Below are 57671 nucleotides of genomic sequence, written 5' to 3' on the forward strand. Positions count from 1 at the left end.
AACAGGTAGCGGTTACCTCCGCCCATGAGGCGGTGGACTGGTCGGACCCCACCCATCCTTCAGAGGTGCAGGTGGTGGGGCTCCGGCCAGGAGGCCAGGTCGCCGCGTATCGCGCGAGGCGACCTGGCTGAACCACCGTCCCAGGTCGCTCACCCCGCCCTGGCCAGGATCGAAGCCGTACTGAGGGCCGTCCCGTAATCCCCGGCGGGCGCTCGACGACAGCTCCGGCACCCCGCGGCGTCGCCGGAACGCCCGAATAGCCCTCAGCCCGCCGACTCACCCGCGTGCGGGCTCAATACACCTGCCCCCACCAGGGCGAACAGCAGCGCGCCCAGCAGCACCCGGTAGATGACGAACGGCATGAAGCTCTTGGTCGTGATGAACTTCATGAACCACGCGATGACGGCGTACCCCACGCCGAAGGCGATGAACGTCGCGAAGATCGTCGGCCCCCACGACACGTGCCCCTCGCCCGCGTCCTTCAGCTCGAAGACGCCCGAGGCGAGCACCGCGGGGATCGCGAGCAGGAACGAGTAGCGGGCCGCCGCCTCGCGGGTGTAGCCCATCAGCAGACCACCGCTGATCGTGGCGCCCGAGCGGGAGACACCCGGGATCAGGGCCATCGCCTGGCAGAAGCCGAAGATCAGACCGTCCTTGACACCCAGCTCCTTGAGGGACTTCCGCTCCTTGATGGCCCGGTGCTTGCCGCCGGTCTCGTCCCGGGCTGCGAGACGGTCGGCGATGCCGAGGACGATGCCCATGACGATCAGGGTGGTGGCGATGAGCCGCAGGTCGCGGAAGGGGCCTTCGATCTGATCCTTGAAGGTCACGCCGAGGACGCCGATCGGGATGGAGCCGACGATGACCAGCCAGCCCATCTGGGCGTCGTGGTTGCTGCGCATCGACCGGTTGGTCAGCGAGCGGAACCAGGCCGAGACGATCCGCGCGATGTCCTTGCGGAAGTAGATGAGGACGGCCGCCTCCGTGCCGATCTGGGTGATGGCGGTGAACGCCGCACCCGGGTCGTGCCAGCCGGCGAACGCAGCGGTCAGCCGCAGGTGCGCGCTGGAGGAGATCGGCAGGAACTCGGTCAGTCCCTGAACGAGGCCCAGGACGAACGATTCGAACCAGCTCATGGGGCTTTGGCCATCCCGGAAGTCATCGTGCATCGGCCGACGGACAGCAGGGCCGTCGGCAACGTGCGGAGTGCGGTCATGTGAGGCAGGGGCCACGGCGGGCCCGATGATCGTCTGTCGTGCGCGGGAAGCGTATCGCCCTTGGGTGAACGGGGTGACGGCTGCCCCCGGCGATCGACCGGAGCCGGCGCTGTGCCCGGTGCCGTTCAGCGGGCGCACAGGCGGTCCGCCGACATCGCCCGCCAGGTCGTTCGGCGTCGGGACGGTTGCGCCGGCGCCGCCCGCGGATCATTCCCCGTCGGAACCGTGCCGCTTGCCCTGCGGGCCGGTCATTTCGCGCCGAGACGGTGCCGCTTGCGCCAGGCCACGACGGCCGCGCCGATCCCGGTCAGCACGATGAAGCCCATCGCGGCCAGGAACGCGGGCGACGTCGGCGACGAGGCCTCGCTGCCCGCGACGACGTATGCGGCGGTGTTCGGGACGGAACCGATCCCGGTGGCCATCAGGAACGGCGGATACCCCATCCGCGACACCGCGGCGCAGTAGTTGGCAGCCGCGAACGGCACGCCAGGGAAGAGCCGCAGTGCCAGCATCGAACGGAAGCCGTGCCGGCTCAACTGCCCGTCCGCCGCCTTCAGCCAGCGCCCGCGCAGCAGCGTACGGAGCGCGTCCTGCCCCAGCACCCTGCCCAGGCCGAACGAGATGCCCGCGCCCAGCACGGTGCCCGCCAGCGCGGCGGCCAGACCGGCCTGCGAACCGAAGAGCGCCCCCGCGGCCAGATTGAGCAGCGGCCGCGGCACGAATGCCACGGTGCACACCCCGTACGCGACGCCGAACAGCGCAACCGCAGTGCCGCCGCTGCTCAACCGGGTCGGCCAGCCGGTGGCCAGCAACCGCTGCGGTTCGAGCAGCAGCATCGCTGCCGCAGCGGCCAGCAGCAACACCACGAGCAGCGAGAACCGGGACCAGGGCGAGCGCAGCGCCCTCGAACAGCGCACGGCCAGGCCGGTGGCGGACCGCGCGTCGGGGAGGGGGTCGAGCATTCGGGGAGACTAACCGACACCCTTGTGTGATCGCCGTAATGTGCCCCGTACGGGCCGCCCCGTCGGCAGCAAGAGACTTCGGCGGCGGTGCCAGGTGCCGGCTCCCACCGCTGTGGGTGCGTGGACATGAAGCAGCTCCGAAGTTCGCCGGCCGGGGGATGAACTCCCTTACCGGGGCTGCCGGAACGACCGGAGAGAAAACCATTCGACGGCTCCGCGGCCGTCGGCCATGATCGGACCCATGTTCCGGTACGCCTTCCTCGCAGCGCAGTCCGCAGTCGCGGACGCGCCGAAGGCTGCCGTCGTCCCCCCTGTCGATGTTGCCGCCGCGTTCGCCGCTGCCGCAGCAGCAGTTGACGCAGCAGCGTTCGCCGCTGCCGCAGCACCCTTCGGCGGCGCCCGAAGCTGACCCTCCCCCGACAGTCCGGCGGACCCCGCAAGGGGAGGGTCGGCAGGGCCCTGGGGTCTTCTCTCTCAGCTTCGTATCCAGAAGGAATCGAGCCATGCCCAAGACGGCATACGTGCGCACCAAGCCGCACCTCAACATCGGAACCATGGGCCACGTCGACCACGGCAAGACCACCCTGACGGCGGCCATCACCAAGGTCCTCAGCGACCGTGCCGGCAGCAGCACCTCGTACGTCTCGTTCGACCGGATCGACCGGGCGCCCGAGGAGGCGCAGCGCGGCATCACCATCAACATCGCGCACGTCGAGTACGAGACCGACACCCGCCACTACGCGCACGTCGACATGCCCGGCCATGCCGACTACGTCAAGAACATGGTCACCGGCGCCGCGCAGCTCGACGGGGCGATCCTCGTCGTGTCCGCGGTCGACGGGATCATGCCGCAGACCGCCGAGCACGTCCTGCTCGCCCGTCAGGTCGGCGTCGACCACATCGTCGTCGCCCTCAACAAGGCCGACGCGGGCGACCCCGAGCTGACCGACCTGGTCGAGCTGGAAGTCCGCGAGCTGCTCTCCGCGCACGGCTACGGTGGCGACGGCGTCCCCGTCGTCCGGGTGTCGGGTCTGAAGGCGCTGGCGGGCGACCCGCGCTGGACCGCGTCGGTCGAGGCGCTGCTGGACGCAGTCGACACGTACGTACCGATGCCGGTGCGCTACACCGACGCGCCGTTCCTGCTGCCCGTGGAGAACGTCCTGACCATCACCGGCCGGGGCACGGTCGTCACCGGGGCCGTCGAGCGCGGCACCGTCCGCGTCGGCGACCGGGTGTCCGTGCTCGGGGCGGACATCGAGACGGTCGTCACCGGTCTGGAGACCTTCGGGAAGCCGATGGAATCCGCGCAGGCCGGCGACAACGTGGCGCTGCTCGTGCGCGGGGTGGAGCGTGACCGGGTCCGCCGCGGCCATGTGGTGGCGGCGCCCGGCAGCGTGACGCCCTGCCGTCGCTTCACCGCGCAGGTGTACATCCTGTCGGCGCGGGAAGGCGGCCGGACCACACCGGTGGCCACCGGCTACCGGCCGCAGTTCTACATCCGTACCGCGGACGTGGTCGGCGACATCGACCTCGGCGAAGCGGCAGTGGCTCGTCCCGGCGACACGGTCACCATGACCGTCGAGCTGGGCCGTGACACACCGCTGGAGTCCGGCCTCGGCTTCGCGATCCGGGAGGGCGGCCGCACGGTCGGCGCGGGCACCGTGACCGCCCTGCTCTGATCGGTACCCGGCCACGCAACGGACCCGGCCCCCGCGCCACAAGGGGGGCGGGTCCGTTGCCATGCGCAAGACTGACGGCATGGCAGACATTGCACTGGTGCTCGGAGCCGGCGGCGTCACCGGAAGCGCGTGGGAGACCGGGATCCTGTACGGACTCGCCGAGGCGGGTACGGACCTGTCCACCGCCGACCTCATCATCGGCAGCTCCGCCGGGGCCGTCGTCGGCGCCCAGCTCGCCTCCGGACTCGGCCTCCCGGAACTGTACGCCCGCCAGCTCGCCGATCCGCAGGGCGAGACCGGTGGCAGGCTCGGCACGGCCACGCTCATGCGCTACGCCCGGGCCGTGCTGACCGCGGGAACCCCCGAGGCGTACGGGCGGAAGCTGGCCCGAATGGCGCGGGAGGCCCGGACCGGAATCACCGCCGCCGATCGGCGGGCTCTGATCGCGAGCAGGCTGCTGACGCCCGAGTGGCCCGAGCGGCAGCTGCGCATCACCGCCGTCCACGCGACCACCGGGGAACTCCACACGTTCGACAGGGACAGCGGTGTCCCGCTCGCGGACGCCGTCACCGCCAGCTGCGCCGTACCCGCGGTCTGGCCGGTTGCCACCATCGACGGCCAGGACTGGATCGACGGCGGGGTCTACTCCCCGGCCAACGCCCATCTGGCGGCCGGATGCGAGCGCGTCGTTGTCATCGCACCGACGGCCACCGGCAACAAGGTGATCGTCTCGCCCCGGTCGCAGGCCACCGACCTCGAAGCGAGGGGCGCCCGGGTCGCCGTCATCACCCCGGACGCGGCCGCCAGGAAGGCATTCGGCCGCAACCCCCTCGACCCGAGCCGCCGGGCGGCCGCCGCGCGAGCCGGACTCGCCCAGTCCGCGACGTACACCGAGAAGGTCGCCGCGGTTCTGAGCGGCTGAACCCGCACCCCACAATGGAAGGGTGAACGAGCCGATACCTGTGATCCGGGACGTGGATCAGGGCACCGCCAGACTGCTTCCCGATGTGGACCGGGACCGGGCCTGGCTGCTCACCGTCGACGGCGCACCCCAGTCGTACGTCGACCTCGACGATCCGGCCCATGTGGAGTTCGAGTACGCGCGACGGCTCGCCCATGTCCTGGACTGCGCCGGGGAGCCGGACGCGCCCCTCGACGTACTCCATCTCGGCGGCGGCGCACTCACCTTGCCGCGCTATGTCGTCGCGACCCGACCGGGCTCCCGGCAGATCGTCGCCGAAGCCGACCGTGGCCTTCTCGACCTCGTCACCGAGCAGCTGCCGGTCCCCGACGGCAGTGGGGTCACCGTGCACGCCAGGGATGCCCGCGGTCTGCTGGAGGAGACACCGGCCGCATCCGTGGACGTGCTGATCGCGGATGTCTTCGGTGGCTCACGGGTGCCCGCGCACCTCACCTCGGTCGAGTATGCGAGGGCGGCCGGGCGGGCGCTGCGGGACGACGGCCTCTATGCCGCCAACCTCGCCGACAGCTCGCCCTTCGGCTTCCTCCGGTCGCAGCTCGCCAACTTCGCGGCCGTCTTCGACGAGCTCGCTGTGATCGCCGAACCGGCGGTGCTGCGCGGCAGGCGCTTCGGGAATGTCGTCCTGGTGGCCTCCCGCAGTCCCTTCGACATCGCGACCCTGGCCCGCCGCTGCGCGGCCGACGCCTTTCCGGCCCGGGTCGAGCACGGCGTTGCGCTGGACCGGCTCATCGGCGCGGCCCGGCCGGTCGGGGACGCGGACGCGGTGCCGTCACCCGAGCCGCCCGACGGCGCCTTCACCATCGGCTGACGGTGCCTTCCCGGCCGCGGCGGACGGCCCCGCGGCCACCGGCACGGTGGCGGCCGTCCGGCGGGTGAGGTTGCGTACGTCGGGTACGAACAGCACGGCCCCCGTGACCAGCACGATCAGCACGGCGCAGCCCCAGAGCGCCTGGCCTCGTCCGACCAGGTCCTCCACCGGACCGGCGACCGCGGTGGACAGCGGCAGCATCGCCACCGATCCGAACCAGTCGTACGCCGAGACGCGCGACAGTTTCTCCTCCGGGATCTCCTGGTGCATGGCCGTCATCCAGGAGACCCCGAACACCTCGATGGCGATGCCGCTGACGAACATCACCGCGCTGAGCCCGGCCACCGGCAGCGGCACCGCGAGCGCCGCCGACGGCAGAGCCAGCGGGAAGACGCAGAGCGTCCCGGCGAGCAGCAGCCGCCGGGGCTTCCAGCGCATCATCAGCAACGCCCCGCACAACGTGCCGACCCCGAATGCGGCGAGCGCGAAACCCCAGGGGCGGGCGCCGCCGAGCTCGTCCCTGGCGACCAGCGGCCCGTACACCGACTCGGCGGCCCCGACCACCGCCACCACCACGGAGAACTGCGCCACGATGGACCACAGCCAGGGGCGGCCGATGAACTCCTGCCAGCCTTCGCGCAGATCCGAGAGCAGCCCGCCGCCCGGTGCGCGCGACGGGATGTGAGCGACATCGAGGAAGGCGCGCAGCGCCCCGGCCACCGCGAACGCCGCGGCGTCGACGGCCAGCACCCAGCCCGGGTTCATCGCCGCGATCATGGCGCCACCGAGCGCCGCACCACCGATGGCGGCGCCGTGCATCGACATCCGGAAGAGAGCAAAAGCGCGGCTGGCCTGCTCGCCGCTGACGCTGGACATCAGCATGCCCTCGGCCGCCGGGTTGAAGAACGCCTGCCCGGTGCCGCACGCCGCGGTGAGCACCATCATCTGCCACAGCTTCGGATCGCCGGCCAGGACCAACCAGGCGAAGGCGGCCTGCGAGACGCAGTTGAGGGCGTTCGCCGCGACCATCACCCGGTGGCGCGGCAATCGGTCGGCGATGGCGCCGCCGATGAGCAGGAACACGACCAGGGGCGCGGTACGGGCAGCGGCCACCAGGCCGACGTCGCCGCCGTCACCGCCCGACTCCAGCACGGCGAACGCCGCCGCGATCAACGCGCCATGGGTCCCCAGGCCCGTGATGATCGCGGCGGCGGTCAGCAGACTGTAGTTGCGCCCGGCCCAGGCGGGGCGGCGCATTCGGGACGGGGGAACGGAAGCAGGAGTCACCAAGGGACTATCCCTGTCCGGACCCCGACCTGCCAAATGCGCTGCCCGGGCGGTACGCGGAGCGGATGTGGATCAGGAGCCGGTCAGACGTGCATCAGGGCTTGGTGACTTCCGTGAGCCGCAAGGTGCTGAGGATCTTCTGGATCGTGGTGTCCGGAAGTTCGCCCTCCACGTCCGCTCCGGCGTAGAGGATCCACGAGGAGTACTCACCGTTCTTGTTCTTGAAGGAGAACGCGATCGACTTGCCGTCGCTGTCGCACTTGTTCTTCTTGGTGACGCCGGGCGCGGTGGCCGTGACGACACTGCCGGTGACACCGGACTCGGTGGTGTACGGCTTGGGCTTGCCGATCTTGATGGTGCCCTTCGGCATGTGCTGCGCATAGGCGGCCCACACCCAGTTCGCGGCCTCGTTCGTGGCGGCCTCGTCGGTGCTCTTCGCACCCTGGGCGCCCTTGGTGCCGACACCGGCCAGGCTCATGTCCTCCTTGGTGCCGTCCTTGTCGGGATCGTCGACGCACCACTTGCTCTTGTAGTACGCCGGCGCGGTGAAGCCGACCGCGGGCGACCCGTCGCCCTTCTTGTCGTCCTCGAAGCCGGAGAAAATGCCGGGTGCGGAGACCTCCCAGTCACCGGGCACGTCGAACTGGGTGCCCCACTTGGGGTTGGTGACGACCTTCCAGCCGGCGATGAGGGGCTTGGCGTCACCGTCGGTGCCTCGCGGGTTCGCCTCGGGCGAGGACGCGCCGTCTGACGGCTTCGGGGAGGACGACGACTTCCCGTCATCGGCGACGTCCGTACCGCCCTTGTCGTCGTTCTTGTTCATCACCACGACACCGGTGACCACGGCAGCCACGACCACGGCGGTGGCCGCGACGATCGCGACGACGGTCGTCGACTTCTTCTTGTTGTCGCCCGGCTGCGGCGCACCGGGCGGACCGGGAACCGCGTACTGCGGCACGGTCGGCTGCTGGTAGGGGTTCGGCTGCGGATATCCGGGCTGCTGCCCCTGCTGCGGGTAACCCGGCTGACCCTGCTGCGGGTAACCGGGCTGGCCCGGCTGCTGCCCCTGCTGCGGGTAACCCGGCTGCTGCCCCGGCTGGCCCTGCTGCTGATATCCCGGCTGCTGATAGGGATTCGGCTGCTGGTACCCCGGCTGCTGGTACGGGTTCTGACTCTGGTCCTGCGGGTTCTGCTCGCCCCCGGGCGGCTGCTGTCCTGGCCACATGGCGAGTAACGATAGAGGGGCGGCGGCCGGTCGGCTACGGCCGCCCCCGCGAGGGAACGGTCAAGGCGGCCGCCTCGTGGGCGTCTTGAGGGGAGCGGGGATGGTCAAACGGTTCTACTCGTGAGTAACATTCGGCGCATGAGCGCTGAACAGATGACAGTCGGAGACATGCTCGTCGCCACCGTTCCGATGGCCAGGACCCTCAATCTGGAGTTCCTCGAGACGACCGCGGAGCGTGCGGTCGTCCGCATGCCCGACCAGGCGGACTATCACAACCACGTCGGCGGGCCGCATGCCGGAGCGATGTTCACGCTCGCCGAGTCGGCGAGCGGTGCGATCGTCATCGCCGCCTTCGGCGACCAGATGTCGCGCGCCGTACCCCTCGCCGTGAAGGCGGAGATCGGCTACAAGAAGCTGGCGATGGGCGTCGTCACCGCGACCGCGACCCTGGGTCGGCCGGTGGCGGACGTCGTCGCCGAACTCGACGAGGGCAAGCGTCCCGAATTCCCCGTCACCATCGAGATCCAGCGCGCGGACGGCGCGGTGACCGGTGAGATGACCGTCGTCTGGACACTCCGCCCGAACGCCTGAGGACCGCACCGCCCGACCTGGGCCGTCCCACCCCTGACGAGGGCGGGGGCGGCCCTTCGCGCTGTCCGGGCGGCTGGTGGGACGGGTAGGCTGCCCGCCGTGCGCCGATGTTGCCGGCGGGCGACAGCACATCAGCACGGGAGGAACCGGCGTTGCACATCCAGGAGTGGCTGGAGACAGTCCCCGCGGTCAGCGTGTACGTCCTGGTGGGCGTCGTCATCGGTCTGGAGAGCCTGGGCATTCCGCTGCCCGGTGAGATCGTCCTCGTCAGCGCGGCACTGCTGGCCGCCGGGCACAGCGGCATCAATCCGGTGATCCTCGGTGCCTGCGCCTCCGCCGGAGCGATCATCGGGGACTCGATCGGGTACGCCATCGGGCGCAGGGGCGGCCGGCCGCTGCTCGCCTGGCTCGGCGGCAAGTTCCCCAAACACTTCGGTGCGGACCAGATCGCCATGGCGGAGCGGTCGTTCCAGAAGTGGGGTATGTGGGCGGTGTTCTTCGGCCGCTTCGTCGCACTGCTGCGCATCTTCGCCGGACCGCTGGCCGGCGTCCTGCGGATGCCGTACTGGAAGTTCCTGATCGCCAATGTGCTCGGCGGCATCGTCTGGGCGGGCGGCACCACGGCCGTCATCTACTCGGTGGGAGTTGTCGCCGAGGCCTGGCTGAAGCGTTTCTCCTGGCTCGGACTGGTGGTCGCGGTGCTGATCGGGCTGACCTCGATGCTGGTCCTCAAGAGCCGCGCCAAGAAGGCGGCGGCGCAGTCCGGGGAGCGCACCGCAGCCGAAGCGGAAACGGTGCCGGCGGCGGACTGAGCCACCCGCCCGGCGGCTCGGGCCGGCGGCTCGTACGGCGGTCAGTCCTGGTGCGCCTGGCGGTGCGCCTTGGCCAGCTCGACGTAGCCCACTGCGTTGAACTTGATGCCCTCGAGCTCCTCCTCGGTCAGCTCGCGCTTGACCTTGGCCGGCACGCCCGCGACGAGCGAACCGGGCGGCACCCGCATCCCCGGCGGGACCAGTGCCTGAGCGGCGATCAGCGACCCGGCGCCGATGTGCGCCCCATTGAGAACCGTGGCCCCCATGCCGACCAGGACGTCGTTCTCGACGGTGCAGCCGTGCAGTACGGCGTTGTGGCCGACCGAGACGCGCTCGCCGACCGTGACGGGGAACCCGGGGTCGGCATGGACGCTGCAGTTGTCCTGGATGTTGCTGTCGGTACCGATGGTGATGGGAGCGCAGTCGGCCCGCAGCACCGCCTGGTACCAGGCGCTGGAGCCCGCGGCCATGGTGACCTCGCCGATCACGACGGACGTCGGTGCGGTGAAGGCCGCCACGTCGATGTCCGGTTCGTGGCCGCCCAAGCCCGTGATCAACGCCTGCTCTGCCATCGCCCGTTCCTCCGTGTTCCGGTTCGTTCGGCCCCGTGGTCCGGCCGCCGTTGTTCGATCGCCCTTGTTCGATCGAGCCAGGGGAACGGTATGCGACGGCCCTACGCCCCGCGGAGTGGGGTGAACATCACAGGACACCGCGGTGATCGTTCCGGCCGTGCCGACTACCGTGAGCGAGTGCCGAAGAACAGCAACACGTTCTCATCCCTCACCGCCTGGCGGCGCCGTGTCCTGTCCCGCGCCGTCCACCGCGGCTGGCGTGCGATCCAGGAAGCGGGCGCGATCACCGCCCAGCATCCGGGTGGGCTCCGGTTCGGCCGCATCGGCGAGGGGACCCGGCTGGCCTTTCCGCAAGGCACCGTCTTCGGTGAGCCCTGGATCGAGCTCGGCGGCCACTGCATCATCGGCGAGCAGGTCACCCTGACCGCCGGACTGATGCCGGACCTGGACCTCGGTTCCGCGCCGATCCTGACCCTGGGCGACGGTGTGGTGCTCGGCCGCGGCAGCCATGTCGTCGCCGACACCACGGTGACCATCGGCTCGAACACGTACTGCGGGCCGTACGTCTACATCACGTCCACCAACCACAGTTACGACGATCCGCACGAGCCGGTCGGCAGACAGTGGCCACGCATGGAGCCGGTCGCCATCGGACCGGGCTGCTGGATCGGCACGGGCGCGGTGATCCTGCCGGGGGCCCGGCTCGGCCGCAACGTGGTGGTCGCGGCAGGTGCGGTGGTCCGCGGAGAGGTACCCGACCACGCGGTGGTGGCCGGGGCACCGGCACGTGTCGTACGCAGCTGGGACCCGGTGAAGGGCTGGCAGCCGCCCCTGCGTACGCCCGCTCCGGTACCGATCCCGGCCGACGTCACGCCGGAACAGCTGTTGGCCGTGGCGGAGCTCGAGGAAAGGCCCTAGGGTCGGCTCGGCTTCCTACCCGGTGGCGAGCAGTACGGTCCCCACCAGGGCCAGCCCGGCCCCCGCCGCCTGCACCCCGCGCAGCCGTTCGCCCAGGACGCCGCGGGCGGCCAGCGCCGTGACCACCGGGTAGAGCGAGGCCAGGACGGCGGCCACGGTGACGGGGCCGTGCTGCGCGGCGATCGAGTAGGTGCCGTTGGCCGCGACATCGGCGAGGCCGACGAACGCCAGCGCGGGCAGCGCGGCCAGCAGTACGGCCGCCCCGCCCTCCGCGGGCAGTGCGCGCGCCCCGCGCCGTACCGATACGTACAGCGCCGCGCCGCCCACCGCGATGTTGGTGAGGCGCTGCACGAAGAGCGCCAGGAACAGACCGGTGACCGTCGTGGACGCCTCCGCGATCAGCGACATCACCGCCCCGAAGCCGAACGCTGCCACCAGTGTCAGCAGCACCGCCTGTCGCTGCACGGGCGCCCCGCGCAGCTCCGGTCCACCGGCCAGCACGATGCCCGCGATCGCGACGCCGACTCCGGCGAACTGCAGCAGCCCGGGCCGCTCGCCGATGATCAGTCCGACACTCACCGGCACCGCTACGCCCAGCGAGCCGAGTGGCGAGACGACGCCCATGGGGCCGAGCGCCAGCGCCTTGTAGAAACTCAGCATGGCCACCGGGCCGACCGCACCGGCGGCCACGGCGAACCAGAGCTGACCGCCGGCCTCGCTCCAGCCGCCGGTGGCGACCACGATGATGCCCAGTACGACCGCCGCGACGGTCTGCGAGGCGACGACCACGGTGAGCGCGGGCGTACGCCGGGTGAGCAGGCCGCCGCCGAAGTCGGCCAGCCCCCACAGCAGGCTGGTGGCCAGGGCGAACAGTGCTGTCATCGGCATGCCTCGCAGTACAGTGCGGTGAACGGTTGGGTGCACCACACCGTAGTGCAGTATTTTTGACTCTGTCATCCAGAATATTGGACGGAACGTGTCTGACCTCGACCAGCTGACCCAGTCGCTCGCGCGCAACCTCAAGCGCTGGCGCGGCGAACGTGGCTTCACCCTGGATGCCCTCGCCGCGCGCGCGGGGGTCAGCCGCGGCATGATCATCCAGATCGAGCAGGCGCGCACCAATCCGAGTGTCGGCACCACGGTCAAGCTCGCCGACGCCCTCGGTATCAGCATCACCACCCTGCTCGACTACGAACAGGGATCGCATGTCCGGCTGGTGCCCGAGAGTCAGGCGGTGCGCATGTGGTCCACCGAGGGGGGCAGTTCCACCACCCTGCTCGTCGGTACGGAGGCCAGGGGCCCGATCGAACTCTGGTCCTGGCGTCTGATGCCCGGCGACGGCAGCACCTCCGACCCGCACCCCGAAGGCACCGTCGAACTGCTCCACGTCACGGCGGGCGTGCTCACCCTCGAAGTCGACGGCGAGACCCACTCCGTACCCGCGGGCACCTCCGCCACCTTCGAGGCCCACCACCCGCACGCCTACCGCAACCAAGGCTCCGAACCGGCCGAGTTCACGATGGCGGTGTCCATCCCGCCCGTACGCTGAGACGCCCGATCGGCGGCCGTGCGGTCGCTGTTAGCGTGGCGCGTATGCGCGCACCCATCGGCACCTTCGAGAATGCCGCCCCCGCCGTCGACCGCATCGACCTCCTCACCCCTCCGGTCGCCGAGGCCGTGCGCGAGGGGTGGGGCGGTGTTTCCGCCGACCGGATCCTCCATGTCGACACGGACCCGGAGATCGCGGACACGGCGGTCTTCGTCACCCACCACGGCGCCGACCTGCTCGACCGGTCGGCCAACTGCGTCGTGGTGGCCGGCAAGCGCGGCGGCGAGGTCACCCTGGCAGCCTGCGTCGTCCTCTCCCGCACGCGCGTCGATGTGAACGGGGCGGCCCGCAAGCATCTCGGCGCCCGCAAGGCGTCGTTCGCCTCCATGGACACGGCGGTCGGCGAGACCGGCATGGAGTACGGGGGCATCACCCCGATCGGACTCCCGGCCGGCTGGCCGCTGCTGCTCGATCCCGCAGTGGTGGACGAGGAGTGGGTACTGATCGGCAGCGGCAGCCGCCGGGGCAAGCTGATCGTCCCGGGGAAGGCGCTCGCGGCCCTGCCGAACGCGGTGCTCGTCGAGGGGCTCGGCGTCACGGTGTGAGGCGCCGACGCCTCTGTTCGAAGTCGTCGGGGTGTCGCGGCCGACGCAACTGTGCGACATCCCGTGAGTTCTTCTGAGCCTCGCTGATTCCCTGGCCGCATGGCCAGGGGCTTCTTCCTCCTTCGGGTGCTCTGTGGCCTTGTGACGTAACTTCGGGATTCTTGAAGCGTTCTCACCTCGTCCGACCGATCCGCAGTCGGGCCGAAGGCGAGGAGGCTCGGGTTGGCGGCGCTGGCAGTCGTACGGGACCTGCGTGAGCACTGGGCACCGGTGTCGGCGGAGGAGCTGGAGCGGTTCGAGACCGACGTGCTGTCCGGGTTTGTCCTTGCGCGGGCCTCGGCTGGCCTGGCGGACGGCACGATCCGTGGGGACGTCGGGCACCTGGACCAGATCAGGTCCTGGTTCGGCCGGCCCCTGTGGGACATGGAGCCCGCTGACGCTGACGCGTACTTCGGGAAGGTGCTGCGGAACTCGCCCAGCGGCACCCGGCTGGCCCGGTCGCAGGCGCTGACGACGTACTTCATGTTCCTGGAGCTGCGGCACAAGGTCGAGCTCCACCGGATGACCGGCCGGGTTGTTGAGTGCCCGATCGACGAGATGAACCGGCCGCGCGGGGCCAAGGACGCCCACTTACGGATCCCGCCGAGCGAGCCGGAGGTCGGGACACTGTTCACGGGCTGGGGCGGCGAGCTGGCGACGTGCCGCAAGTTCGCCCCTACGGCCAGGAACTACACCGCCTCGAAGCTGATGTCCCAGGTCGGCCTGCGGGTGAGCGAGGCATGCAAGCTCGACCTGGCCGACATCAAGTGGGACCTGGGCCGCTTCGGCAAGCTCCACGTTCGCCACGGCAAGGGCGCCCGTGGATCGGGGCCACGTGAGCGGATGGTGCCGTTAATCAACGGCGCTGATCGGACGCTTCGATGGTTCATCGAGGACGTCTGGGGCCAGTTCGACGACGACCACACACGCCCTGGTGCCCCGCTGCTTCCCTCCGAGCGAAAGAACACCGACGGCTCCTCCCGCCGGGTGGGCGACGACGCCCTGCGAAGCGGGCTCAAGGATGCCGCCAAATCACACCTGCCGGGGTGGGGCGAGAGGCTGACTCCGCATGTCCTGCGGCACTTCTGCGCGTCGCAACTCTACGGAAACGGGCTTGACTTGCTCGCAATCCAGGAGGTTTTGGGGCACTCCTGGATCGCCACGACCATGCGATACATCCACGTCCAGCAGACCCGGGTTGAAGATGCCTGGGTCGCCGGGACGGAACGGGCCGCGAAGCGGCTGGAAGGACTGGTCCGATGAGGTGGAACCTACGGCTGACCGCCGCGAACAAGGGCGTCTGGAAAGCCTCCGAGCTCCAGCGGAGCCTGGCAGAGCACGGCCTGGTGATCTCGGCCGGGAAGATGTCCGGACTGTGGTCCGGCCAGCCCGTCTCACTCAAGCTGGAGGACCTGGACGTCATCTGCGTCGCCCTCGGCTGCGAAATCAGCGATCTGCTGATCCCCGAGCCGGAGAAAGTCCGGCGCCCCGGCGAGGAGACCGGCCTGCAGGCCGCCGTTGCGGCTGGCCCGGCCCCGGTGGTGGTTCCGCGTCGCCGTGACGGCCGGTCTCTGCCACCGATGTGATGGCCTACGTTCTGCCGGCGGGCAAGTGCAAACCGCCAGCCAGTTGCCCGACCTGCTTCGGCTGGGGCGTGCTGCCCGGCCGCGCCTGCGGCGCATGCGAGAGTTTCCGCCGCAACGAGGAGCCTGCCGAGTGCAGGGGTTGTCGGCGAACAGTGCGGTTGAAGAAGGGCTACTGCCGTCTGTGCTGGCATCAGGCGAGCCAGGACGCCAGGGGGCAGGTCACCGTCTTGGAGCCCTACTTGGAGAAGGTGCAGCACCATCAACTGTTTTTCACCAACCTCCACCGTCCGCGTCAGCCCGGCCCTCCCAGAGGTAAGCAGGGACGACGTTGGGGTCGCCCGCGCCACGCCGACCCGACCCCCGCCCACCGGCCGGTCCCCGGTTGGCTCCAGCCGCCGCTGTTCGAGGCCCGCCGAGATTTCACCCGGTTCAATCGTCAGGAACATGCCCGGCTCGACAACCCGTGGCTGGCCTGGGCCCGGCATACCACACATCGTCTCGGCGAAGCGCATGGCTGGCCTCGCGGTGTCCGCCTCGACGTTGGCCGAGCCCTGGTCATCGTGCTGTCCGGCCATGTCAGCGGCGAAGTCGTGCGGCACTCCGAGGTCTTCCCGGCCCTGCGGTCCCGCGGGCTCAGCGTCCAACGCACAGTGGAAGTACTCGCCGAGATCGGCGTCTTCCAAGACGACCGGACGCCGTTGTTCGAACAGTGGCTGGAGCGCAAGCTCGAAGGCATCGCCCCCGGAATCCGCCGCGACGTGGAGCACTGGGCTCGCCTCCTGCACGACGGTGGCCCCAGATCACAGCCCCGCGACGAGGCCACGGTCTGGGGCTATCTCAACCGGATCCGTCCCGTCCTGCTGGAGTGGTCTGTCCCCTATGGCCATCTGCGCGAGGTGACACGCGACGACGTCCTCACCCAGCTCGATGCTCTCCACGGCAGCCAGCGACGGCACACGCTCATCGTGCTGCGGTCGCTGTTCGGCCGAGCGAAGAAGAGCGGCACCATCTTCAAGAATCCGACCAGCCGCATCCGTGTTGGCCAGCACGAGTACGGCATCCTCCAACCCCTGGAGCCCGAGCACGTCAACAACTCCGTTGCCGCGGTCGCCAAGCCGGCGGACCGGCTGGTCCTCGCGCTCGCCGCGGTGCACGCCGCGCGATCCGGTGCGATCCGGCGCCTTCAACTCGACGACCTCGACATTGGCAATCGCAAGCTCGTGATCGACGGCCGCGTCCGGCCTCTGGACGCGCTGACACTGCACGTCGCCCGCGAGTGGCTGGACCACCGACGCTGCCGCTGGCCCGACACCGCTAACCCGCACCTGCTGATCAACAAGTTCACCGCCTTGGGCACCGGCCCGGTCAGCGCGGTCTCCCTGACCAAACCGCTTCGCGGCCAGGCCGCCACCCTGGAACAGTTCCGCGTCGACCGGCAGCTCGAAGAAGCCCTCGTCCATGGCCCCGACCCCCTCCACCTCGCCGAGGTCTTCGGACTCGATGCGAAGACCGCGATTCGCTACACGGACTCCGCGCGGGCGCTGCTGGAACAGGCCGCTGAACAACAGCTTCGATGAAACCTGCTCGACCAGACGCACGATGAAGGCAATCATGTGCGAGTGACCTCGACCGAAGCAGCAGCAATCGCTCTACAGGACCATGCCGTCCTCTGGAGCATGGGCGAGATCCGCGCAACCGACGTCGTCACTACTGCCTGTGATGCACTCGTTGCCGGCCTCGACAGTCCTGCCCTGCGGATCTTGGCCGCGTGCACACGCGCGGAGGCGGATTACGAGGTCCCCGACCTCCTTCCGCCGGCACTCGACGAACTGGGCCTCATCTTCCACCCAGCGGGCAGCGTTGCCGGACAGGAAGCCGCCGCGCGTGCACTTGCCGCCCGGATGCTGGTCGGCGAGCTGACACCACGCGAGCTGGCCTTCCGGATCCACGGTCGTTTCGGGCACGATCTGCCTCTGGTTGAACGACTCGCCAACCTGGATGACGATTACGACGTCCTCGAATACGGCGACAGAACACAGGCGCAGGTCGACGCCGAGGTCACGGCCGAAGCTCTTCGGCTTGTACGGCATCCTCGTGTTCCAACCGAACCCACGGGTCTACCGACCTGAAGCAGACCGGTGGACCCGTGGGTTCAAGCTGAAGGACCTTCGGTTTCCTTGAACCCACGGAGATCTCGGGGTGCCGGTAAGAACGCTGTCACCAGCCGCAAACGGAGGTAATCAGTCCTCTGACCTGGTGGGTTGGGGCAGTTCCGGCGTGCTCGTCGCCTCAGCGAGTGCGAGGCGACCACCCTTGAGTTCGGGCACGTAGTTGTAGATGGTGTTGCGGGAGACGCCGAGGAGCTTGGCGATCGAGGTGACGGTGTTCTCCGGGCGGGCGAGTAGGTCGCGGGCGTGACGTACCTGCTCCTCGGTCATCGCCGGCGGGCGGCCGAGTCGGGCGCCGCGGGCGCGGGCGGCGTCCAGGCCCTCATTGGTGCCCTGCACGATGAGTTCGCGGATGAACTCCGCCAGGGCCGCGAACACGTGGAAGACCAGGCGCCCGCCGGGCGTGGTCGTGTCGAGCGCCTCGTGCAGCGAGGTGAAGCCGACGCCACGCTTGCGCAGGCCGGACACGATCGCGATGAGGTCCTGGATGGAGCGGCCGAGCCGGTCCAGTGACGGGACGACGAGGGTGTCGCCCTCGCGCAGGTAGTCGAGGGCCTTCCACAGTTCATCGCGTTCGGCGTTCTTGCCGGACTTCTTGTCGGAGAAGATCCGGATGCACCTTGCTTCGGTGAGTGCGTGGATCTGCCGGTCGAGCAACTGTCCCTTGGTGGACACGCGTGCGTATCCCACGAGGCTGCCGGTCCGTACGGCCGGAACGGGTGCGAGGAGATCGGCGGTGTCGTCGTCCTGGGGTCGCTGCACCTGCCAGATCGTACAGAAAAGGGTGCTCCTCAGGTTCTTGAGCACATCGACTTTCTGACACCGTTTTATAGGCATGATCCGGCGTCGATACCGCCGCGCGCCGCAGCTTACCGATCTTGCTCATCAACCGGTCGGTTGATGAGCAGTGGCACCTTGCAGGCAAACCGCAAAGACTTCTTCGCGAAGGAACCTTTACGAAGAACTCTTTGCGGTCTAACGTGTGCGGTATGACCGACGCATCGAAGAGGCCGGATGGCCCGAGGGCTGAAGAAGACTCGATTGTGCTGGATGCCAAGGGGCTGCGTGCCCTGGCACATCCGGTGCGCGTGCAGCTGGTGGAGCTGCTGCGGAAGTACGGCCCGTCGACGGCTACCCGCCTCGCCGAGCGGCTGGGCGTGAATTCCGGGACGGCTAGCTACCACCTGCGCCAGCTCGGCGCGGCCGGCTTCGTCGAGGAGGATGCCGAACGCGGCAACGCGCGAGAGCGCTGGTGGCGTTCGGTACATCAGACGACGGAGATCAACGACCGGGATCTGGCCGATCAAGAGCCCGAGGCCGCGCTGGCGTATCTGCAGTCCGTCGCCGCCACTTACACCCTTCGCACTCAGCAGACGCTGAACGAGCTGCAGACGATGCCCCGTGCGTGGCATGGCACCTTCGACATGAGCGACTGGGCCCTGCGGCTCACGCCCGAAGAAGCCGTCGCCCTGCGCCAGGAGTTGAGGGCCGTCATCGCCCGCTACCGGCGGGATACGCCAGAGGCGGCGGCGAGTGCCCCCGAGGGAGCCGAGCGGGTCGCCGTGATCACGCAGGTCCTGCCCGAACTGGACGTGCCTGCCGCGTCGTCGCTCCCTACCGGCCCTCAGGAAGCGGAAGGAAGCCCGACGTCATGACCGACGACGCCTCGGAGGCCGGCGGCATACCCGGCAAGAGGTCCTTACGGCCGCTGGCCGGGGTACTGGCGGCCATGGCCGTGTCGCTCACCGGTACGCGGATCTCCGTCGTGGCACTGCCCTGGTTCGTCCTCGTCACGACCGGCAGCGCCACCCAGACCGGACTGGTCGCCTTCTGTGAGATGACCCCCTACGTGCTGGTTAAGGCGTTCACCGGACCACTGGTGGACCGGATCGGCCCCCGGGCCGTTTCCTGGACCACCGATCTGGCCAGCGCGACCGCCGCCGCCGCGGTTCCCCTGCTCCACGCCCTGCACCTGCTGTCCTTTCCGCTCCTGCTGGTTCTGGTCGCGCTGATCGGCGCGGCCCGCGGCCCCGGCGACCTGGCCAAGGAGGTGATGGTCCCGGAAGCGGCCGAGCACGGCCGGGTGCCGCTGGAACGGGCCACCGGCCTGTCCGGCGTGACCGAACGGCTCGCCTCCACCATCGGCCTGGCGGTCGGCGGATCCCTGGTGGCGCTGCTCGGTCCTCTGACGGGACTTGCCGTCAACGCGGGCTGCTTCGCCCTCGGATCGGTGATCATCAAACTCACGCTGCCGCACGGCATGGGGCACCCAACCGTGGAAGCCCCGTCACAGGCCGACGAAACGGAACCGGGCTACTGGCGACGATTCGGCGAGGGCTTCACCTTCCTTCGCGGCGAGCCGTTGCTGCTCACCGTCATTGTCACGATCGGCATCACCAACCTGCTGAACGCGGCGATCACCACGGTGCTCATCCCCGTCTGGGCCAGAGAGTCCGGCAACGGGCCGGCCGCGATCGGTCTGATGGGCAGTGTGATGGGGGCCGCGGCGGTCGGCGGGAGCCTGATCGCCGCGGCGGTCGCGCACCGGCTGCGGCGGCGGATGGTGTTCTTCGCCGGGTTCCTGCTGGCCGGGGCACCGAGGTTCCTGATCCTCGCCTTCGATGCCCCGCTGGGGGCGGTACTGGCCGTCTTCGCGGTCAGCGGATTCGGTGCCGGCTTCATCAACCCCGTGCTGGGGGCCGTCCTCTTCGAGCGAGTGCCGCGCCGGATGCTGGGCCGGGTCAACGCCCTCGGTGACTCTCTGTCCTGGGCCGGTATCCCTCTCGGCGGCCTGCTCGCCGGGTCGGCGGTGGCCGCTGTCGGACTCGCGCCGGTGCTGCTCGTCTGCGGGGCCGCGTACTTCCTCACCACGAATCTGGCGGGACTGCGGCCGGAGTGGCGGGAGATGGACCGTACGCGTGGGCGGGGCGTCCGGAAGCCGCATTCCAAGGAAGACGCCTCACAAGGCAGTGCGAATGTAGCGACATGACGTTTACGGGAGGGAGGTGGACCATCTGGTTTCCTTCTCCCTCCCACCGCTCCTTCTGACCTCGCCCACGCTTCACGCACGCTCAGATGACTGCTGATCGGCGGCGTCCGTCGGAACTCGGGGGCCCGGAAGTTTGACCGCAGCAAGGTCGAGGCGGGTGTCCATGTCGAGGTTGACCTCCCCGTACGGACGCACGTGCGACCAGAACAGCGGGGTCAGGCCGCGCCGATCGGCGGGCGTGAGAAGCCCGGCCCACTCCGGTTCGCCGAGGATGTCCTGAAGCATCAGGGTGTTCACGTAGACCAGGGCCGATTGCAGAATCCGCAGGCACAGCACGAACATCTCCTGCTCGTCGCGCCGGTTCGAGGCGATCTCCCCGCCCTTGCCGTAGGCGATCACAGAGTTGGCGCCGTTGGAGGACTCCATGACGTTCAGGCCCTCCTCGATCTCCCGCTGGAGGTCCCGTAGCCGCAGGTACCGGGCCACAAAGATGGTCTTCTGGGCACGGCCGACCTCCAGCATCGCCGCATAGGTGGGGTGGGAGGCGTTGCGGGTGAAGCGCCGCAGGATCGCCTCGGTGGACGCGGTGCGGGTACGGATCGCGGTGGCGTACTTGATCATCTGGTCGTACTGCTGGGCGATGAGTTCCCAGCGGATCGGGCGGGTCAGCGCCGGGGTCAGTTGCGGGTAGGCGTCCGGTTCGCCGGCCACCGGCCGGTACAGCTTCACCTTGTTGATCCGCTTGATCCTCGGCAGTAGGTCGAAGTTCAGCAGCCTCGTGATGCCAAACCCGATTTCCGACTGGCCGTGCGAGTCCGTGTAGTTCGCCTCGACGTCCATGGTGGTGCCGTGCCGCATGGCACCCTCGATCATCGCGGCGACCTCGGAGGCGGTGCAGTTGATCAGCTGGGAGTGGATGGCCAGGGACTTCTTCTCCACGTGCCAGTAGATGAGCACCCCGCGGCCGCCGTAGCGCGAGTGCCACTCGGTGAAGAGGTTCTGGTCGTAGGCGCGCACGTGGGTGGAGTCGGAGGCGACCGCGGTCGAGCCCTGGCCCCACAACTCGGTACTGCGGGCGGCGAAGGTGGCGTTCGCGATCTGGACGGCGATGGCACGAGCGGCCTCGGCGGACAGGTAGCGGCGGCGTACGTAGCGGAGTTCGTCCTCCGTGTGGCCGTGGCCGCCGGACGCCACGGCCTTGATCCCGGTGTTCGTGCCGTACGCGTAGATCACCAGCAGCAGGCGTTCAGCCAGCACCTCCGGCGAGAGGCTGCCGCCACCGGAGACGGAGGTGACCGCGTCCAGGCAGCCGGTCCGCAGCACCGCTTCCTTCAGCATGTCGACCAGCGGCACGATGCCCCAACGCCTCTGTACCTCGGCCTTGATCCTGCGCAGGTTGCGCGGCTCGGGCTGGGCCTCGGCCGCCGTTAGCCGGATCGCCCCGGACTTCCGCTCGGCGATGTCCAGCCAGGACAGCTTCGGCATCTGGTCGTTGAGCAGGGTCAGCTCGGCCGTCATCTGCCCGCGCAGCTCGTCGACGAACACCGCGGCGTCCAGCGGCTTGCGCAGCTCCCGGTAGTTCTCCGCCCGCCTCGCCTCGAAGTCCTGCGGCAGGTCCTCATCCGGGTTGCGCCACTTGTCGGCGCCGACGACCCATATCTCCTTGCACTTGAGCTGATCCCGCAGAGCCTGGAAGGCCACGACCTCGTAGACCATGCGCACCACCCGGCGCCGACCCCGCTTGTCGGTGCGGTGCACGACCTCCGCCCAGTCCCCGCCCATCGCCTTGTGGACCGGCACCGTCTCACCCAGCGGGTAGTACGTCGTGTTCCCCGCGTTCGCGTACCGCGCCACCAACGCCAGGGCCTCGATCACCGGCCGGTGAGCATGGTTGGAGGAACGGAACTCCAGCACGTCCAGCAGCCTGATCAGCCCGCGCCGGTAGTGGTTGGTGTACGACGCCTTCAGCGTCGTCTGCACCGTGCGCCGGTAGACCGGCCCCCGGGTCTTGAACTCGTGCACCAGCTCCCGCAGCGTCGCCTCGCCCCCGGACACCGCCGGGAACACGACCTGGCGGACCGTCCCCTCCGGGGCGCCGAGCGACGCCTCGGCGAGCTTGAAGAGGATGTTCTCCTTGCCCGACACCTTCTTGAACGCGTTGATGAGCTGCTCGGTGACCTTCTTCTCCGCCCGCGCCCCGATCCGGTGCACCGTGGAGATCAGCAGCTCCACCAGCGTGTCGGTGATCTCCCGTTCCCGCTCGTGCAGCAAGGCGGCCAGCAAGGTCACCCGCAGCGGTACCGGGTGCGTCCGCAGGTGAGAAGGCGATTCCACTGCGGCTCGCGCCCGCCAGGCGGCTACGACCTTCGGCGCGACGTCGATGAACAGATCCGGTGGCAGGCCGATCGCCCGCACCGCCAGGAGCTTATCGATCTCGGTGAGCATCGTTTCCAGGCTCACGTTGCCCGGCGCTTCCTTGATCTTTGCCAGTATCGGCGGCGCGTCTTCGCCCTCCCCACCGCCACCTGCGGGTCCGGCGTCGTCCTGGTCGGCGCCGGCCACCAGAGCCACGATCCGCTCGATGCTCTCCACGGTCAGCCGCGAGGAAACCAGGGCCGTCAGCGACTCCTCGGCCGCCCGCAGGGCAGCCGCCACAATCCGGTCGCACCGGCCCGGCGTGGGCGGCTCGATGCTCTCCGTGCGGCAGCGCGCCAGCAGTTCCACCCGGACCTGCTCGGGCCTCCGTTCCTTGTGCGCGACGTGCTCAGCCAGATACGCCGTCAGCTTCTCCGCGTCCGCGACGCTGCACTCACGGAAGCCGAGGTGCTCCCGGACCTGCGCACGGTGGTACTCGACCGTGCGGCCCGTCCAGTCGTAGGACTCCAGCTCCGAGGCAAGAACCTGCACCTGACGGGCGACGAACTCCACGGCCTCACCGGGCAGCTCTGTCCGGTTCCGGGGAAACCGGGCGTACTGCGTATAGAACTTCAGCAGCACGGCGAAGCCCAGTCGCGTCGCACCGCGCTTGCCGGACACGAGCACCTGCTCGTCCTTCAACAGCGTCCAGTGCTCGACGAGTTCATCCAGGTCCAACGGAGTACGGGCCACGATCGCCGATCGTCCTCGCAGAGCTTCACCCACCGCAGCCGTACGGCCCCACTCACCCACACGGGTGACGCCCGCAAGATCACTGCCGTTTGCGGCTGATGACAGCGTTCTTACCGGCACCCCAAGATCCCCGTGGGTTCAAGGAAACCGAAGGCCCTTCAGCCTGAACCCACGGGTCCACCGATCTGCTTCAGGCTGGTGGACCCGCGGGTTCGGTTGGAACACGAGGATGCTGTGCAAGCCGAAGAGCTTCGGCTGAGACATCGGCGTCGACCTGGGCGAGTGTTCCCTCGCCGTATTCGAGGAGGTCGTACTCGTCGTCCAGATTGGCGAGTCGCTCGGCCAGAGGCAGCTCGTGTCCGAAGCGCTGGTGGATCCGGAAGGCCAGCTCGCGAGGCGTCAGCTCGCCCGCCAGCATCTGGGCGGCAAGTGCCCGTACGACGGCTTCCTGTCCGGCAACGCTGCCCACGGGGTGGAAGGTGAGACCCAGTTCGTCGAGTGCTGGGGGAAGGAGGTCGGAGACGTCGTAATCCGCCTCCGCGCGTGTGCACGCGGCCAGGGTCCGCAGGGCAGGACTGTCGAGGCCGGCAACGAGTGCATCACAGGCAGCAGTGACGACGTCGGTTGCGCAGATCTCGCCCATGCTCCAGAGAACGGCGCGGTCCTGAAGCTCGCGGGCTGATGGTTCGGTCGACGGCATCTTCCCATGATCTCGTCAGTGGGTTGAGCAGGGCGAGTGGGTTTCACTGAGATGCCTGCTCGGCCTCGTGCAGGTTGCGTACGACCGCCAGCGCCAACCCGAGCCTCCTCACCTTCAGTCCGACCGCTGATCGGTCGGACGGAGTGAGAACGCTTCGAGAATTCCGAAGGTGCGTCACAAAGCTGCAGAACACCCGAGGGAGGAAGAACCCCCTGGCCACGGGCACAGGGACTCTGCGGGGCTCAGAGGAACTCACGGGATATCGCACACTCGGCGGAGGCAGCGGCAAGCACCTGGAGTCGAGGGGGCGTTCGGCCCCGCTACGGCCGCGCCGCCCGGTGGGACGGAAGCCGGCGGGTCGAGAAGTCCACCGCGTCGGTGAAGCGGAAGAGCCGTGCCGTCGCCGAGCCCACCGTGCCGGTGCGTACTGCCGCACCGTTGTCCGTGCGCTCGAACTCCGCTCCGAGCGCGGCGAAGTCGCTGTCGTCCAGCGCGACGTCCTCGTACTCCCACCAGTGACGCCTGCCTCCGGTGGTCACCACGCAGCGGTAGCTGCGGCGGGGCGGGTCGGGCACGCGGTACTCGCCGAGGTGGAACGCGCTGCAGGAATCGAACCCGGTGCCCAGCAGCAGCACTTGTGCCCGTACGTCATAGAGGCGGGCCAGCGGCGAGTCCTCGCCGAGGTGGCAGTCGGGGCGGTGGTGCGCGACGAGCTTCCCGGCGAGCGGGCCCAGTGCGGTGAACGACGTCTGGGGGTGGCCGCTGCGCGCGGCCCCCGGCGTCTGTCGTACCGCCTCCGAGAGGCGGCCCATCGACGGTGCGGCCGACGTCGCCCGGTCGAAGGGCGGCATGCTCGCCCGTACAGCCTCTCGGGCCGGGGCGCTGAGGCCGCGCACCCGCTCGCGGTATTGCGGGGACGTATCGGAGTTCTCCGGTGTGAACGACGGGACGACCAGGGTGCCGTCCGCGCCGATCGCGTCCCGCAGTGCGCGGATCACCGTCCGCACCCCGCCGCTCACCGCCCCCGTCGCGCGCATCGACGCATGCACCATGAGGACACCGCCCCGCGCAACACCGAGTTCGGCCAGCTCATCGCTCAGCCGGCTTCGGCGGTGGGGAACGGTCAGGACGGCGGACACACCGGTAACACTCACAGCGGGACATTCTCCCAGCCGTTCGGCATGTGTGACACCCCGCACATTCGGCCGAGAGGCGGCACCCCGCTCATCGGTCCAGAAGGGGGATCTCGATCGCCGGGCAGTGGTCCATCACCATGTCGAGTCCGGCCGCCCGTGTGCGTTCGTACGCAGCGTCGTCGATCACGCCGAGCTGGAACCAGACCGCCTTCGCGCCGACCGCGACCGCCTCGTCCGCGACGGCACCCGCCAGTTCGCTGTTGACGAAGACGTCCACGACATCGACCGGGAACGGAATGTCGGCCAGTGAGGCGTACCCCTCCTCGCCGTGGACCCGCTCCGCCTTGGGATGCACGGGGACGATGCGCTTGCCGAAGCGCTGGAGTACTGCGGCGACGCCGTAGGCGGTGCGCGACTCGTTGTTGGACAGTCCCACCACGGCCCAGGTGTCGCCCGTGTTCTGGAGAATCCTGCGGACCGTCTCTGCGTCTGTGCCCGTGTCTGCGTACATGATTCGGTCAACGGACAGCGGTCGTGGGCCATTCCCGCCTTGCGCATAGGGTGGTCGGATGCAGGAGCAGTACCGGACGGTCGCCCGAGCGGGTGTGCACGAGACCGAGATCAACCGATCGCGCTTCATCTGCGCGCTCGCCCCCGCCGCCACCGAGCAGGAGGCGCAGGACTTCGTCGCACGCATCCGCAGGGAACACCCGACCGCCAGCCACAACTGCTTCGCGTACGTGATCGGCGCCGACGCCTCCGTGCAGAAGGCAAGTGACGACGGCGAGCCCGGCGGCACCGCGGGCGTCCCGATGCTGCAGATGCTGATGCGCCGCGAGACGCGGTACGTCGTCGCCGTCGTCACCCGCTACTACGGCGGCGTGAAGCTCGGGGCCGGAGGGCTGATCCGGGCTTACGGAGGGGTGGTCGGCGAGGCTCTCGACGAGCTCGGCACGATCACCCGACGGCGGTTCCGGCTCGCCACGATCACCGTCGGCCACCAGCGGGCCGGCAGGCTGGAGAACGATCTGCGCGCCACGGGACTGGCCGTGCGGGAGGTCCGGTACGCGGAGGCGGTGATCATCGAGATCGGACTGCCGGACTCCGATGTCGAGAGCTTCCGGAGCTGGCTGGCGGATGCGACCGCGGGTGAGGCGCTGCTGGAGCTGGGCGGTGAAGCGTACGGAGATGTCTGAGGGGTGGAAATCCGCCGGGCGGGCACCTCACCCGGCCTCATCCCCATCCACGGCGATCCGCCGGCCCTGCTCGATCCCGACGCCTGCCCGGAGGCCGGCGCGTCGGGGACGGTGGGCGGCGATGGGACACTGTGAGCGGTGAGGAAACCGGGTCGTGAGGAAACGGTTTCTGTGAGGGAACAGGGGCCACCGGCGACAGCGCCGTCCCGTGCCGGTTCGGTGCGGCTCAGGCGCACGGCCAGGGGCGGGCGCAGCGGCAAAGGATGAGAGACATGCAGGTCGGAGCCGAGTCTTGAGGATTTTGCACACATCGGACTGGCACCTGGGACGGTCGTTCCACCGGGCCTCCCTGCTCGACGCTCAGGCCGACTGCCTCGATCATCTGGTGGCGACTGCGCGCGAGCGCGAGGTCGACGCCGTCGTGGTGGCGGGTGATGTGTACGACAGGGCCGTGCCGCCGCTGTCCGCCGTGGAGCTCTTCGACCGGGCCCTGCACCGGCTCGCCGCCGTCGGGGTACCCACGGTGATGATCTCCGGAAACCACGACTCGGCCCGCAGGCTCGGCGTGGGCGCCGGTCTGATGGGCCGGGCCGGCATCCATCTGCGGACCGACCCCGCGCAGTGCGCCACCCCCGTGGTCCTGCGGGACGACCACGGCGACGTCGCGTTCTACGGACTTCCCTACCTCGAACCGGCCCTCGTCAAGGACGTGTTCAAAGCAGAGCGGGCCGGACACGAAGCCGTACTGACCGCCGCCATGGACCGCGTCCGCGCCGACCTCGCGACACGGCCGGACTCCACCCGGTCCGTGGTGCTCGCCCACGCCTTCGTCGCGGGCGGCGCCCCCAGCGACAGCGAACGCGACATCACCGTCGGCGGAGTCGCCGCCGTCCCCGCCGGAGTCTTCGACGGTGTCGACTACACGGCGCTCGGCCACCTGCACGGCAGTCAGGCCGTCACCGAGCGGGTCCGCTACTCCGGCTCGCCCCTCGCCTACTCCTTCTCCGAGGTGGACCACCGCAAGACCATGTGGCTGATCGACCTCGACGCCACGGGAGCGATCACCGCCGAACGGATCGACTTCCCGGTGCCCCGGCCGCTCGCCCGGCTCCGCGGCCGCCTCGACACGCTTCTCGACGACCCCGCGCTGGCCCGGCACGAGGAGGCGTGGGTGGAGGCCACCCTCACCGACCCCGTCCGTCCGGACGAGCCGATGGCCCGTCTCATGGCGCGGTTCCCGCACACCCTCAGCCTCGTCCTCGACCCCGAGCGGACCCCCGAGGATCCGCTCGCCTCGTACGCACAGCGCCTCAAGGGGCGCGACGACCAGCAGATCGCGGAGGACTTCGTGGCGCATGTCCGGGGCGGGAACGGGGCGGACGACCGGGAGCGTACGGTGCTGCGCGGCGCCTTCGACCACGTGCGGGTGGACGACGGCGTACGTGAGGTGAACCGTTGAGACTCCACGGACTCACCCTCACCGCCTTCGGCCCGTTCGGCGCCACCCAGGACGTCGACTTCGACGCGCTCTCGTCCGCCGGGCTCTTTCTGCTGCACGGTCCCACCGGAGCCGGGAAGACCTCCGTCCTCGACGCCGTCTGCTACGGGCTGTACGGCGCGGTGCCCGGCGCCCGCCAGAGCCCAGGCACCTCGCTGCGCAGCGACCACGCGCCGGTCGGCCTGCCTACCGAAGTGCGGCTGGAACTGACCGTCGGCGGACGGCGCCTGGAGATCACCCGGCGCCCCGCCCAGCCCCGCCCCAAGAAGAAGGGCGACGGCTTCACCACCGAGAAGGCCCAGAGCTGGCTGCGCGAGTACGACCCCGAGAACGGCTGGCAGGCACTCAGCCGGTCGCATCAGGAGATCGGTGAGGAGATCACCCAGCTCATCGGGATGAGCCGGGACCAGTTCTGCCAGGTGGTGCTGCTGCCGCAGGGCGACTTCGCGCGCTTTCTGCGCGCCGACGCCGAAGCACGCGGCAAACTGCTCGGCAGACTCTTCGACACCCGCCGCTTCGCGGCCGTCGAGGAACGCCTCACCGAACTGCGCCGTACCGCAGAAACCCAGGTCAAGGCCGGCGACGAACAGATTCTCGCGATCGCCCAGCGGATCGCCCAGGCCGCAGGGCCGGCGGCCGGCGAGCTGCCCCTGCCGGACGCCCAGCCCGGCGAACCGGGACTGTCCGACGGCGTTCTGGAGTGGTCCGCCGTCGCCCGCAGCGGCGCCCGGGAACGGCTCGACATCGCTGAGTCCGTCCTGGCCGCGGCCGAGAGCCGACAGGCGGCAGCCCGCCGCGAACTCGACGCCGCGCGCGAACTCGCCAGGCTTCAGCAGCGGTACGAGGAGACGCGGCGCCGCGCCACCGAACTCGAAGCCCGTCGCCCCGCCCGCGACGGGCACCAGGCCCGGCTCGAACGTGCCCGCAAAGCAGATCGCGTCGCCCCCGCACTGGAGCTGCGTGACGAAGCGGAACGGGCCTACCGAACGGCGGGTGCGGCCCGCGAGAGCGCCCGCGCCCAGCTGCCGGACACCCTTGCCGACGCCGGTGCGGAACAACTGGCGGCTATGGAACGCAGGCTCCGGCAGGAGCTGGGCGGCCTCGACGCCGCGCGTCGGGCCGAGCGGCGAAGCACGGAGATCGACACCGAGCGGGCCGAACTGGAGCGGCAGGCCCGGGCCGACGACGAACTGATCCTGGAAGCGGAGGGCTGGCTCGCGGGCTGGGAATCCGCCCGCCGCGACCTTCAGGAACGCATCGAAGCGGCGCAGGAGTCCGCGACCCGCGCCGAACAGCTGGCGGGCCGGCTGGAACCGGCTCGCCGACAGCTGGAGGCGGCCCGGCGCCGAGATGCTCTCGCGACGGAGACGGCGGCCGCCGCGGAGCGGCTGGCCGTGGCCCGGGAGCGCGCGCTCGGCGCTCATGAGAAGTGGCTGGAGCTGCGCGAACGGAGGTTGCGGGACATCGCCGCCGAGCTCGCGGCGCAGCTGGTCGACGGCGAGGCCTGCAAGGTGTGCGGGTCGGGCGACCACCCGAAGCCGGCCCGCGCCGGTGACGGTCACGTCGACAAGGCGGCCGAGGAGGCCGCTCTCGACACGTATCGGCGGTCCGAGCAGATCCGTACGGAGACGGACCGGGAGCTCGGAGTCGTATGCGAGAAGTACGCTGCCGCGCGGGCGGCGGCCCGGCCGGCGCAGGCGCGGGGCGCGGGTGCGGAAGGCGGCGGCGAGGCCCGCGCCGCCGGAGGCGGCGCCGACGACCTCTCCGGTACCGATACCGGCGCCGCCGCCCATGCGGCCCACGCCGTCACGTCACCGGACCTCGACCCCACCGTCGCCGAACTCGACGCCCTGGCCACCCGGTTGGCGACCGAGCACGCACAGGCGCACCGCACCGCCGCCGGCACGCACGCCGCGCGCGAGGCTCTCGCAGCCGCCGAACGGGAGCAGACCGAGCGGCTCGAAGAGCGGCAGTCGGCCGAGCGCCGCGCCGCTGCCCGGGCCTCCCGGCGGGACGGGCTCGACCGCGAACAGTCCGCCCTGGAAGCCGAGTTGGTGACCGCCCGGGGGGAGTCCGACAGCGTTGCCGCGCACGCCGCCCTGCTGGAGCGGCGAGTCGCTCTGCTCGCCGACGCCGCGGAGGCGGTGCGCGCCGAGGAAGCGGCGGCGCAGCGCAGCAAGGAGGCCGACGGCCGGCTTGCGGACGCCGCCTTCCGGGCCGGTTTCGACACGCCGCAGGCCGCCGTGGCGACCCTGCTCCCGGCCCCCGAGCAGCGCGAACTCCAGCACCTGATCGACGCCTGGCAGGCCGAGGCCGCAGCCGTCGCCGACCGGCTCGCCGAGGTGGAGGCTCGCGCCGCCGCCGAACGCCCACAGGCAGACCCGGACGCAGCGCAGGCGGCGTACGACGCGGCCGAGCGACAGATGAGGGACGCTGCCGCCACGCTTGCCGCCGGCCGGGAGCGCTGCACCCAACTCGACCGGCTGTCGCGCCGCGCGGCGGACGAAGTGCGCAGGCTGGGACCGCTGCGTGAGGAGTACGAGCGGGTCGCACGGCTTGCCGGGCTCACCGCCGGAACGTCGGCCGACAACGAACGCAAGATGCGGCTGGAGTCGTACGTGCTCGCCGCCCGGCTCGAACAGGTCGCGGCCGCCGCCACGGCACGGCTGCAGCGCATGTCGTCCGGCCGCTACACACTGGTCCACTCCGACGCGCGCACCGGAGGCCGTCGGGCCGGCCTCGGGCTGCATGTCGTCGACGCCTGGACCGGCCGGGAGCGTGACACGGCCACGCTCTCCGGCGGCGAGACGTTCTTCGCCTCGCTCGCCCTGGCTCTCGGCCTCGCCGATGTCGTCACCGACGAGGCGGGCGGGGTCCGGCTCGACACCCTCTTCATCGACGAGGGGTTCGGCAGTCTGGACGACCAGACCCTGGACGAGGTGCTCGACGTACTGGACTCGCTGCGCGAGCGGGACCGCAGCGTCGGCATCGTCAGCCATGTCGCCGATCTGCGCCGCCGTATCCCCGCCCAGCTCGAAGTGGTCAAGGAGCGAGACGGATCGGCGGTGCGGCACCGGGCCGGCGGCGCGGTCAGCGGCTGATGGCCCGCCGGGGGAGCGGCGAGGAGTAGACGACGCTGGTGGTGACGGAGCCGAGCGCGCCGATCTTTCCCGAGATCCCTTCCAGGTGACTCATCGAGCGGGCGGTGACCTTGAGTACGAAGCAGTCGTCGCCGGTGACATGGTGGGCCTCCACGATCTCGGGCGTGGTGTCGAGGAGATCGTGGAACGGCTTGTAGTTGCCGTTCGGATAGCGCAGCCGTACGAGGGCGAGAATCGGCATTCCGAGCCGTTCCGGATCCACCACGGCGGCGTAACCACGGATGATGCCCGCCTCCTCCAGCCGGCGCACCCGCTCCGTCACCGCGCTGGGGGACATGGCGACCTCGCGCGCCAGTTCGGCGAAGGTGGCCCGCCCGTCGCGTTGCAGGGCATCGAGGATGCGCCAGTCGGTTGCGTCCGTGGAATAGTCGGTCATGCCGAGCAGACAACAGGGAATTCCCCGGCGAATCAAGCGCGGTGCCGGGGATCTCTTCTTCCCGCAAAGGATCACCGGTCGTAGATTTCTGGTCATGACTTCGCAGCTCACCGCCTCCGCCGGTAACCCCGTCCTCCGCGTCCCGCCGGCCTCCCCGGCCGCGGCCGCCGCCTACTTCGGTGCCTCGCTCGCCTTCCACGCCGATGTCTCCGACGTCACCGCCGCGCTCGCGGCCGACGTGGACCCCGGCTTCGTCGTCCTCGACTCCCGGTCCACCGCCTCCTGGGACCAGGGGCACATCCCCGGCGCCGTCCACCTGCCCACCGCGCTCATCGCGGAGCAGGCCCGGGACCTCCTCGACCCGGCCGTGCCCGTGGTCACGTACTGCTGGGGTCCCGGTTGCAACGGCGGCGCCCGCGCCGCGCTGGCCCTCGCCGAACTGGGCTACCAGGTCAAGGAGATGCTCGGCGGATTCGAGTACTGGGCGCGCGAGGGCTTCGAGTTCGAGACCTGGGAGGGGCGTCGGCGGCGTGCCGCCGACCCGCTCACCGCACCGGTCGACTCCGACGACTGCGGCTGCTGAACGACGCGGCCGTGCGTCCCGACCGGGCTGATGACCATCGCCCGTCCGGCCACCTCGGCGGAAACTCACCTCGGCGGCGGGAGGAAGCGGGCGCGAGCCCGTGGCCGACGGCGGCCGGGCCCATGACCCAGGCCCGGGCCCGGCCGCCGTCTCACGGAGTGCGGTCCGGGGTCAGAGCTTCGACAGCTCGTCGACCAGATCGTCCAGACCCAGCGGCCCCTGTGACAGGGCAGCCATGTGCCAGGCCTTTGCGTCGAACGCGTCGCCGTGCGCCTTGCGGGCATTCTCCCGGCCCAGCAGCCAGGCACGCTCGCCCAGCTTGTAGCCGATGGCCTGACCCGGCATGGACAGGTAGCGAGTCAGTTCGCTCTCCACGAACTCCGCAGGCCGGCCACTGTGATTGCCGAAGAACTCCTGGGCCAGCTCAGGCGTCCACCGCTCGCCGGGACGGAAGGGGGAGTCCGCCGGGATCTCCAGCTCCGCGTGCATGCCGATGTCCACGATCACCCGGCAGGCGCGCATCATCTGCGCGTCCAGGTAGCCGAGGCGGCGCTCGGCGTCGGGCAGGAAGCCCAGCTCGTCCATTAGCCGCTCCGCGTACAGCGCCCAGCCCTCGGCATTGGCGCTGACCATGCCGATCGACGCCTGGTAGCGGGAGAGGCTGTCGGCGACATGCGTCCACTGCGCGATCTGCAGGTGGTGGCCGGGCACGCCCTCGTGGTACCAGGTGGAGACCAGGTCGTACACCGGGAAGCGGGTCTCGCCCATGGTGGGCAGCCAGGTGCGGCCGGGCCGCGAGAAGTCCTCGGACGGGCCCGTGTAGTAGGGAGCCGCGGCGCCGCCGGGCGGTGCGATCCGGGACTCCACCTTCCGTACCCGCTCGGCGAGTTCGAAGTGTGTACCGTCGAGTGCCTCTATGGCCTCGTCCATCAGGCCCTGCAGCCAGGCCTGGACCTCGTCGACACCCTCGATGTGCTTGCCGTGCACGTCGAGATGGGCCAGTGCCTCCCAGGGACCCGCGCCCGGCAGTACCTTCTCGGCCTCGGCCTTCATCTCGGCGAGCAGCCGGTGGTACTCGGACCAGCCGTACGCGTACGCCTCGTCGAGATCCAGATCGGTGCCGTTGAAATAGCGCGACCAGCGTGCGTACCGTTCGCGGCCCACCGTGTCGGGCGCACCCTCGATCTCGGGGGCGTACACATCGCGCATCCAGTCGCGCAGCGCCACCAAGGACGTCGTGGCCTGCCGGGCGGCGTCGTCCAGATCGGCGCGCAGCGCGTCCGGGCCGGGAGCGACGAAGGTCTGGAAGAACCCCGTCCCGTTGTCGCCGACCCACTCCGTCAGCTGGCCGATAAAGGTGGTGGTGGCACGCGGACCGCCGTACAGCTTCCGTTCCAGACCCAGCGCGAGCGACGTGCGGTACCCCTCAAGGGCCGCGGGAACCGCGCGCAGCCGCTCGACGATCGCGGCCCAGTCCTCGTCGGTCTCGGTCGGCGTCACCGTCAGCACCTCACGGACGCTGTGCGCCGGCGAGTGCAGATTGGAGACGGCGCGCAGGCTCTCGTCGGCCTCATGGACGGCGAGCTCCGCCGTCAGCCGCTCGCGCAGCAGGCGGCCGCAGCGGCGCTCGGCATCGCTGTCCGCGCCCGGCAGCTGCTCGGCCGCGTCGAGCTTCACCAGGGTGGTGCGGGCCAGCTCGGCAAGAGCTTCCTGCCCGGCGGGGGAGAAGTCGGGCAGGCGGCTGGAGCTCGCCTCGACACCGAGGTAGGTGCCCGCGATCGGGTCGAGTTCGATGAATGCGTCGACGTAGTCGTCGGCGACCTGGCGGGGCAGCGCGCTGTGCGTAGTGTCTGACATGCGAACATCCTCGTACGGCCAGGGGGCCCGCGTCACTAGCAATCGGCCTCGACGGGCTGTCGCACTTGTGACATTCCTGGTGACCGCACCGGGTCATACGGACGCGGCGGCCGGACTTGATCGTTCCGCCGCGGTGGCCGGTCCCTGTCGTTCGGCGCGGTGGCCGGGCCCGCTCATTCGGCATCCGCGGCCGGTCGGGGCGTCGCGGACGACGGAGGCAGCAGCGGACCGCACTCCCACTGCTGGAATATCAGGCGGGTCTCCACCCGGGCCACCTCGCGCCGCGAGGTGAACTCGTCCAGCACCAGCCGCTGCAGATCCGCGGTGTCCGCGACTGCCACATGGACCAGGTAGTCGTCGGGGCCGGTGAGATGGAAGAGTGCGCGGGACTCCGGCAGCGCCCTGATCCGTTCGACGAACGGGCCGATGAGTTCCCTGCGGTGCGGGCGGACCTGTACCGAGAGGAGCGCCTCCAGACCGCGGCCGAGCCTGGCCGGGTCGAGACGGAGCTGATGGCCGAGAATCACCCCCGAGCGTCGCAGCCGGGTCACCCGGTCCAGGCAGGTCGACGGTGCGACCCCGACCTCCGTGGCCAGCTCACGGTAGGTGGTCCGGGCATCGTTCTGCAGCAGCCGCAGAATGTGCAGATCCACCGGGTCCAGAACGACGGAATCGGTCATTCGTCGAACGTAGCACGGCACTTCACCACGCTGGTCCGGTGAGTGTTCAGAGTGATGACATGGACACCGAAGCCTCGATGCTGCCCTCGACGACACCCCGGTCCAGGGCGCTGGCCACCGAAGCAGTGCACGCCGGACGCGACGACCTCGCTGCACTCGGCCTGCACGCCCCGCCGATCGATCTGTCCACCACCTACCCGTCGTACGACTCCAGGGGGGAGGCGGAACGGATCGACGCCTTCGCCACCACCGGCGCCAAGCCCGACGGACCGCCCGTCTACGCCCGGCTCGACAACCCGACCACGGCCCGATTCGAGACGGCACTCGCCCGGCTCGAAGGGACCGCGAGCGCCGTGTCGTTCGCCAGTGGAATGGCGGCGCTCACCGCCGTCCTGCTGGCCCGCGCGAGCATGGGCCTGCGCCATGTGGTCGCCGTCCGCCCGCTCTACGGGTGCAGCGACCATCTCCTCGGTGCCGGGCTGCTGGGTACCGAAGTCACCTGGACCGATCCGGCGGGCATCGCGGGAGCCATCCGCCCGGACACGGGTCTGGTGATGGTCGAGACGCCGGCGAACCCGACGCTCGCCGAGGTCGACATCCGGGCGATCGCGTACTCCTGCGGGTCGGTGCCGCTGCTGGTCGACAACACCTTCGCCACCCCCGTCCTGCAGCGGCCCGTCGAGCACGGCGCCAGGATCGTCCTGCACAGCGCCACCAAATACCTGGGCGGGCACGGCGATGTGATGGGCGGGGTCGTCGCCTGCGACGAGGAGTTCGCGGCCCGGCTGCGTCAAGTCCGCTTCGCCACCGGCGGGGTGCTGCATCCCATGGCCGGGTATCTGCTGCTGCGCGGGCTCTCCACCCTGCCGGTGCGGGTTCGGGCCGCTTCCACGAGCGCGGCCGACCTGTCCCGCCGGCTGACCGCCGACCCCCGCATCGCCCGGGTCCACTACCCGAAGGTGGGCGGAGCGATGGTCTCGTTCGAGGTGTACGGGGATCCGCACCGGGTGATCTCCGCGGTACGGCTCATCACGCCGGCGGTCAGCCTCGGCAGCGTCGACACCCTGATCCAGCATCCGGCCTCCATCAGCCACCGCATCGTGGATGAGGGAGACCGGCAGGCCGCGGGTGTCGGGGACCGGCTGCTGCGCATGTCGGTCGGCCTGGAGGACGTCGAGGACCTGTGGGCCGACCTGTGTCAGGCGCTCAGCGACCCGCCTGCTCGTACGGCGGCAGGGACCGTACCGGAGTGGCTTCCAGCCGGGCGGTGATGACGAGCGTGCCTTCCTCGATCTGGTAGTCGAGAGGCAGCGCGAGGGCCCGCATCGCGGCGACCATGCCGGTGTTGGACGACTGGGTGACCGCGTAGACGCTCTCGCAGCCGGCCTCGATGGCGAGCGTCACCAGACGGCCCAGCAGCTCGGAGCCGATGCCGCGGCGCTGCCAGTCGTCCTCGACGAGGAGGGCGACCTCGGTCTCGTCGCCGTCCCAGAGGAGGTGGCCGAGGGCGACGAGCCGGCCGGAGGCCGTCTGAACGGCCAGGGTGCGGCCGAACCGGGGGCTCAGCAGGTGGTCCAGATAGCGGTCGGCGTCACGGACCGGGCCGTGGTACCGCAGCCGCAGAGTCTGATCGGAGCAGCGGTCGTGCATGGCTCGGGCGGCTGCCAGGTCGCTCTGGTCCGCGCGGCGCACGGTGATCTCATTGCCCTCGGGGAGTGTGAGCACATGCTCGCTGCGCGGGACGCGGGGGCCGAGCCGCGCGTCGAGCTCGACCAGGGCGCGGGCCCGGGCGAACTCGGTCGGTGTGAACGGCAGATAGGGCCGTTCGATGGTGATCGCACCGCCGGACGGGTCGCGCAGCCGCATCACGGTCTCTTCCAGCACCCCCTCGACCGGCGCGGTCTCGCCGGTGGCGCGGCCGTTGATCGACACGGCAGGGAGCGAGTGGATGGTGCAGCGGCCGAGCAGCTGACGCAGGGCGAGGGGGAGTTCGGCCGCATCCAGGGCCGTGCGCGTGGCGAGGCCCAGAATGCGCGTCGGGGCATCCACCAGATCGTGCGCGTCGGCGCGCTCGATCCAGGTGGAGCTGCCGCCCGCGGCGGAAATGGCCCGGCTCAGCTGCTGCATCTGGAGCGGGGCCGGGGCACGCAGCAGGAACTCGTCGACCGTGCCCTCGGCCAGCGGGTGCGTCTGCAGGGTGAGGATGTCGACCCGGTGCCGGGCGAGCGCGATGCACAGCTCGGCCAGGCTGCCAGGGGTGTCCCGGACAGTGGTCCGCATCCGCCACAGCACCGTCTCCCCGGCGGAGAGGGCAGGGCCTGCGGCAGTGGGCGCGGTCACCGGAGCGACGGCGCCGGCAGTGGTGCCGGTACGTGTCGCGGCGATGAGGTGGTCGGTGGAACGGTCCGGGCCCGAGCGGTCGTGGTCGGCGCTCGGGCCGTCGGCGGTCGGTGGCGGTGCGTGGCTGTGCCGCCGTGCCCACCATGTGTGGAACGTGGCCGTTGCGGTCAGCGCCACGGCCGAGGCGACCAGCAGATACGGCCCGTCCGGCTGGTGCCCGATCAGGTTGGCGATCGCGTCGGCCACCGCGACCGCGGTGAACAGGGCGGCCAGCTCGATCAGGTCCCGCCGCCAGTGGTGGGGACGGCGGGCACTCTTCGCAGATGTCACATCAGTCATGGCACCACTGTGACGGAGCGGTGTTGCCTGATCACGAACGCCTTGTGACTGATGGGTTAAGTGTGGATCTAGTCCCCTATCGCCGGTTTTTGGCGGGTTAACGTCTTGAGTGACTGCGGTTGTGGCGGTGTGTGCGCGGGCTGCGGCAGCTTGTGAACGCCTCGCAGCGGGTGCGGGCAGCGAGTGGCGTGGTGGGGCGGGCCGATTCGGGGCCCGCCCGGTCACCGTGATGCGCCCCCGGTTACAGCGAGGCGCACCCGGTTACGGGACGATGTCCAAGGCCCTCGCCCCCGCACTCTGCTCCCAGGCGGCCTGCGGCCGCACTCACTGTCCGACGCGTCCCGGCTGCAGAACCTTGCTGAACAGCACCGAACCGCCCTGAGCCCGCAGTCGCACGGTCAACTCGCCACTGTCACCGTCGATGTCGACCTCGCCGAAGAACTGCGGCGACTCCATCGGCGACACATTCGCCCGGTCGGGCGCCCGCACGAAGACCCGGTCGGGGCCGAACGTGGTGTCCAGCGCATTGGCCTGGAAACCACCGGCGGCCAGCGGCCCCGACACGAACTCCCAGAACGGCGCGAAGTCCTTGAACGCCGCGCGCTCGGGGGCGTAATGCTGCGCCGATGTGTAGTGCACATCGGCGGTCAGCCAGAGTGTGCCGGTGATCCGGCGGTGCTTGATGAACCGCAGCAGCTCCGCGATCTGCAGCTCGCGGCCGAGCGGAGCACCGGGATCGCCCTGGGCCACCGCCTCGAAGTCCGTCGCACCGTCCGTGACGACAAGTCCCAGCGGCATGTCCGCGGCGATTACCTTCCATACCGCGTGGGACCGCGACAGCTCGCGCTTGAGCCAGTCGAGCTGCTCGGCGCCGAGGATGCCCGTGGTGTCGTCGGGCTGCCGGCCGGGGGAGTTGGCGTTACGGAACGACCGCATGTCGAGGACGAACACGTCGAGCAGCGGGCCGTGCCGCACCACCCGGTGCACCCGGCCGTCGCCGGACGACTCGTGCAGCGTGGACACCGGGAAGTACTCGCGGAACGCCCGCATCGAACGCGCGGCCAGGACGTCGACGTTCTTCTCGGTGTACCGGACGTCGTCCAGGATCTGCCCCGGATACCAGTTGTTGCGCACCTCGTGGTCGTCCCACTGGATGATCGACGGCACCTGTGCGTTGAACTTCCTCAGGTTGTCGTCCAGGAGGTTGTAGCGGAAGTTCCCGCGGTACTCGGCGAGCGTCTCGGCGACCTTCGCCTTCTCCTCGGTGGTGACGTTGCGCCAGATCCGGCCGTCGGGCAGCGTCACACTCGGCTCGATCACCCCGTCCGCGTAGATGTTGTCACCGCTGCAGAGAAAGAAGTCCGGGTCGAGACGGCGCATCTCGTCGTACACCCGGTAGCCGCCGATGTCCGGGTTGATGCCCCAGCCCTGTCCCGCGATGTCGCCGGACCACAGGAAGCGGACCCCGTCACGGCGCCGGGCGGGAGCGGTACGGAACGTCCCGTACACCGGCTCACCTGTCCGGCGCGGATCGTCCGGGTCCGAGAGCGTCACCCGGTAGTGCACCTGCTCGCCCGCGGGGAGCCCGTACAGCGGCGTCGTGCCGGTGAAGTCGGTACCTGAGCCGACCAGAGGCCCGTGCCAGGTGTGCGCCCGCCGGAACGACTCCGTTGCCGAAGTCTCCACGATCATCCGCGCCGGACGGTCCGAACGCACCCAGACCAGGGCGGACGATGCGGTGACATCACCCACCTGAACGCCCCAGGCCGCGCGCGGTCGGCCGGACAGGGCGAAGGCGGGGGCTGCCGTCGCTGCCAAGGGGAGCGTGAGCGCGGCCGAAGCGGCCAGTGAACCGCGGAGCACGGTGCGGCGGTCGGGCGAAGGGATGCGCGGACGGTACGACATGGAGGCGCCTCCGGGGGCAGCGGGACAGAGGTACGGGTGGCCGGTCGACGAGCCCCACTTTTGTGCCCGTCGGCGGCGAGCACGCCAACCTCAGATGAACAGCGGGCCGCGGCACGCGTCGATGACCCGTCCGTGCAGCCCTCGTTGGGCGTTCTGCGGCGCGCCATGCCGCTCGGTGAAGCCGTACCGGAGGCCTCTGCCTGTTCAGCGACTGGTGTCGAGGATGACGCGCGCCACGAGCGCCGGATCGTCGTTCATCGGCACATGCCCGCAGCCGGGCAGCCGCACCAGCCGGGCACCGGGGATGGTGTGCTTGGCTCTGATCCCCTGCCGGCGCAGCAGCAGACGGTCGCGACTGCCCCAGGCGACCGTCACCGGAAGCCCCGGCACATCGTCGGTGAACGCGACAGTCCGTCCGACGGCGAGCGTCTCGTGGAATCCGGCCGCCTCGCGCAGGGCGACGGTCTCCGAGACGACCGCCTCGGGTGAACGGCGGCCGGGTCGCGCGTAGATGGTGCTCGTCAGCGCGGCACGCCCGGCCGCGCTGCGCGAGAGCCCTTCGATCAGAGGCATCGGCATTGCGAGTGCCCCCTGTCGCATGGCCCGCAGCGTCGCGAACGCGTAGCGCCGCTCGCCCTGCGTCCAGAAACCGGCGGGCGACAGCGCCGTCACCGACCGTACGAGCTTCTCGCGGCCCAACTCCAGTGCCAGCAGTCCACCGAGCGAGTTCCCAGCGACGTGCGGCCGGTCCACGCCGAGCGCCTCACAGAACGCGCCGAGCACCGGCACCACGCTCCCCAGGCCGTACGTGACGCCGTCCGGGAGCGCCGGGGAGACGCCGAAGCCGGGCAGATCCACGGCTATGACATCCCGCTCCGGTGCCAGCACGGGCAGTACCGGATCCCAGGCCTGGTGGTGGTGCCCGATGCCGTGGAGCAGCAACAGCGGCGCTCCGGAACCGGTCCGTTCGTACGCCACGGACACGGTCCGCGGACCTTGGGGCGAGTCGACGCTGAACGAGACCGTGCTGGCCATGCTGCTGCTCCCAGGGGTCGGCCGTGAGTGAAAGGGCTGGAATGTCGAGTTCCGCGTAGGGGCGTGCAAGTCGCTTTCGTCGGAGCAATTTAGACGCCTCGTCAACAACAATTACCGCTCGGTAGCCAGCAGTTCAAGGGGGCCGGGCAATTCGTGCTGGACACGGCACGGCGCGTCGGCTGGGATGGAGCGGTGACCACCGACACCGTGACCGACGTCTTCGAGGAACACCGCCCCGTCCTCACCGGGGTCGCCTACCGCATGCTCGGCCGGATCGCCGACGCCGAGGACGTGGTGCAGGAGGCGTGGCTGCGCTGGTCGTCCGCGTCGCGTGACGACGTACGGGAGCCGCGGGCGTTCCTCGTACGGATCACCACCCGCCTCGCCGTCGACCGGCTGCGGCAGTTGCAGTCGCGACGGGAGGCGTACGTCGGACCCTGGCTGCCCGAACCGCTCGTCACCGACTTCGGTTCCGCTGTTCCCGACACCGCCGAGCAGGCTGTCCTCGCCGACTCCGTATCGGTCGCCGTGCTCGTCGTCCTCGAGTCGCTCTCTCCGCTGGAGCGCGCCGTCTTCGTCCTGCGCGAGGCCTTCGGCTTCCCGTACGGGGAGATCGCCACGACCCTCGACCGGACCGAGGCCGCGGTACGTCAGCTCGCCGGGCGTGCCCGGCGGCATGTGGAGGAGCGCAAGCCGCGTTACGACGTCGACCCGGCCCAGCGCCGTGACCTCACGGAACGGTTTCTCGCCGCGGCGGCGGGCGGCGACATCGAGGAGTTGCTGGCGCTGCTTGCCCCCGATGTGCGGCTGGTCGGCGACAGCGGCGGAAAGTCGAAGGCGCCGCTGCGGATCATCGAGAGCCAGGACAAGGTCGGCCGCTTCCTCATGGCCGTCGCCCACGACCAGGCTCCGGGCATGGAGATCCGATTCCTGGAACTCAACGGCGGCCCCGCCCTTCTGGTGCTCTGGGACGGAAAGCCCGATTCTGTCTTCCAGGTCGACATCAGGGACGGTGCCATCCAGTGCATATATATCGTCCGCAATCCTGACAAACTCATCAGCCTGGCTGTCGAATAGCCCGCCCGATCCCGACGCCCGCCCCCGACACCTGGCTCGACCGAAGCCCCACGGACCCATCGGACGTGGGGCTTTGTGCTGCGCGGGTCTCACGGCACCACGAACGTCCTGTGAACGCTCTGCGGCAGATGCCCGTTTCGCTGCGTGACGGAATAAGGATTGGTCTTGACCAAGGGGGTGTGCCGTCCTATGGTCTCAACGTTAAGACAGGAACCTTTAATAAATAACGTCGCGGAATAAGACGCTGGGTGATTGCGGAGGACAGGGTGGGGACCACGCAGCTGGAATCGGTACAGGAGCCGAAGTACTGGCACCTCAAGACCGTGCTCAGTGAGGCACTCGACTCGGACTTTGCGGTGGGAGAGATCCTGCCCAACGAGCGTGAGCTCGCTGCCCGGTTCGGCGTCGCACGGGCCACGCTCCGGCAGGCTCTGGAGCAGCTCGAACTCGAAGGCAGGCTGCAGCGCCGCCGTGGCGTCGGGACCACCGTCGCACCGCCGCGCCTGGGCGTAGCCGTCTCGACCGCGCAGCACGACTGGACGGACGGCGTCGCCGGCGAGGCCTGGCAGGCTGTCGACTCCACGACGGCCGTCGCACCCGCCCCGGTGGTCGCCATGCTCGACGTGGAGAGCGACGAGCCCGTGCACATCGTCCGCCGGATCCGGGTCACCCAGGGACAGTCCGTCGCGGCGGAGTTGCTGTACGTGCCGTCGTCGTCCGTGCCCGAACTGTCGGCGATCGAGGGCCCGTCGGGTCCCACCCGAGCCCGCAGTGTCGTGCGTGAACTGCACCGTCTCGGCCTGGACGGCCAGGACCGTGCGGTGGAGCTCGGTTCGGCCCGTGCGGACGACGCCAAGGAGCTCGACCGCCTCCCCGGCGCACCCGTCCTCGTCGTCACCACCCGCTACCTCGCCGCAGGAGGCACGGCCGCCGTCTCCGTCGCCACCTACCGGGCCGACACCTGCCGGCTCACCTTCGGCGCCTCGGGTGACCTGGAAATCAGCCACCCCGGCCAGGAGCGCAAGGCTTCCTGATACCGGCCGGGCCCGCCGGCCCCGCACACGAACGCGCGGCCCGTCGCACTCAGCGGCGGGCCGTCACCGTGCCCTCCACCGCGAACAGCTGCTCCTCGACATGGTCGAGTGCCAGGCGCAGCGCGCCGGTGGCCACGGCCGCCTCGCCGAGCAGCGACAGCGCGACCCGGGGCGGCCGGAGACAGTAGCGGGCCAGTTCGCCCCGCAGCGGATCAAGGACGCCGTCCAGTCCCGCGGCCCAGCCGCCGACGACCACCAGCTCCGGGTCGAGCGCCAGTACCAGCGCCGCCACGTCGTGCACCAGGCGCTGGATGAACCGGTCGACCGCCGCCATCGCCCGCACGTCACCGTGGCGAGCCTGCGCGAACACCGCGGCGACCGCCTGCTCGTCCAACGGGTCCAGCGGCGTGTCCGTCGTCGACAGCAGCTTCTCCGGAGTGACTCCGCGGCCCAGCAGATGCAGCGCGCCGATCTCGCCCGCTGCCCCACCGAAACCGCGGTGCAGCCGACCGCCGATCAGCGAACCGGCTCCCGGACTCAGCCCCGCAAGGACGAACACGATGTCGTCGGACTCGGTGGCCGCACCCTTCCAGTGTTCCGCCACGGCCGCTGCATTGGCGTCGTTCTCCACCAGGACCGGACACCGGAAGGAGCGCCGCAGCCGCTCACCGAGCGCGAGACCGGTCCAGTCCGGCAGCGCCGTGCCCAGCCGTACCGTCCCGTCGGCCTCCACGATGCCCGGGCTGCCCACCCCGACCGCACGCAGACTGCTCCGGGCCACCCCGGTACGCCGCAGGAGATCGGCGACCACGGCCCTGACCCGGTCGAGCCGGTCATCCGCGCAGGCGGTCTCCGACACCTCGCGTGAACCGGCACCGATGATCCGGCCGTCCAGCCCGGACAGCAGCGCCGAGACGCGGTGCGGACCGATCTCGATGCCGAGCAGATGCCCTGCCTCCGCGCGGAACCGGAACCGGCGGGCAGGCCTGCCCTGACGCCTGGCTTCACCCTCGTCGGGCGCCGCTTCGACGACCAGCCCTGCCTCGAAAAGCCCCTCGACGACGCCTTCCACGGTGGGCCGGGACAGACCCGTGATCCGGGTCAGGTCCGTGAGCGTGGGGGAGTGGGCACCCCTGAGAGCATGAAGCACCACCGCGGAATTGATCCGTCGCAGCAGCGACGGGTCCCCACCGGTCAGCCGGCCCACGGTGATTCCTTCCAGCTCGTGCGCATGTCAGGCGGATCGTACTCGCTGCCCGGAAGCAGGGCGACCGTGGGCCGCGACGGGTTCCGGGCGGGGCCGGCGTCAGCTCGGAGCAACGAACCCGGACTCGTACGCGGCGATCACCGCCTGGGTCCGATCCCTGGCCCCCAACTTGGCCAGCACCGCGCTGACATGACTCTTCACCGTCTCGACGCCGACCACGAGCTTGGCGGCGATCTCCGCATTCGACAGTCCCCGCGCCATCAACCGGAGCACCGCAGCCTCGCGCTCGGTGAGCGATGCCCGCTTCATGACCGCCTTCGCCTTGCTCGTCCCGTACTCGGCGGCGAGCTGCCGGACCGCGGCCGGGAACAGCAGGGACTCGCCCTCGGCGACCAGGCGCACCGCATGCACGATCTCTGCGGGCCGGGCGCGCTTGAGCAGGAAGCCGTCCGCCCCGGCGCGCAGCGCCTCGTACACGTACTCGTCGTTCTCGAATGTCGTCACCACCAGGATCTTCGGCGGATCCGGCACCGTGCGCAGCACCACCCGGGTCGCCTCGATGCCGTCCATCAAGGGCATCCGTACATCCATCGCCACCACATCGGGGCGCAACCTGTGCACCAGCGGGATCACTGCCGCGCCGTCGGCCGCCTCGCCCACCACCTTGATATCGGGCTGAGCCTCAAGGACCGCGCGCAGCCCCGCGCGTACGAGAGGTTCGTCGTCGACCAGAAGAACGGTAACCGGCATCCGGTCAGCCTAGGCGGTCCAGCGGGAGGCTTGCGTGCACCCGCCACTCACCGTCGTACGGGCCGGTCTTGGCCTTACCGCCCAGGAGCGCGGCCCGCTCACGTATGCCCCGCAGCCCGCTTCCGCCCCCGGACGAGCCTGCCGATTCGGTGAGTGGATTCGCCACCTCCAGCTCAAGCCATCCGTCCGCCACCGTGATGCGTACCCGTACGGGGACGGTCCCGGAGTGGCGCAACACATTGGTGAGAGCTTCCTGCAGGATCCGGTAGCCCTCGCGCGACACCGGCCCCGGCACCAGCTCCACCGGACCGGACATCTCGGCATCCACCTTCGCCCCCGAACCGCGCGCCGACTCCAGCAGCCGGTCCGCCTCGGCAAGCGTCGGCCGCTGACTCACCGGTGCGTCCGATTCGCGCAGCACCCGCAGCACCCGCTCCAGATCGTCCAGCGCATCCCGGCCCGTCTCCTCGATCGCGGCCAGTGCCCGCTCGGTGAATTCAGGATCCTTCGCCGCCCGTGCCGCGCCCGCCTGGACGACCGCGACGGTCAAGGCATGCCCGATCGAGTCGTGTAGCTCGCGCGCGATGCGATTACGCTCCAGCAACTGCTCGGTGCGCTCCTCCAGGGCGGTCAGCCGCTCCACCCGCGACTGGCTGAGCAGCCACCGCGCAGCGGCCGTGACCAGCTTGCCGCAGACCACCACGACGGCCAGCAGCACCAGCAGCGGCAACGGCACGAACAGGATGTACCACGAGTGCGGTTCCACCCAGCGGAGCAGCCAATCGCCGCTCGGGCCCGCATCGGTCACGGTGAGCACGAGGTCAACCGCCGTCGCGGGCAGCCACACCGTCGCGAACGTCGCCACGCCGGACAGCAACAACCGCACTTCCAGCCAGGCCACGGTCCGCCAGCGGTCCGCCCAGGTCACCGCTGATGCGGCAGAGATCGATGCGTCCGGACTGCCCCGCTCGTCAGGCGTGAGCAACAACTGTGCCTGGACGCCCTCGGCGAGCCGCATCGCGGGCAGCAGCCCCACCGGCACGGCGAAGACCATCGGCGCCCACGGTGTATCGGGGGAGATGAACAGCCACACGCTGACGACCGCGGTCGGAATGAGCAGATGCAGCCAGCGGGTGTAGGTGACGGATTCGGTCAGCGGACGGAGGAAGCGGCGCATGCTGCCATCGTGTCAGTGACCCCCAGTGCGGCGGCTCCCCCGAGCGAGGGAGGTGATCCCCTCCGGCGGGGGAGGCCAGGAGCCGGGCGTGGCCGCCAGGCTGAGGACATGACCAGCATCGACGTCCATGAGCTCACCAAGGATTACGGGGCCACTCGCGCCGTGGACCGCCTCACGTTCAGCGTGCGACCCGGCCGGGTCACCGGCTTCCTCGGCCCCAACGGCGCCGGCAAGTCCACCACCATGAGACTTGTCCTGGGCCTGGACCGGCCGACGGGCGGCACGGCCACGGTCGGTGGCCGGGCCTACACCACGCTCGACGATCCGCTGCGCCGGGTGGGCGCGCTGCTCGACGCCCAGGCCGCCCACGGCTCGCGGACCGCGCGGAACCATCTGCTGGCTCTCGCCACCAGTAACCGCATAGCTCCCACCAGGGTCGAAGAGGTACTGGAGGAGGCGGGGCTCGGCCGGGTCGGCGGTCATCGGATCAAGACGTTCTCGCTCGGCATGCGACAGCGTCTCGGTATCGCGGCCGCATTGCTCGGCGATCCGGAAGTCGTGATGCTGGACGAGCCGTCGAACGGGCTGGACCCGGAAGGCATCGTCTGGATCCGCGAACTGATGAAGCGGCTGGCCCGCGAGGGCCGCACGGTCCTGGTCTCCAGCCACCTGATGAACGAGACGTCGTCGTTCGCCGACCACCTCGTGGTCCTCGGCCGGGGCAGACTCCTCGTCGACCTGCCGATGCAGGAGTTCCTCGACTCCCGCAGCCGCCCGCGCGTGCGTGTACGCACGACCGAGTCCAGCCGGCTCCGTGACGTGCTGACCCGCAAGGGATACGCGATGTCGCAGGGCGACGACGGGCGCTGGACCGTCGAAGGGGCCAGGGCGGTGGAGATCGGTCCCATAGCCGCCGTCGAAGGCATCCCCATCCTGGAACTCGCCGATGAGCAGGCCACCTTGGAGCAGGCGTATCTCGATCTCACCGCCGACGCGACGGAATTCGCGTCCACAGCAGCCTCACCCACCACTCGTCAGGAGGCCTGACCGTGTCGACCCTCGCAGTGCTCCGATCCGAGTGGATCAAGATCCGGTCGGTGCGGTCCGTGGCCGGCTCCCTGATCGCGGTCTTTCTGGCGACACTCGCCGTCACCGTGCTCGCGTTCGCCACCGTCGGCCAGGCCGAGGCGGACAACCCGGGTGCCGATCCGGTCTTCGGCGCCTTCTACGCCCTGAACTTCGGCCAGATCGCGGCCATCAGCTTCGGCGCGACCGCGCTCTCCTCGGAGTACCTGAACGGTGCCCTGCGGGTATCGCTTGCCGCAGTGCCGCGCCGCGACCTCTTCTACGCAGCGAAAATGACCCTCGTCGGTGCACTCGCCCTGGTCATCGGGCTCGTCACCAGCTTCACCGCTTTCCTGGTGGGGCAGTTGTTCATGGGGAAGTACGCGATCGGCCTGGGGGAGCCCGGAGCCCTGCGAGCTGCTCTCGGCGGAGGGATATATCTGGCCCTGATGGCCCTGCTCGCGGCCGGCCTGACGGCCTTGCTGCGCAGCGCCGTCGCCGTCCTCGGTCTGCTCATCCCGTTCATCCTGATCGTCTCCTTCGTGGTCGGAGACATCGCGGGCGGCGTCGCGCAGTATCTGCCCGACCGGGCAGGGCAGTTGGTGCTGCAACAGAATCCGGAGGGGAGCCTCGGGCCGTGGACGGGCCTTGCGGTCACAGCGGCCTGGGCGGGCGCCGCGCTGCTGACGGGCTGGTGGGCGATGCGGCGCAGGGACGCCTGAGGGCCGGACTGCCCACTGTCAGAGCCCTGGTGGGGTGCGGCGTCGCGAGGCGGCTGAAAACCCCTCAAGGCTCAGGCCAGGGGAGTGATTGTCAGTGCCGGGCGGTTTACTGGCGGTATGACGACCGCACATCACCTCCGCCTCATCGACGGGATGCGCGCCCGGGACTTCCCCGCGGAGCGCATCCGGTCGGGCTCAGGAGTCAGCGGGCCCGGTTACCACATGGTGTCCTTGCATGCGGACGACGAGCATTGGGATGACGACGAGGCGGGGCGTCTGGAGCACCGGGCACAGTGTCTCGCGGAGCACGACGCGTTGCTGACGCTGCTCGCGGGGCGCTGGGGTGAGCCGCAGATGATCAGTCTGTGGAGTGCGCAGGAGCGGATGATGGCAGGCGAGGAGATACCGGAGCCCTGGACCGATCCGGTCGCCGGATGTGAATTCCTGAAACTCTGGCGCGTCGAGGACCGGTGGATCGCGATGGGACTTCATCTGCAGGAGGAGGGCCCCGGCTGCGAACTGAGCGTCCTGGTGACGGAGATCGATCCGCCCTGACCTGCGACGGTGCCCTTCCGGGTCCGAGCGGTGCGAGCGGTCCCAGGGGCCTGAATCGTCCGAGCGGTTCGAGTCTCAGGCCGAATGACGGGGGCCGGCCGAGTCGACGGCCGCGCGGAGGCGCCCGTACTCCTCGGCCATGGTCTGAGCGGTCCAATGAGCATTCAGACCGCTGGGGTTGGGCAGGACCCAGACCCGAGCACCGCCGATCGTGCTGTCCTGCGGGCCGATCTGCGCGCGTCGGTCACCGAAGGCGGTCCGGTAGGCCGTGACGCCCACGACGGCGAGCCACTGAGGTCGCAGCCGCTCGACCTTGGCCGCCAGGATGACACCGCCCTCGCGGAACTCCGCGGCCGCCAGTTCGTCGGCGCGCGCCGTGGCGCGGGCCACCACATTGGTGATGCCCAGGCCGTGGTCCAGCAGCTCGCTCTGTTCCGATGGCTTCAACTGGCGCGGGGTGAAGCCAGACAGGTGGAGCACCGGCCAGAAGCGGTTGCCGGGGCGGGCGAAATGATGCCCCGTGGCGCCGGTCATCAGGCTCGGGTTGATTCCGCAGAACAACACACGCAGGCCACCCGCGACCACATCGGGAACGGTGCGGTCGCGGGCGGCCTGGAGCTCTTCGGGTGTCATCCGGTTGTGGTTCCGGCCGTCAGAGGATGGAGCCCGGCGTGTATCCGGCGGCCTCCGGGTGCTGCTTGGTGATCTCCTCGATCCGGGCGACGAGCGCGGTGACCTGGTCGGCCGCCGCTCCCGTGAAGGAGAGCTTGTCGGCCATCAGGGCGTCGAGCTGGGCGCGGTCCAGCGGGATGCGGTCGTCGGCAGCCAGCTTGTCCAGCAGCTGGTTGCGCTCCGTGCCCTGCTCGCGCATGGCCAGGGCGGAGGCGACCGCGTTCTCCTTGATCGCCTCGTGGGCGACCTCGCGGCCGACACCGGCGCGGACGGCACCCATCAGCACCTTGGTCGTGGCGAGGAACGGCAGGTACCGGTCCAGTTCGCGGGCCACGACCGCGGGGAACGCCCCGAACTCGTCGAGCACCGTGAGGAAGGTTTCCAGCAGACCGTCGAACGCGAAGAAGGCGTCCGGGAGCGCCACCCGGCGGACCACGGAGCAGGACACATCGCCCTCGTTCCACTGGTCGCCCGCCAGCTCACCGGTCATCGAGGCGTAGCCGCGGAGGATCACCATCAGACCGTTGACACGCTCGCAGGAGCGGGTGTTCATCTTGTGCGGCATCGCGGACGAGCCGACCTGACCCGGCTTGAAGCCCTCGGTGACCAGCTCGTGCCCGGCCATCAGCCGGATGGTCTTCGCGACGGACGAGGGTGCGGCGGCCAGCTGCACCAGCGCGGTCACCACGTCGTAGTCGAGCGAGCGGGGGTAGACCTGGCCGACAGAGGTGAAGGCCTGCCCGAAGCCGAGATGGCCGGCGATGCGCTGTTCCAGCTCGCCGAGCTTCGCGGCGTCGCCGCCCAGCAGGTCGAGCATGTCCTGCGCCGTGCCGACGGGGCCCTTGATGCCGCGCAGCGGGTAGCGGCCCAGCAGGTCCTCGAGCCGTCCGTACGCCACGAGCAGCTCGTCCGCGGCGGTGGCGAAGCGCTTCCCGAGGGTGGTCGCCTGGGCGGCGACATTGTGGGAACGACCGGCGATGACCAGCTCGCTGTACTCGCCGGCCAGCCTGCCGAGCCGGGCCAGGACGGCCACCGTGCGGTCACGCATCAGCTCGAGCGAGAGCCGGATCTGCAGCTGCTCGACGTTTTCGGTGAGGTCGCGGGACGTCATGCCCTTGTGGACCTGCTCGTGCCCGGCGAGAGCGTTGAACTCTTCGATCCGTGCCTTCACGTCGTGCCGGGTGACCTTCTCACGCTCGGCGATGGACGACAGGTCGACCTGGTCGAGGACGCCCTCGTAGTCGGCGAGGGCGGCGTCGGGCACCTCGATCCCGAGGTCCTTCTGAGCGCGCAGCACCGCCAGCCACAGCTGGCGCTCCAGCTTCACCTTCTGCTCGGGGGACCAGAGGACGGCCAGCTCGGTGGAGGCATAGCGGCCGGCCAGGACATTGGGGATGCGAGGCTTCGCAGACACAGCAGTCACGTGTCCAGATTCTACTGGCGGTTTCTGCAGGCCAGCGCCGCGGCCCGGTTTGTGGCTTACTACGAACGCGGTCGCTCGTGCGAGGGTAGGCCGCCCGGACCTCGGCTTCGGGGCTTTCGGTATGGCTCAGCATGCTCCGCAGCCCGCGTTCTTCCGGGTGGCTGGCCCGCCGGCTTCAGGAACGCGCGGTCCGCCCCCTGCGGAGGCCGTACGCAGCCACACCGAGCAGCGCAACTGCTGCGCCCGACAGCACCGACGGCACGGGAAGGGTGACAGCGAGGACCAGGCAGCCGGCCAGACCGAGGACCGGAACCGCGCGCAAGGGGCGGCCCTCGGCCGGTGTGAGGGTGAGGGCGGCTGCGTTGGCGATGGCGTAGTACAGCAGCACACCGAAGGAGGAGAACCCGATCGCGCCACGGACATCGCCGGTGGCGGCGACGAGAGCGGCGACCGCGCCCACGGCGACTTCGGCACGGCGCGGGACGCCGAAACGGGGATGGACGGCGGCCAGGGCGTGCGGCAGGTGGCGGTCGCGGGCCATCGCCAGCGTCGTACGGGAGACCCCGAGCAGCAGCGCGAGCAGCGAACCGAGCGCGGCGACCGCCGCACCTGCGCGGACCACCGGCACCAGTCCGGGGGCGCCGGCGGCACGGACGGCCTCCGCCAGAGGTGCTGTGGCATCGGCCAGCCGGGCGGGCCCGAGTACCGACAGCACCGCCACGCCGACGGCCGCGTACACGATCAGTGTGATCCCGAGAGCCACGGGGACGGCTCGTGGGATCGTGCGAGCCGGTTCCCGGACCTCCTCGCCCAGCGTGGCGATGCGGGCATATCCGGCGAAGGCGAAGAACAGCAGCCCAGCGGCCTGCAGCACTCCGCTCACCGTGGCGTCGGAACCCGGCGCCAGTCGGGACGCCTGGACGACGCCGCCGGTGAGGCACGCGGTGACGACGGCGGCGAGGACCGCGAGGACCACGGCCACGATCACCACGGTCAGCCATGCGGACTTCTGGACCCCCAGACAGTTCACGGCAGTGAGCGCCACCACCGCGCCGACCGCCACCGCATGGGCCTGCCCCGGCCAGGCGTAGGCGCCGACGGTCAGAGCCATGGCCGCGCAGGAGGCCGTCTTTCCGACGACGAAACTCCAGCCTGCCAGGTAGCCCCAGAAGTCGCCCAGACGCTCACGCCCGTAGACGTACGTGCCGCCGGAGGCCGGATAGCGGGCCGCGAGCCGCGCCGACGACGTGGCGTTGCAGTACGCCACGACCGCGGCCACCGCCAGACCGATCAGGAGCCCCGAACCTGCCGCGCGGGCGGCCGGAGCGAGCGCGGCGAAGACACCTGCTCCGATCATCGAGCCCAGGCCGATGACCACCGCATCGAAGACTCCCAGGCGACGCCTCAGTCCGTCGCCGCCCGCGCCGCCGTCCACACCACCGCCCACCGCTCCGGCCGTCACATCCACCCCGCGCATCTCCTCTGCCTCACCTGCACCGCAGTACCGGCGCACCGTACAGAGCCAAGGTGACGAGACGGTGGCCGACTGGCGCATGACATGACCGAAGCCCCTCGGGTCAGGCCGAGAGGCTTCGGTGTCTGTGTCCGGTGCGGGACCGGGGAGTTACGGTGCCAGAGCCAGTCCGATCCGGATCCCGGTGGATGAACCGAGTGCCGATACCCCGTAGTAGAGGCCGGTGTCCGTCTTGATTCCCGAGGTACTGGTGTTGTCGATCTGCAGGATCGTGCCGTTGTCGGCATCCTCGCCGTCTGCGCCGATCGCGATGTCCGCCCGGCTGTAGCCGGAGAGGTCGGTGAGGGACACGGACGAGCCGAGGCGGTCGTTGGGTTCGGTGGCGCCGGGGATGCCCGTGGTGTCCTGGCTGTATCCGACTGCCCCGGTGCCGGTGGGGCCGGTGGCGGAGCCGCGGATCAGGAAGACCTGTCCGGCGTTGCTCTCGTTCACCCCGCTGCGGGTGATGTCCTCGCCCGGCGCGCCGGTGAGAATGTCGCCGTACCCGTCGAGGTCGACATCGCCGATGGAGACGGACGCTCCCATGTCGTCGCCGGTCTCGCCGCCGCCCGGTACACCGGTGGTGTCCTGGTGGATCGTCTTGCGGCCGGTCGAGGTCAACCCGGTGGCCGAGCCGAACACGGCCGTGACCGCGCCGCCCTTGGCGGTGTGCCCGGACTCGGTGGCGGACGGCTGGCCGACCGCCAGGTCGGTGGCGCCGTCGCCGTTGATGTCACCGGCGGCCAGCGAGCGTCCGCCGCGGGCGTCGAGGATGCCGACGCGCTGGAGTCCGGTGGTGGACCCCTTCAGCCACAGCAGGCGTCCGATGCCGCCCGGGTCGCGGTAACTGACGGCGGCATCCGCGTAGCCGTCCTTGTTGAAGTCGCCGGTGACCGCGGCCGCGTAGCCCACAGCAGCGGTGTACGCGGCGGTGTTCAGGTAACCGGACTTGGCCGAACCGGTCTTGCCGTCCCAGGCCCACCAGCGGCCGGGCTTGCCCGGCGCGACGGAGAAGACGTCCGCCTTGCCGTCGGCATTGAAGTCGCCCGCGGTGACGGTCGTGCCGAGCTTCTCGCCGCCGATCCGGCCCGAAGCGGTGACCGAATAGCTCTTGCCGGTCGTGAGGGCGGGGCCGTACATCACGACGACCGTGCCGTTGTCGGCCTGCGCGATGTCCTCGCCGGGCCCACCGATGACCAGGTCGGCGTACCCGTCGCCGTTCACGTCGCCCCAGGCGTTGGACGAGCCGAACAGATCGCCCGCCTCGGAGCTGCCGGGCACCCCCGCACTGCTCTGGTTCAGCGTCCGCTTCGCCGTCGAGCTCGGGCCGTCCTCGGTGCCGGGCAGCACGGTGACGCTTCCGCTGCTGCTCGCCGCCTTCGGGAGGCCGGCGACCAGGTCGGTGATGCCGTCCCGGTTGAAGTCGGTGGTCGGGATCGCGGCGTTGCGGGTGCCGTTGGTGGCGTACGTCCGGATCGCACCGAGCTTGGCGTACAGGTTCGCGCCGGGGCATGCGGTGGCGAAGCCGTCGCGGTGTCCGGCGATGGTGTTGAACGCGACGTCACCGTCGGGTCGGGTGGCTCCGTCGGAGTCGGTGACGAGGCGGGTCAGCGTCACCTTGGCGGTGGGGCTCACACCGTACTGGCCGAGTTTCCACGCGGCGATGCGTGCCGCGGACTGGAGCGCGGCCGGCGTCGGCTTGCCCGTCTCGAAGTTGCCGAGCAGGGAGATGCCCGTCGAGTAGGAGTTGAAGCCGTATGTGTGCGCGCCCTTCACCGGGAGATCGGTGCCGCCGGCGCGGCCCTCGAAGATCTGGCCGCACTTGTCGACCAGGAAGTTGTAGCCGAGGTCGTTCCAGCCTTCGGTCTTCACGTGGTACGTCATGATCGCGCGGACCATCGCGGCAGAGTCGCCACAGCTGTAGTTGTTCGTGTCGACGGTGTGGTGGATGAAGACCGCCTGCACCTTGTCGATGTACTCGGGCGGATCCTCGACCATCGACTCGTCGGCGCCCCACTGGGCGCGGCTGATGATCGGCGGCCGGTTGACGGTCGACGGCGGCGCGGTGGGTACGGGGGTGGGGGTGGCCGTGTCCGTGGGGGTGGCCGTTGCGGTACCCGTCGGGGTGCCCGTTGCCGTCTCCGTCGGGGTGCCGGTGGCGGTCTCCGTGGGTGCGGCGGTCACCGTGGCCGACGGCGATGCGGGATCGGTCGGCGTGGCGGTGTCCGTGGGAGCGTCGGCCGTGTCCGACACGGTGGGAGTCGGCGTCCCCTCCAGTGCGAACGCCGCGTTCTCCGGACCGCTGGGTGCGAGGGTCGCCTCCGCCGGGTTCCTGGACTCGGCCTTGCTGACCCCGGGATCGACCATGTGCAGCTTCAGGTTCTTCGGCAGTGCCTTGCCCGACCGGCCCGACCCCACCTTCACCTGCACGGCGTCCGACGCCCCGACCCACATCGGCTCGGTGGCCCGGTCGGCGGCTGCCAGCTCCCGCCCGTCCGGCCCGTCGGCCGACACCTCCAGCTCGCGCCAGGGCGACCACTTACCGGTCCCGGCAGCTCGCGTACGCACTTCGGCGGTGCCGTCGACCTTGGCCGCGCCGTCCCAGCCGATGCCGACCATCGAGAACGCCGCGGTGTTCGTAGCCGGCAATTGCCGCTCCGTGACCGTGCCGCCGTCAATCGCGACCGACCGCAGCTTCGCCGGTCGAACCTCCGGCCCCCTGGGTCCGGCGGGGCCGTCGGACGGGTTGGCTATCGCCACCGTCATCACTCCGGCCCCACCGAGAACGACAGCGCCGACGGTCAGCCAGGCGCGGCGTTTCAGGCTCATCGGTCTGTACGCATGCGACGTGCGCGGGCTCAAATGCCCCACCCCTCAGAGAAGTTTGCTGGAGACACACCCGTCACACGGGCGGCCTGGTGTACCCAGCGCACTCGGGGTTCGAAACGTCACACGGTTCGGCGAAGTGTGCTGTGAGTCACATGACTTGTCGGGCTCTTGAGGTTTCCAGGCACCGGGGTGTGCCCTCCTGGCTGTGATTCACGTCCGCCCCGGTAGTGACGGGCCCGGTCGGTGCCTTCGGCGTTGCGGATCCCCTTGCTGTGACATTTCTGTGCGTCGTCACGCAGAAGTAGTCGAGAGGCTCGCGTGCCCGGGGGCATGGGCACCGTGAGCGGTGCCGGGGCGGTGCGCGGCCGACGCAGTCGGTACGAAGAGGAAAGTGTGACCAAGGGCGGGGAACAGCACCGCGGGCAAGTGGACGACGCCGAGCTCGGCGCTGCGGTGGAGCTGGCCCAGCGGGGGGACGAGGAAGCCTTCGCGGTGGCGTACCGGATGGTCCATCCCGGGCTGCTCGGCTACGTACGGGGCCTGGTCGGTGAGGACGGCGAGGACGTGGCCTCCGACGCCTGGCTGGAGATCTCCCGCGATCTCGGTCGGTTCCGCGGAGACGGAGCCGGGTTCCGCGGCTGGACCGCGACGATCGCCCGGCACCGGGCGCTGGACCATCTGCGCAGACAGAAGCGGCGGCCGCGCACCGCATTCCTGGAGCAGGACGTCCTCGAACTGCCCAGTGGTCAGGACACGGCCGCGGCCGCCCTGGAAACGCTCTCCACCGAGCAGGCGCTCGCGCTCATCGGACAGTTGCCGCGGGAGCAGGCGGAAGCCGTCCTGCTGCGCGTCGTCGTCGGTCTCGACGGCCCCGCGACGGCGCGCGTGCTCGGCAAGCGAGCCGGGGCCGTACGCACCTCCGCCCACCGTGGACTGAAGCGACTGGCCGAGCGCATGACCTCGGCGGGGTCGGGCACTGTGACGTCTGCGGCGCGACGCACGCTGAGAGATGAGACATGAGAGATGAAACGCAGCGGGCGGCCGGAATGCCGGTAGCCCCCGAAGTGGCCGCCCTGCTGACAGCCGCGCAGCGCGTCGGGGACACCGGCCCCGTCGCCGAGAAGCGGGCACTCGATGCGTTCCGGGCGGCGCGCGACGAGGGCGCGCACGCACCGGTGTCAGCGCTGCGGCGCCGTCGGCGCGACGACTGGCGTCCGGTCGAGCGGTGGCGCGGGGTGCGCTCGATCCGGGCCGTCGTCGCCGGCCTCGTGGCGGTGGTGGCGCTGGGTGGGGTCGCGATGGCCGCCGGCTCGGGGACGATGCCGGGACCGTTCGGTGAGGGCGGCCACGACCGGCCGCACCCCGCACCCCCCGCGAACGGCGGGCCCGCGAAGCCCGGCGGCAGTCATGGAAGTACGCCGACGCCGCGCGCGGACCGTACGCAGCAAGGGCCGAAGGCCACCGGGCGTGCTTCCAGCCACCCCGACCAGGCCCAGGACGATACGGCGCTCTGCCGTGCGTACCGCCACGTGCAGGACAGCGGGAAGGCCGCGGACGCGACGGCCTTCGACCGGCTGGCGTCGGCGGCCGGTGGCGCGTCGGCGGTGCCGGACTACTGCGACGGCCTCCTCGTTGCTCAGCCATCGAAGGGGAACGGGACCGGCAAGAAGGAGAAGCCGGAAGCGACGCCGGCGGCCCCGGAAGCGGCGAAGGGAACAGGGAAGAACACCGGGGGCAACTCCGACGCATGCTGAGCCCGGACCCGTCGGTGCGGACGCAGGACATCGCGGAGTCCAGTGTGCCCCGAGCCCAACAGCGGAACGGCGCACGCCCTGTGACGCTCCGCCCCCGCGGGTACCCACGCGACAGCTAATCCGGGAGGCGGCACCGGCGAGCCGCCACCGCTCCCGGACGCCTCGTCAATAGGGTCGCCCGGACTCGTACGTCCGGGATTGGTGTCGCCGTGAAGCCGTCCATCTGCCTGTGCATGATCGTCAAGAACGAGGCCCATGTCATCGAGCGCTGCCTCGCCTCCGTTCGCGACCTGATCGACACCTGGGTGATCTCCGACACCGGTTCGAGCGACGGAACACAGCAGCTGATCCGTGCCGCCCTCGACGGCATCCCGGGCGAGCTCCATGAGGAGCCCTGGGTGGACTTCGGTCACAACCGGACCCTGAACATCAGGCACGCCCACGCCAAGGCCGACTATCTGCTCCTTCTCGACGCCGATCTGGTGATCCACAGGAAGGGGCCGCTGCCCCCGCTGACCGCCGACTCGTACCTGCTGCGGCACGAGGGCGCGACCGAGTGCCGCGTCAAGCGTCTGGTACGCGGCGACATCGCGTGGCGGTACGAAGGCGTCACCCATGAGTACCTCACCTCCGACCAGCGCGACGACCGGCGGACTCTCGACGCGCTCGTCATCGAGGACCACGCCGACGGGGGGACGCGGCACGACAAGTACGAGCGGGATGTGCGCCTGCTCGGTGCCGAAATCGAGCGCGACCCCGACAACGCCCGGACCGTCTTCTATCTGGCGCAGACCATGCGGGATCTCGGCGAGAGGGACAAGGCGATCGCCCTGTACGAGCGCCGCGCGCGGATGGGCGGCCCGGGCGAGGAGGTGTACTGCTCGCTGCTGCAGGCCGGGATCCTCAAGGCGGATGCCGACGACTGGCCGGCCGCCATGGACGCGCTCTCGCGCGCCTGGGAGTCGCGGCCGCAACGGCTCGAGGCGTGCTACGAACTCTCCTCGCGGCTGCGCGGCCTCGGCCGCCACCGCGCCGCGCACGCGTTCGTCTGCGCCGGGCTCGACCGGGAACCGCCGGACGACCTGTTGTTCGTCCAGCCGTGGGTGTACCGATGGGGGCTGCTCTTCGAGTACTCGATCACCGCCTACCGGGTCGGCGACATCGACGGTTCGCTCAGAGCCTGCGACCGGCTCCTGTCGATGCCGGACCTCCCTGAGGCCCATCGCAGGCAGGCGCTCACCAACCGCGAGTTCGCCGAACAGCGTCAGGCCACCCGCAACGCGTCATGGGCATCACCCCCGGACTGGCGGCGGGGCCCACACCTCAGTGACAACAGCTGCAGCACCTGTCACGCCTGACATCGGCAGTCCGGGGTGACGGATGCCGGACCCGAGGTGGATGACCGGTTCGAGAGCTGCGCCCGGCAGCCCCGACAGGACATCCCCTAGCGGGCGCCCTCCACCCGGCGCCAAGTCGCCACCGGGCCCGGGGCCCGGTCGTCCTCGGGGGTGACCCAGAAGGCCTTCCCGAGTTCGGCGCTGAACTGGGCGCCCGTCCGTCCGTCGCCGGACGACCGGCCGGTCAGACGCCGGCCGATCCACGGAGCGAGATGCCGGCGCGCGAAGCGGAGGTCGTCGACGCGCCGCGTCGTCCACCGGGGAGGTACGGCGGCGGGAAGCGGCGTCTGCCAGTCGTTCTCGGCCGGAAGTCCCAGCGTCTGCCAGACCGATTCGGCAACTCTGCGGTGTCCCTCGTCGGTCAGGTGCAGCCGGTCGACGTCCCACAGCCGGGGATCTCCCAGCGCCGGAGCTCCGTACAGATCGACGACCAGCGCACCGTGGCGGTTCGCCAACTCGTCGACCAGGGTGAACAGCTCCTCCATGCGCGGACGGAACCGCTCCATCACCGGGCCGTTGCGACCGGGGCTGCGCATCAGCACCAGCTTCTTGCACGCCGGCGCGAGACGCTCCACTGCCTCTTCCAGCTGCCC

General features: G+C 70.3%; 54 protein-coding genes (1 of these 54 running past the window's edge). 29 read left to right on the forward strand and 25 right to left on the reverse strand.

Going from position 1 to position 57671, the window contains the following annotated elements; translation table 11 throughout:
- Positions 1–263: 263 nt before the first annotated feature.
- Together OHB49_RS34910 and OHB49_RS34915 are read right to left on the reverse strand one after the other, a co-directional pair.
- Positions 264–1136, reverse strand: a complete 873-nt coding sequence (locus OHB49_RS34910; protein WP_329164881.1) for an undecaprenyl-diphosphate phosphatase — start codon at positions 1134–1136, stop codon at positions 264–266.
- A 329-nt stretch (positions 1137–1465) separates the two neighbouring features.
- Complete coding sequence (locus OHB49_RS34915) at positions 1466–2179, reverse strand: TVP38/TMEM64 family protein (RefSeq protein ID WP_030976320.1); 714 nt, start codon at positions 2177–2179, stop codon at positions 1466–1468.
- A 241-nt stretch (positions 2180–2420) separates the two neighbouring features.
- Between OHB49_RS34915 and OHB49_RS34920 the strand changes: the two genes are divergently transcribed.
- The 4 genes from OHB49_RS34920 (at position 2421) to OHB49_RS34935 (ending at position 5648) form a co-directional block, all read left to right on the forward strand.
- Positions 2421–2588 (forward strand): hypothetical protein, encoded by a 168-nt coding sequence (locus OHB49_RS34920; protein ID WP_199919266.1) that lies wholly within the window; start codon positions 2421–2423, stop codon positions 2586–2588.
- 94 nt (positions 2589–2682) lie between these two features.
- Positions 2683–3858 carry an elongation factor Tu gene (gene tuf, locus OHB49_RS34925; RefSeq protein ID WP_329164884.1) on the forward strand — a complete coding sequence of 392 codons (1176 nt, stop codon included), beginning with the start codon at positions 2683–2685 and terminating at the stop codon, positions 3856–3858.
- 79 nt (positions 3859–3937) lie between these two features.
- Complete coding sequence (locus OHB49_RS34930; protein WP_030976327.1) at positions 3938–4780, forward strand: patatin-like phospholipase family protein; 843 nt, start codon at positions 3938–3940, stop codon at positions 4778–4780.
- Between the two features lie 22 nt (positions 4781–4802).
- Positions 4803–5648 (forward strand): spermidine synthase, encoded by an 846-nt coding sequence (locus OHB49_RS34935; protein ID WP_030976329.1) that lies wholly within the window; start codon positions 4803–4805, stop codon positions 5646–5648.
- Here the strand turns inward: OHB49_RS34935 and OHB49_RS34940 are convergent.
- Entirely contained in the window at positions 5610–6935 is a 1326-nt protein-coding gene (locus OHB49_RS34940; protein WP_443079592.1) for an MFS transporter, read from the reverse strand. The two genes, OHB49_RS34935 and OHB49_RS34940, sit on opposite strands and share 39 nt — an antisense overlap.
- Before the next feature lie 94 nt (positions 6936–7029).
- Entirely contained in the window at positions 7030–8160 is a 1131-nt protein-coding gene (locus OHB49_RS34945; protein WP_329164885.1) for a hypothetical protein, read from the reverse strand.
- 153 nt (positions 8161–8313) lie between these two features.
- Here OHB49_RS34945 and OHB49_RS34950 point away from each other — a divergent pair, with 153 nt between their 5' ends.
- Positions 8314–8751, forward strand: coding sequence for a DUF4442 domain-containing protein (locus OHB49_RS34950; RefSeq protein ID WP_030976335.1), 438 nt, complete (start codon positions 8314–8316; stop codon positions 8749–8751).
- Positions 8752–8903: 152 nt separating this feature from the next.
- The gene (locus tag OHB49_RS34955) at positions 8904–9563 is read left to right on the forward strand and encodes a DedA family protein (RefSeq protein ID WP_329164887.1); all 660 of its coding nucleotides are present in this window, start codon (positions 8904–8906) and stop codon (positions 9561–9563) included.
- A 41-nt stretch (positions 9564–9604) separates the two neighbouring features.
- Here OHB49_RS34955 and OHB49_RS34960 read toward each other — a convergent pair whose 3' ends face one another.
- Positions 9605–10135, reverse strand: a complete 531-nt coding sequence (locus OHB49_RS34960) for a gamma carbonic anhydrase family protein (protein WP_329164888.1) — start codon at positions 10133–10135, stop codon at positions 9605–9607.
- 177 nt (positions 10136–10312) lie between these two features.
- On the opposite strand from OHB49_RS34960, the gene OHB49_RS34965 reads away from it, so the two are divergent.
- Positions 10313–11053: an acyltransferase gene (locus OHB49_RS34965; protein ID WP_030921751.1), complete on the forward strand. Its 741-nt coding sequence runs from the start codon at positions 10313–10315 to the stop codon at positions 11051–11053.
- Between the two features lie 15 nt (positions 11054–11068).
- Here OHB49_RS34965 and OHB49_RS34970 read toward each other — a convergent pair whose 3' ends face one another.
- Positions 11069–11935 (reverse strand): DMT family transporter, encoded by an 867-nt coding sequence (locus OHB49_RS34970; protein ID WP_329166732.1) that lies wholly within the window; start codon positions 11933–11935, stop codon positions 11069–11071.
- 94 nt (positions 11936–12029) lie between these two features.
- Here OHB49_RS34970 and OHB49_RS34975 point away from each other — a divergent pair, with 94 nt between their 5' ends.
- The 6 genes from OHB49_RS34975 (at position 12030) to OHB49_RS35000 (ending at position 16961) form a co-directional block, all read left to right on the forward strand.
- The gene (locus OHB49_RS34975; RefSeq protein ID WP_030976343.1) at positions 12030–12602 is read left to right on the forward strand and encodes a helix-turn-helix domain-containing protein; all 573 of its coding nucleotides are present in this window, start codon (positions 12030–12032) and stop codon (positions 12600–12602) included.
- Between the two features lie 44 nt (positions 12603–12646).
- Complete coding sequence (locus OHB49_RS34980; protein ID WP_329164890.1) at positions 12647–13207, forward strand: YbaK/EbsC family protein; 561 nt, start codon at positions 12647–12649, stop codon at positions 13205–13207.
- Positions 13208–13429: 222 nt separating this feature from the next.
- On the forward strand, positions 13430–14509 hold the full coding sequence (locus OHB49_RS34985) for a tyrosine-type recombinase/integrase (protein WP_329164891.1): 1080 nt from the start codon (positions 13430–13432) through the stop codon (positions 14507–14509).
- Positions 14506–14832, forward strand: a complete 327-nt coding sequence (locus OHB49_RS34990; protein WP_329164893.1) for a helix-turn-helix domain-containing protein — start codon at positions 14506–14508, stop codon at positions 14830–14832. The genes OHB49_RS34985 and OHB49_RS34990 overlap by 4 nt, the downstream gene beginning before the upstream one ends.
- Positions 14832–16409: a hypothetical protein gene (locus OHB49_RS34995; protein ID WP_329164894.1), complete on the forward strand. Its 1578-nt coding sequence runs from the start codon at positions 14832–14834 to the stop codon at positions 16407–16409. The genes OHB49_RS34990 and OHB49_RS34995 overlap by 1 nt, the downstream gene beginning before the upstream one ends.
- A 42-nt stretch (positions 16410–16451) precedes the next feature.
- Positions 16452–16961: a hypothetical protein gene (locus OHB49_RS35000; protein ID WP_329164896.1), complete on the forward strand. Its 510-nt coding sequence runs from the start codon at positions 16452–16454 to the stop codon at positions 16959–16961.
- 111 nt (positions 16962–17072) lie between these two features.
- Here OHB49_RS35000 and OHB49_RS35005 read toward each other — a convergent pair whose 3' ends face one another.
- On the reverse strand, positions 17073–17762 hold the full coding sequence (locus OHB49_RS35005; RefSeq protein ID WP_443079593.1) for a recombinase family protein: 690 nt from the start codon (positions 17760–17762) through the stop codon (positions 17073–17075).
- Between the two features lie 227 nt (positions 17763–17989).
- Here OHB49_RS35005 and OHB49_RS35010 point away from each other — a divergent pair, with 227 nt between their 5' ends.
- On the forward strand, positions 17990–18655 hold the full coding sequence (locus OHB49_RS35010) for an ArsR/SmtB family transcription factor (protein ID WP_267007764.1): 666 nt from the start codon (positions 17990–17992) through the stop codon (positions 18653–18655).
- Positions 18652–19989, forward strand: a complete 1338-nt coding sequence (locus OHB49_RS35015) for an MFS transporter (protein ID WP_267007765.1) — start codon at positions 18652–18654, stop codon at positions 19987–19989. Before OHB49_RS35010 ends, OHB49_RS35015 begins: the two co-directional genes overlap by 4 nt.
- 72 nt (positions 19990–20061) lie before the next feature.
- Here the strand turns inward: OHB49_RS35015 and OHB49_RS35020 are convergent, their stop codons facing one another.
- The 4 genes from OHB49_RS35020 to OHB49_RS35035 form a co-directional block, all read right to left on the reverse strand.
- On the reverse strand, positions 20062–23097 hold the full coding sequence (locus OHB49_RS35020) for a Tn3 family transposase (protein ID WP_329164897.1): 3036 nt from the start codon (positions 23095–23097) through the stop codon (positions 20062–20064).
- Positions 23098–23287: 190 nt separating this feature from the next.
- Positions 23288–23797 carry a hypothetical protein gene (locus tag OHB49_RS35025; RefSeq protein ID WP_329164898.1) on the reverse strand — a complete coding sequence of 170 codons (510 nt, stop codon included), beginning with the start codon at positions 23795–23797 and terminating at the stop codon, positions 23288–23290.
- A gap of 320 nt (positions 23798–24117) precedes the next feature.
- Positions 24118–24951, reverse strand: a complete 834-nt coding sequence (locus OHB49_RS35030) for an aminoglycoside N(3)-acetyltransferase (protein WP_443079594.1) — start codon at positions 24949–24951, stop codon at positions 24118–24120.
- A 70-nt stretch (positions 24952–25021) separates the two neighbouring features.
- Positions 25022–25444 (reverse strand): CoA-binding protein, encoded by a 423-nt coding sequence (locus OHB49_RS35035; RefSeq protein WP_030976349.1) that lies wholly within the window; start codon positions 25442–25444, stop codon positions 25022–25024.
- Positions 25445–25502: 58 nt separating this feature from the next.
- Between OHB49_RS35035 and OHB49_RS35040 the strand changes: the two genes are divergently transcribed.
- From OHB49_RS35040 to OHB49_RS35055, 4 genes are all read left to right on the forward strand, one after another.
- On the forward strand, positions 25503–26129 hold the full coding sequence (locus tag OHB49_RS35040; protein ID WP_329164899.1) for a YigZ family protein: 627 nt from the start codon (positions 25503–25505) through the stop codon (positions 26127–26129).
- 3 nt (positions 26130–26132) lie between these two features.
- The gene (locus tag OHB49_RS35045; protein ID WP_267881597.1) at positions 26133–26264 is read left to right on the forward strand and encodes a hypothetical protein; all 132 of its coding nucleotides are present in this window, start codon (positions 26133–26135) and stop codon (positions 26262–26264) included.
- Positions 26265–26421: 157 nt separating this feature from the next.
- A complete protein-coding gene (locus OHB49_RS35050; protein ID WP_329164900.1) occupies positions 26422–27588 on the forward strand; it encodes an exonuclease SbcCD subunit D in 1167 nt (388 codons plus the stop codon).
- On the forward strand, positions 27585–30728 hold the full coding sequence (locus OHB49_RS35055) for an SMC family ATPase (RefSeq protein WP_329164902.1): 3144 nt from the start codon (positions 27585–27587) through the stop codon (positions 30726–30728). Before OHB49_RS35050 ends, OHB49_RS35055 begins: the two co-directional genes overlap by 4 nt.
- Here OHB49_RS35055 and OHB49_RS35060 read toward each other — a convergent pair.
- Positions 30718–31164: an Lrp/AsnC family transcriptional regulator gene (locus OHB49_RS35060; protein WP_329164903.1), complete on the reverse strand. Its 447-nt coding sequence runs from the start codon at positions 31162–31164 to the stop codon at positions 30718–30720. The two genes, OHB49_RS35055 and OHB49_RS35060, sit on opposite strands and share 11 nt — an antisense overlap.
- 94 nt (positions 31165–31258) lie before the next feature.
- On the opposite strand from OHB49_RS35060, the gene OHB49_RS35065 reads away from it, so the two are divergent.
- Positions 31259–31747 (forward strand): rhodanese-like domain-containing protein, encoded by a 489-nt coding sequence (locus OHB49_RS35065; protein ID WP_329164904.1) that lies wholly within the window; start codon positions 31259–31261, stop codon positions 31745–31747.
- A 171-nt stretch (positions 31748–31918) separates the two neighbouring features.
- Here the strand turns inward: OHB49_RS35065 and OHB49_RS35070 are convergent, their stop codons facing one another.
- Together OHB49_RS35070 and OHB49_RS35075 are read right to left on the reverse strand one after the other, a co-directional pair.
- Complete coding sequence (locus tag OHB49_RS35070) at positions 31919–33604, reverse strand: DUF885 domain-containing protein (RefSeq protein WP_329164906.1); 1686 nt, start codon at positions 33602–33604, stop codon at positions 31919–31921.
- Positions 33605–33777: 173 nt separating this feature from the next.
- Positions 33778–34284 (reverse strand): Lrp/AsnC family transcriptional regulator, encoded by a 507-nt coding sequence (locus tag OHB49_RS35075; RefSeq protein WP_030976363.1) that lies wholly within the window; start codon positions 34282–34284, stop codon positions 33778–33780.
- A gap of 59 nt (positions 34285–34343) precedes the next feature.
- Between OHB49_RS35075 and OHB49_RS35080 the strand changes: the two genes are divergently transcribed.
- Positions 34344–35555: a trans-sulfuration enzyme family protein gene (locus tag OHB49_RS35080; protein ID WP_329164908.1), complete on the forward strand. Its 1212-nt coding sequence runs from the start codon at positions 34344–34346 to the stop codon at positions 35553–35555.
- Here the strand turns inward: OHB49_RS35080 and OHB49_RS35085 are convergent.
- The 3 genes from OHB49_RS35085 to OHB49_RS35095 form a co-directional block, all read right to left on the reverse strand.
- Positions 35491–36954, reverse strand: a complete 1464-nt coding sequence (locus tag OHB49_RS35085; RefSeq protein WP_329166738.1) for a GNAT family N-acetyltransferase — start codon at positions 36952–36954, stop codon at positions 35491–35493. The two genes, OHB49_RS35080 and OHB49_RS35085, sit on opposite strands and share 65 nt — an antisense overlap.
- 333 nt (positions 36955–37287) lie before the next feature.
- Entirely contained in the window at positions 37288–38868 is a 1581-nt protein-coding gene (locus OHB49_RS35090; protein WP_329164910.1) for an alkaline phosphatase D family protein, read from the reverse strand.
- A 204-nt stretch (positions 38869–39072) separates the two neighbouring features.
- The gene (locus OHB49_RS35095) at positions 39073–39903 is read right to left on the reverse strand and encodes an alpha/beta fold hydrolase (protein ID WP_329164912.1); all 831 of its coding nucleotides are present in this window, start codon (positions 39901–39903) and stop codon (positions 39073–39075) included.
- A 192-nt stretch (positions 39904–40095) separates the two neighbouring features.
- Between OHB49_RS35095 and OHB49_RS35100 the strand changes: the two genes are divergently transcribed.
- Entirely contained in the window at positions 40096–40980 is an 885-nt protein-coding gene (locus tag OHB49_RS35100) for an RNA polymerase sigma-70 factor (protein WP_329164914.1), read from the forward strand.
- Between the two features lie 266 nt (positions 40981–41246).
- Positions 41247–42014, forward strand: a complete 768-nt coding sequence (locus OHB49_RS35105) for a GntR family transcriptional regulator (RefSeq protein WP_030976374.1) — start codon at positions 41247–41249, stop codon at positions 42012–42014.
- 49 nt (positions 42015–42063) lie between these two features.
- Here OHB49_RS35105 and OHB49_RS35110 read toward each other — a convergent pair whose 3' ends face one another.
- The 3 genes from OHB49_RS35110 to OHB49_RS35120 form a co-directional block, all read right to left on the reverse strand.
- Positions 42064–43221 (reverse strand): ROK family protein, encoded by a 1158-nt coding sequence (locus tag OHB49_RS35110; protein ID WP_329164916.1) that lies wholly within the window; start codon positions 43219–43221, stop codon positions 42064–42066.
- 99 nt (positions 43222–43320) lie between these two features.
- Positions 43321–43971, reverse strand: a complete 651-nt coding sequence (locus tag OHB49_RS35115; protein ID WP_329164917.1) for a response regulator transcription factor — start codon at positions 43969–43971, stop codon at positions 43321–43323.
- Between the two features lie 4 nt (positions 43972–43975).
- Positions 43976–45148 (reverse strand): sensor histidine kinase, encoded by a 1173-nt coding sequence (locus OHB49_RS35120; RefSeq protein WP_329164918.1) that lies wholly within the window; start codon positions 45146–45148, stop codon positions 43976–43978.
- 108 nt (positions 45149–45256) lie between these two features.
- On the opposite strand from OHB49_RS35120, the gene OHB49_RS35125 reads away from it, so the two are divergent.
- The 3 genes from OHB49_RS35125 to OHB49_RS35135 all read left to right on the forward strand — a co-directional run bounded on the left by OHB49_RS35125 (position 45257) and on the right by OHB49_RS35135 (position 47490).
- Entirely contained in the window at positions 45257–46195 is a 939-nt protein-coding gene (locus OHB49_RS35125) for an ABC transporter ATP-binding protein (RefSeq protein WP_329164919.1), read from the forward strand.
- Positions 46192–46935 (forward strand): ABC transporter permease, encoded by a 744-nt coding sequence (locus OHB49_RS35130; RefSeq protein ID WP_329166740.1) that lies wholly within the window; start codon positions 46192–46194, stop codon positions 46933–46935. Before OHB49_RS35125 ends, OHB49_RS35130 begins: the two co-directional genes overlap by 4 nt.
- A 117-nt stretch (positions 46936–47052) precedes the next feature.
- Positions 47053–47490 (forward strand): hypothetical protein, encoded by a 438-nt coding sequence (locus OHB49_RS35135; protein WP_329164921.1) that lies wholly within the window; start codon positions 47053–47055, stop codon positions 47488–47490.
- A 75-nt stretch (positions 47491–47565) separates the two neighbouring features.
- Here OHB49_RS35135 and mug read toward each other — a convergent pair whose 3' ends face one another.
- The 4 genes from mug to OHB49_RS35155 all read right to left on the reverse strand — a co-directional run bounded on the left by mug (position 47566) and on the right by OHB49_RS35155 (position 53927).
- Complete coding sequence (gene mug / locus OHB49_RS35140; RefSeq protein ID WP_030976388.1) at positions 47566–48123, reverse strand: G/U mismatch-specific DNA glycosylase; 558 nt, start codon at positions 48121–48123, stop codon at positions 47566–47568.
- 19 nt (positions 48124–48142) lie between these two features.
- Positions 48143–49585, reverse strand: a complete 1443-nt coding sequence (gene purB / locus OHB49_RS35145) for an adenylosuccinate lyase (RefSeq protein ID WP_329164924.1) — start codon at positions 49583–49585, stop codon at positions 48143–48145.
- 175 nt (positions 49586–49760) lie between these two features.
- Positions 49761–51053, reverse strand: a complete 1293-nt coding sequence (locus OHB49_RS35150; RefSeq protein WP_329164925.1) for an APC family permease — start codon at positions 51051–51053, stop codon at positions 49761–49763.
- 156 nt (positions 51054–51209) lie between these two features.
- The gene (locus OHB49_RS35155) at positions 51210–53927 is read right to left on the reverse strand and encodes an FG-GAP-like repeat-containing protein (RefSeq protein WP_329164926.1); all 2718 of its coding nucleotides are present in this window, start codon (positions 53925–53927) and stop codon (positions 51210–51212) included.
- A 393-nt stretch (positions 53928–54320) separates the two neighbouring features.
- On the opposite strand from OHB49_RS35155, the gene OHB49_RS35160 reads away from it, so the two are divergent.
- From OHB49_RS35160 to OHB49_RS35170, 3 genes are all read left to right on the forward strand, one after another.
- Positions 54321–54947 carry an RNA polymerase sigma factor gene (locus OHB49_RS35160; RefSeq protein WP_329164927.1) on the forward strand — a complete coding sequence of 209 codons (627 nt, stop codon included), beginning with the start codon at positions 54321–54323 and terminating at the stop codon, positions 54945–54947.
- Positions 54944–55681, forward strand: coding sequence for a hypothetical protein (locus OHB49_RS35165; RefSeq protein WP_329164928.1), 738 nt, complete (start codon positions 54944–54946; stop codon positions 55679–55681). The genes OHB49_RS35160 and OHB49_RS35165 overlap by 4 nt, the downstream gene beginning before the upstream one ends.
- A 209-nt stretch (positions 55682–55890) precedes the next feature.
- Complete coding sequence (locus OHB49_RS35170; protein WP_329164929.1) at positions 55891–57039, forward strand: glycosyltransferase; 1149 nt, start codon at positions 55891–55893, stop codon at positions 57037–57039.
- 86 nt (positions 57040–57125) lie between these two features.
- On the opposite strand, the gene OHB49_RS35175 is transcribed toward OHB49_RS35170, so the two are convergent.
- A protein-coding gene (locus tag OHB49_RS35175) for an SGNH/GDSL hydrolase family protein (protein WP_329164930.1) crosses the window boundary here: on the reverse strand, positions 57126–57671 show its 3' portion. 297 nt of this gene lie beyond the right edge of the window; 546 of the gene's 843 nt are visible here — the last part of the coding sequence; its start codon lies beyond the right edge, outside the window — the gene reads right to left on this strand; its stop codon occupies positions 57126–57128.

The organism is Streptomyces sp. NBC_01717, assembly GCF_036248255.1.
Lineage (GTDB): Bacteria > Actinomycetota > Actinomycetes > Streptomycetales > Streptomycetaceae > Streptomyces.

Bases quoted from the DNA above. Each gene is read 5' to 3' on its own strand.
- OHB49_RS34910 (WP_329164881.1), bottom strand. From the start codon at position 1,136: ATGAGCTGGTTCGAATCGTTCGTCCTGGGCCTCGTTCAGGGACTGACC.
- OHB49_RS34915 (WP_030976320.1), bottom strand. From the start codon at position 2,179: ATGCTCGACCCCCTCCCCGACGCGCGGTCCGCCACCGGCCTGGCCGTG.
- OHB49_RS34920 (WP_199919266.1), top strand. From the start codon at position 2,421: ATGTTCCGGTACGCCTTCCTCGCAGCGCAGTCCGCAGTCGCGGACGCG.
- tuf (WP_329164884.1), top strand. From the start codon at position 2,683: ATGCCCAAGACGGCATACGTGCGCACCAAGCCGCACCTCAACATCGGA.
- OHB49_RS34930 (WP_030976327.1), top strand. From the start codon at position 3,938: ATGGCAGACATTGCACTGGTGCTCGGAGCCGGCGGCGTCACCGGAAGC.
- OHB49_RS34945 (WP_329164885.1), bottom strand. From the start codon at position 8,160: ATGTGGCCAGGACAGCAGCCGCCCGGGGGCGAGCAGAACCCGCAGGAC.
- OHB49_RS34950 (WP_030976335.1), top strand. From the start codon at position 8,314: ATGACAGTCGGAGACATGCTCGTCGCCACCGTTCCGATGGCCAGGACC.
- OHB49_RS34960 (WP_329164888.1), bottom strand. From the start codon at position 10,135: ATGGCAGAGCAGGCGTTGATCACGGGCTTGGGCGGCCACGAACCGGAC.
- OHB49_RS34970 (WP_329166732.1), bottom strand. From the start codon at position 11,935: ATGACAGCACTGTTCGCCCTGGCCACCAGCCTGCTGTGGGGGCTGGCC.
- OHB49_RS34980 (WP_329164890.1), top strand. From the start codon at position 12,647: ATGCGCGCACCCATCGGCACCTTCGAGAATGCCGCCCCCGCCGTCGAC.
- OHB49_RS34990 (WP_329164893.1), top strand. From the start codon at position 14,506: ATGAGGTGGAACCTACGGCTGACCGCCGCGAACAAGGGCGTCTGGAAA.
- OHB49_RS34995 (WP_329164894.1), top strand. From the start codon at position 14,832: ATGGCCTACGTTCTGCCGGCGGGCAAGTGCAAACCGCCAGCCAGTTGC.
- OHB49_RS35010 (WP_267007764.1), top strand. From the start codon at position 17,990: ATGACCGACGCATCGAAGAGGCCGGATGGCCCGAGGGCTGAAGAAGAC.
- OHB49_RS35015 (WP_267007765.1), top strand. From the start codon at position 18,652: ATGACCGACGACGCCTCGGAGGCCGGCGGCATACCCGGCAAGAGGTCC.
- OHB49_RS35025 (WP_329164898.1), bottom strand. From the start codon at position 23,797: ATGCCGTCGACCGAACCATCAGCCCGCGAGCTTCAGGACCGCGCCGTT.
- OHB49_RS35035 (WP_030976349.1), bottom strand. From the start codon at position 25,444: ATGTACGCAGACACGGGCACAGACGCAGAGACGGTCCGCAGGATTCTC.
- OHB49_RS35040 (WP_329164899.1), top strand. From the start codon at position 25,503: ATGCAGGAGCAGTACCGGACGGTCGCCCGAGCGGGTGTGCACGAGACC.
- OHB49_RS35060 (WP_329164903.1), bottom strand. From the start codon at position 31,164: ATGACCGACTATTCCACGGACGCAACCGACTGGCGCATCCTCGATGCC.
- OHB49_RS35065 (WP_329164904.1), top strand. From the start codon at position 31,259: ATGACTTCGCAGCTCACCGCCTCCGCCGGTAACCCCGTCCTCCGCGTC.
- OHB49_RS35070 (WP_329164906.1), bottom strand. From the start codon at position 33,604: ATGTCAGACACTACGCACAGCGCGCTGCCCCGCCAGGTCGCCGACGAC.
- OHB49_RS35075 (WP_030976363.1), bottom strand. From the start codon at position 34,284: ATGACCGATTCCGTCGTTCTGGACCCGGTGGATCTGCACATTCTGCGG.
- OHB49_RS35080 (WP_329164908.1), top strand. From the start codon at position 34,344: ATGGACACCGAAGCCTCGATGCTGCCCTCGACGACACCCCGGTCCAGG.
- OHB49_RS35090 (WP_329164910.1), bottom strand. From the start codon at position 38,868: ATGTCGTACCGTCCGCGCATCCCTTCGCCCGACCGCCGCACCGTGCTC.
- OHB49_RS35095 (WP_329164912.1), bottom strand. From the start codon at position 39,903: ATGGCCAGCACGGTCTCGTTCAGCGTCGACTCGCCCCAAGGTCCGCGG.
- OHB49_RS35115 (WP_329164917.1), bottom strand. From the start codon at position 43,971: ATGCCGGTTACCGTTCTTCTGGTCGACGACGAACCTCTCGTACGCGCG.
- OHB49_RS35120 (WP_329164918.1), bottom strand. From the start codon at position 45,148: ATGCGCCGCTTCCTCCGTCCGCTGACCGAATCCGTCACCTACACCCGC.
- OHB49_RS35125 (WP_329164919.1), top strand. From the start codon at position 45,257: ATGACCAGCATCGACGTCCATGAGCTCACCAAGGATTACGGGGCCACT.
- OHB49_RS35135 (WP_329164921.1), top strand. From the start codon at position 47,053: ATGACGACCGCACATCACCTCCGCCTCATCGACGGGATGCGCGCCCGG.
- mug (WP_030976388.1), bottom strand. From the start codon at position 48,123: ATGACACCCGAAGAGCTCCAGGCCGCCCGCGACCGCACCGTTCCCGAT.
- OHB49_RS35155 (WP_329164926.1), bottom strand. From the start codon at position 53,927: ATGAGCCTGAAACGCCGCGCCTGGCTGACCGTCGGCGCTGTCGTTCTC.
- OHB49_RS35165 (WP_329164928.1), top strand. From the start codon at position 54,944: ATGAGAGATGAAACGCAGCGGGCGGCCGGAATGCCGGTAGCCCCCGAA.